This is a genomic window from Hansschlegelia zhihuaiae, assembly GCF_004103825.1.
Lineage (GTDB): Bacteria > Pseudomonadota > Alphaproteobacteria > Rhizobiales > Methylopilaceae > Methylopila > Methylopila zhihuaiae.
On sequence record NZ_RYFI01000004.1, the window covers coordinates 154,832 to 200,183 of the forward strand.

46 protein-coding genes are annotated in these 45,352 nt (G+C 70.0%); 20 read left to right on the forward strand and 26 right to left on the reverse strand.

From position 1 onward, the window contains the following. On the forward strand, window positions 1-2,825 hold a 2,825-nt coding region (locus tag EK403_RS06065; RefSeq protein ID WP_245479538.1), incomplete at its 5' end, for a hydantoinase B/oxoprolinase family protein. Between the two features lie 6 nt (window positions 2,826-2,831). Beyond that, window positions 2,832-3,695 carry a 3-methyl-2-oxobutanoate hydroxymethyltransferase gene (gene panB / locus EK403_RS06070; RefSeq protein ID WP_128776606.1) on the forward strand — a complete coding sequence of 288 codons (864 nt, stop codon included), beginning with the start codon at window positions 2,832-2,834 and terminating at the stop codon, window positions 3,693-3,695. A 9-nt stretch (window positions 3,696-3,704) separates the two neighbouring features. Here the strand turns inward: panB and EK403_RS06075 are convergent, their stop codons facing one another. Next, complete coding sequence (locus tag EK403_RS06075; protein ID WP_128776607.1) at window positions 3,705-4,070, reverse strand: type II toxin-antitoxin system RelE/ParE family toxin; 366 nt, start codon at window positions 4,068-4,070, stop codon at window positions 3,705-3,707. Beyond that, window positions 4,067-4,321, reverse strand: coding sequence for a type II toxin-antitoxin system ParD family antitoxin (locus tag EK403_RS06080; RefSeq protein WP_128776608.1), 255 nt, complete (start codon window positions 4,319-4,321; stop codon window positions 4,067-4,069). Before EK403_RS06080 ends, EK403_RS06075 begins: the two co-directional genes overlap by 4 nt. Window positions 4,322-4,493: 172 nt before the next feature. Here EK403_RS06080 and EK403_RS06085 point away from each other — a divergent pair, with 172 nt between their 5' ends. Next, a complete protein-coding gene (locus EK403_RS06085; protein ID WP_128776609.1) occupies window positions 4,494-5,096 on the forward strand; it encodes a cysteine hydrolase family protein in 603 nt (200 codons plus the stop codon). A 160-nt stretch (window positions 5,097-5,256) separates the two neighbouring features. Here the strand turns inward: EK403_RS06085 and EK403_RS06090 are convergent, their stop codons facing one another. Further along, window positions 5,257-5,712 (reverse strand): GatB/YqeY domain-containing protein, encoded by a 456-nt coding sequence (locus EK403_RS06090; protein WP_128776610.1) that lies wholly within the window; start codon window positions 5,710-5,712, stop codon window positions 5,257-5,259. Between the two features lie 119 nt (window positions 5,713-5,831). On the opposite strand from EK403_RS06090, the gene carA reads away from it, so the two are divergent. Genes carA through EK403_RS06105 form a run of 3 tightly spaced genes read left to right on the forward strand, consistent with a single transcriptional unit; the run spans window position 5,832 to window position 8,832 of the window. Further along, window positions 5,832-7,079: a glutamine-hydrolyzing carbamoyl-phosphate synthase small subunit gene (gene carA, locus EK403_RS06095; RefSeq protein WP_128776611.1), complete on the forward strand. Its 1,248-nt coding sequence runs from the start codon at window positions 5,832-5,834 to the stop codon at window positions 7,077-7,079. Next, window positions 7,076-7,636, forward strand: coding sequence for a GNAT family N-acetyltransferase (locus EK403_RS06100; protein WP_128776612.1), 561 nt, complete (start codon window positions 7,076-7,078; stop codon window positions 7,634-7,636). The genes carA and EK403_RS06100 overlap by 4 nt, the downstream gene beginning before the upstream one ends. Beyond that, window positions 7,633-8,832 (forward strand): MFS transporter, encoded by a 1,200-nt coding sequence (locus tag EK403_RS06105; RefSeq protein WP_128776613.1) that lies wholly within the window; start codon window positions 7,633-7,635, stop codon window positions 8,830-8,832. Before EK403_RS06100 ends, EK403_RS06105 begins: the two co-directional genes overlap by 4 nt. On the opposite strand, the gene EK403_RS06110 is transcribed toward EK403_RS06105, so the two are convergent. Beyond that, entirely contained in the window at window positions 8,819-9,340 is a 522-nt protein-coding gene (locus EK403_RS06110; protein ID WP_128776614.1) for a cupin, read from the reverse strand. The two genes, EK403_RS06105 and EK403_RS06110, sit on opposite strands and share 14 nt — an antisense overlap. A gap of 293 nt (window positions 9,341-9,633) precedes the next feature. On the opposite strand from EK403_RS06110, the gene EK403_RS06115 reads away from it, so the two are divergent. Beyond that, window positions 9,634-9,837 carry a cold-shock protein gene (locus EK403_RS06115; protein ID WP_020177716.1) on the forward strand — a complete coding sequence of 68 codons (204 nt, stop codon included), beginning with the start codon at window positions 9,634-9,636 and terminating at the stop codon, window positions 9,835-9,837. Window positions 9,838-10,020: 183 nt separating this feature from the next. After that, entirely contained in the window at window positions 10,021-10,455 is a 435-nt protein-coding gene (locus EK403_RS06120) for a hypothetical protein (protein WP_128776615.1), read from the forward strand. Here EK403_RS06120 and EK403_RS06125 read toward each other — a convergent pair. Next, window positions 10,376-11,164, reverse strand: coding sequence for an SDR family NAD(P)-dependent oxidoreductase (locus EK403_RS06125; RefSeq protein WP_128776616.1), 789 nt, complete (start codon window positions 11,162-11,164; stop codon window positions 10,376-10,378). The two genes, EK403_RS06120 and EK403_RS06125, sit on opposite strands and share 80 nt — an antisense overlap. Before the next feature lie 162 nt (window positions 11,165-11,326). Between EK403_RS06125 and carB the strand changes: the two genes are divergently transcribed. Together carB and greA are read left to right on the forward strand one after the other, a co-directional pair. Next, window positions 11,327-14,650, forward strand: a complete 3,324-nt coding sequence (gene carB / locus EK403_RS06130; protein ID WP_128776617.1) for a carbamoyl-phosphate synthase large subunit — start codon at window positions 11,327-11,329, stop codon at window positions 14,648-14,650. Between the two features lie 121 nt (window positions 14,651-14,771). Further along, window positions 14,772-15,245, forward strand: a complete 474-nt coding sequence (greA, locus tag EK403_RS06135; protein ID WP_128776618.1) for a transcription elongation factor GreA — start codon at window positions 14,772-14,774, stop codon at window positions 15,243-15,245. 72 nt (window positions 15,246-15,317) lie between these two features. On the opposite strand, the gene EK403_RS06140 is transcribed toward greA, so the two are convergent. From EK403_RS06140 to EK403_RS23580, 9 genes are all read right to left on the reverse strand, one after another. After that, window positions 15,318-15,500 (reverse strand): hypothetical protein, encoded by a 183-nt coding sequence (locus EK403_RS06140; RefSeq protein WP_128776619.1) that lies wholly within the window; start codon window positions 15,498-15,500, stop codon window positions 15,318-15,320. Window positions 15,501-15,577: 77 nt separating this feature from the next. Beyond that, the gene (locus EK403_RS06145) at window positions 15,578-16,255 is read right to left on the reverse strand and encodes a cation efflux transmembrane domain-containing protein (RefSeq protein ID WP_128776620.1); all 678 of its coding nucleotides are present in this window, start codon (window positions 16,253-16,255) and stop codon (window positions 15,578-15,580) included. A 75-nt stretch (window positions 16,256-16,330) separates the two neighbouring features. After that, window positions 16,331-17,221: a LysR family transcriptional regulator gene (locus EK403_RS06150; RefSeq protein WP_128776621.1), complete on the reverse strand. Its 891-nt coding sequence runs from the start codon at window positions 17,219-17,221 to the stop codon at window positions 16,331-16,333. Window positions 17,222-17,250: 29 nt separating this feature from the next. Beyond that, a complete protein-coding gene (gene trxB, locus EK403_RS06155; protein WP_128776622.1) occupies window positions 17,251-18,219 on the reverse strand; it encodes a thioredoxin-disulfide reductase in 969 nt (322 codons plus the stop codon). Next, a complete protein-coding gene (locus EK403_RS06160) occupies window positions 18,216-19,226 on the reverse strand; it encodes an ELM1/GtrOC1 family putative glycosyltransferase (protein WP_128776623.1) in 1,011 nt (336 codons plus the stop codon). Before EK403_RS06160 ends, trxB begins: the two co-directional genes overlap by 4 nt. Before the next feature lie 87 nt (window positions 19,227-19,313). Next, complete coding sequence (locus EK403_RS06165; protein ID WP_128776624.1) at window positions 19,314-19,550, reverse strand: hypothetical protein; 237 nt, start codon at window positions 19,548-19,550, stop codon at window positions 19,314-19,316. Between the two features lie 137 nt (window positions 19,551-19,687). Continuing rightward, a complete protein-coding gene (locus tag EK403_RS06170; protein ID WP_128776625.1) occupies window positions 19,688-20,893 on the reverse strand; it encodes a lytic murein transglycosylase in 1,206 nt (401 codons plus the stop codon). A 113-nt stretch (window positions 20,894-21,006) separates the two neighbouring features. Beyond that, window positions 21,007-22,068, reverse strand: a complete 1,062-nt coding sequence (locus tag EK403_RS06175) for a DNA topoisomerase IB (protein ID WP_128776626.1) — start codon at window positions 22,066-22,068, stop codon at window positions 21,007-21,009. Next, a complete protein-coding gene (locus tag EK403_RS23580; RefSeq protein WP_280986438.1) occupies window positions 22,068-22,193 on the reverse strand; it encodes a hypothetical protein in 126 nt (41 codons plus the stop codon). Before EK403_RS23580 ends, EK403_RS06175 begins: the two co-directional genes overlap by 1 nt. A gap of 127 nt (window positions 22,194-22,320) precedes the next feature. Between EK403_RS23580 and EK403_RS06180 the strand changes: the two genes are divergently transcribed. Beyond that, entirely contained in the window at window positions 22,321-23,331 is a 1,011-nt protein-coding gene (locus EK403_RS06180) for an asparaginase (RefSeq protein ID WP_128776627.1), read from the forward strand. Window positions 23,332-23,431: 100 nt separating this feature from the next. Here the strand turns inward: EK403_RS06180 and EK403_RS06185 are convergent, their stop codons facing one another. Beyond that, the gene (locus EK403_RS06185; RefSeq protein ID WP_128776628.1) at window positions 23,432-24,313 is read right to left on the reverse strand and encodes a transporter; all 882 of its coding nucleotides are present in this window, start codon (window positions 24,311-24,313) and stop codon (window positions 23,432-23,434) included. Between the two features lie 373 nt (window positions 24,314-24,686). Next, complete coding sequence (locus EK403_RS06190) at window positions 24,687-26,054, reverse strand: TIGR03808 family TAT-translocated repetitive protein (RefSeq protein WP_128776629.1); 1,368 nt, start codon at window positions 26,052-26,054, stop codon at window positions 24,687-24,689. Window positions 26,055-26,163: 109 nt separating this feature from the next. Here EK403_RS06190 and EK403_RS06195 point away from each other — a divergent pair, with 109 nt between their 5' ends. Both EK403_RS06195 and EK403_RS06200 read left to right on the forward strand, forming a co-directional pair. Beyond that, the gene (locus EK403_RS06195; protein WP_128776630.1) at window positions 26,164-26,913 is read left to right on the forward strand and encodes a TlyA family RNA methyltransferase; all 750 of its coding nucleotides are present in this window, start codon (window positions 26,164-26,166) and stop codon (window positions 26,911-26,913) included. Continuing rightward, complete coding sequence (locus tag EK403_RS06200) at window positions 26,906-28,144, forward strand: class I SAM-dependent RNA methyltransferase (protein WP_128776631.1); 1,239 nt, start codon at window positions 26,906-26,908, stop codon at window positions 28,142-28,144. The genes EK403_RS06195 and EK403_RS06200 overlap by 8 nt, the downstream gene beginning before the upstream one ends. Before the next feature lie 10 nt (window positions 28,145-28,154). On the opposite strand, the gene EK403_RS06205 is transcribed toward EK403_RS06200, so the two are convergent. Beyond that, a complete protein-coding gene (locus EK403_RS06205; RefSeq protein WP_128776632.1) occupies window positions 28,155-28,736 on the reverse strand; it encodes a histidine phosphatase family protein in 582 nt (193 codons plus the stop codon). Window positions 28,737-28,747: 11 nt separating this feature from the next. After that, window positions 28,748-29,560 carry an enoyl-ACP reductase FabI gene (gene fabI / locus EK403_RS06210; protein WP_206659488.1) on the reverse strand — a complete coding sequence of 271 codons (813 nt, stop codon included), beginning with the start codon at window positions 29,558-29,560 and terminating at the stop codon, window positions 28,748-28,750. A gap of 252 nt (window positions 29,561-29,812) precedes the next feature. On the opposite strand from fabI, the gene EK403_RS06215 reads away from it, so the two are divergent. The 3 genes from EK403_RS06215 to EK403_RS06225 all read left to right on the forward strand — a co-directional run bounded on the left by EK403_RS06215 (window position 29,813) and on the right by EK403_RS06225 (window position 31,758). Further along, window positions 29,813-30,283, forward strand: coding sequence for a nuclear transport factor 2 family protein (locus EK403_RS06215; protein WP_128776633.1), 471 nt, complete (start codon window positions 29,813-29,815; stop codon window positions 30,281-30,283). 96 nt (window positions 30,284-30,379) lie between these two features. Further along, a complete protein-coding gene (locus EK403_RS06220) occupies window positions 30,380-31,462 on the forward strand; it encodes a WD40/YVTN/BNR-like repeat-containing protein (RefSeq protein ID WP_128776634.1) in 1,083 nt (360 codons plus the stop codon). Then, a complete protein-coding gene (locus EK403_RS06225) occupies window positions 31,459-31,758 on the forward strand; it encodes a MoaD/ThiS family protein (protein ID WP_128776635.1) in 300 nt (99 codons plus the stop codon). Before EK403_RS06220 ends, EK403_RS06225 begins: the two co-directional genes overlap by 4 nt. A 2-nt stretch (window positions 31,759-31,760) precedes the next feature. Here EK403_RS06225 and EK403_RS06230 read toward each other — a convergent pair whose 3' ends face one another. From EK403_RS06230 to EK403_RS06240, 3 genes are all read right to left on the reverse strand, one after another. Then, the gene (locus tag EK403_RS06230; RefSeq protein WP_128776636.1) at window positions 31,761-32,393 is read right to left on the reverse strand and encodes a LysE family translocator; all 633 of its coding nucleotides are present in this window, start codon (window positions 32,391-32,393) and stop codon (window positions 31,761-31,763) included. Between the two features lie 118 nt (window positions 32,394-32,511). Then, complete coding sequence (locus tag EK403_RS06235; RefSeq protein ID WP_128776637.1) at window positions 32,512-33,492, reverse strand: DnaJ C-terminal domain-containing protein; 981 nt, start codon at window positions 33,490-33,492, stop codon at window positions 32,512-32,514. A 109-nt stretch (window positions 33,493-33,601) separates the two neighbouring features. Then, on the reverse strand, window positions 33,602-34,120 hold the full coding sequence (locus EK403_RS06240) for an RT0821/Lpp0805 family surface protein (RefSeq protein ID WP_245479539.1): 519 nt from the start codon (window positions 34,118-34,120) through the stop codon (window positions 33,602-33,604). A gap of 179 nt (window positions 34,121-34,299) precedes the next feature. Between EK403_RS06240 and pdxH the strand changes: the two genes are divergently transcribed. The 3 genes from pdxH to EK403_RS06255 all read left to right on the forward strand — a co-directional run bounded on the left by pdxH (window position 34,300) and on the right by EK403_RS06255 (window position 37,485). Then, complete coding sequence (pdxH, locus tag EK403_RS06245) at window positions 34,300-34,902, forward strand: pyridoxamine 5'-phosphate oxidase (protein WP_128776639.1); 603 nt, start codon at window positions 34,300-34,302, stop codon at window positions 34,900-34,902. A 19-nt stretch (window positions 34,903-34,921) separates the two neighbouring features. Continuing rightward, a complete protein-coding gene (locus tag EK403_RS06250) occupies window positions 34,922-35,842 on the forward strand; it encodes an SDR family NAD(P)-dependent oxidoreductase (protein WP_245479540.1) in 921 nt (306 codons plus the stop codon). A 134-nt stretch (window positions 35,843-35,976) separates the two neighbouring features. Then, on the forward strand, window positions 35,977-37,485 hold the full coding sequence (locus EK403_RS06255) for a S8 family peptidase (RefSeq protein ID WP_128776640.1): 1,509 nt from the start codon (window positions 35,977-35,979) through the stop codon (window positions 37,483-37,485). Window positions 37,486-37,548: 63 nt separating this feature from the next. On the opposite strand, the gene EK403_RS06260 is transcribed toward EK403_RS06255, so the two are convergent. From EK403_RS06260 to EK403_RS06280, 5 genes are all read right to left on the reverse strand, one after another. Continuing rightward, window positions 37,549-39,900 (reverse strand): putative bifunctional diguanylate cyclase/phosphodiesterase, encoded by a 2,352-nt coding sequence (locus tag EK403_RS06260; RefSeq protein WP_128776641.1) that lies wholly within the window; start codon window positions 39,898-39,900, stop codon window positions 37,549-37,551. 88 nt (window positions 39,901-39,988) lie between these two features. Next, the gene (locus EK403_RS06265; protein ID WP_128776642.1) at window positions 39,989-40,969 is read right to left on the reverse strand and encodes a magnesium transporter CorA family protein; all 981 of its coding nucleotides are present in this window, start codon (window positions 40,967-40,969) and stop codon (window positions 39,989-39,991) included. Window positions 40,970-41,048: 79 nt separating this feature from the next. Continuing rightward, entirely contained in the window at window positions 41,049-41,297 is a 249-nt protein-coding gene (locus EK403_RS06270; RefSeq protein ID WP_280986453.1) for an exodeoxyribonuclease VII small subunit, read from the reverse strand. A 28-nt stretch (window positions 41,298-41,325) separates the two neighbouring features. Next, the gene (locus tag EK403_RS06275) at window positions 41,326-42,252 is read right to left on the reverse strand and encodes a histone deacetylase family protein (protein ID WP_128776643.1); all 927 of its coding nucleotides are present in this window, start codon (window positions 42,250-42,252) and stop codon (window positions 41,326-41,328) included. A gap of 94 nt (window positions 42,253-42,346) precedes the next feature. Next, a complete protein-coding gene (locus tag EK403_RS06280) occupies window positions 42,347-44,125 on the reverse strand; it encodes an acyl-CoA dehydrogenase family protein (protein ID WP_128776644.1) in 1,779 nt (592 codons plus the stop codon). 147 nt (window positions 44,126-44,272) lie between these two features. Between EK403_RS06280 and EK403_RS06285 the strand changes: the two genes are divergently transcribed. Continuing rightward, entirely contained in the window at window positions 44,273-45,235 is a 963-nt protein-coding gene (locus EK403_RS06285) for an L-threonylcarbamoyladenylate synthase (RefSeq protein ID WP_128776645.1), read from the forward strand. Window positions 45,236-45,352 lie beyond the last annotated feature (117 nt).

Sequence of the window (45,352 nt, forward strand, 5' to 3'; positions counted from 1 at the left end):
CGGGCGGCGTGGTGGCGATGGCCGCGACCGCCAAGGCCGCGGGCTTCGACCGCGTGATCGGCTTCGACATGGGCGGCACCTCGACCGACGTCGCGCATTTCGACGGCGCCTTCGAGCGCTCCTTCGAGACCGTGGTGGCGGGGGCGCGGCTGCGGGCGCCGATGATGCGGATCCACACCGTGGCGGCCGGCGGCGGCTCGATCCTCGCCTTCGATCAGGGCCGCTTCCGCGTCGGGCCAGATTCGGCCGGCGCGGCGCCGGGCCCCGCCTGCTACCGCAATGGCGGCCCGCTCACCGTGACCGACGCCAACGTCATGCTGGGCAAGCTCGCGCCCGACCTGTTCCCGAAGATCTTCGGCCCGAACCAGGATCAGCCGCTCGACGCCGGCGTGGTGCGGGACAAGTTCGAGGCGCTGGCGAGCGAGATCGGCGACGGGCGTTCGGCGGAAGAGGTCGCGGACGGCTTCATCGCCGTCGCCGTGGCCAACATGGCCGAGGCGATCAAAACGATCTCGGTCGCGCGCGGCTACGACGTCACGAAATACGCGCTGAACTGCTTCGGCGGCGCGGGCGGCCAGCACGCCTGTCTGGTGGCCGACGCGCTCGGGATCGACACCGTCCTTATCCACCCGCTGTCGGGCCTGCTCTCGGCCTATGGCATGGGCCTCGCGGACATACGCGCCGAGCGGACGGAGAGTTTAAGGTTAAGGCTTCATGAATCGGGTGAAGCGATTGCCAAGGCGACAAGATCCTTAGCTAGCGAAGCGTCGGACGAGCTCGTGCGGCAGGAGGTCTCCGACCCACTCGTCGAAGCTCGCCTCCACATCCGCTACGAGGGCGCCGACACCACCCTCGAGGTTCCGCTCGCCGGCGAAGCGGGCGAGACGCCGGACCTCGAAGAGGTGGCGGCGGACTTCGCGGAGCTGCACCGTGCGCGCTTCGGCTTCGTGGACGAGGCCCGCGGGTTGATCGTCGAGGCCGTCGAGGTCGAATGCTCGGGCGGCGGCTCGCCGCTCGACGAACCCGAGCGGGAAAAAAGCAAGAGGCCCCTGCCCGCGCCCGAGCGCAGGGCCGAGATTTTCTCCGGCGGCCGGAGCCACGACGCGGCCGTGTTCCGCCGCGAGGCGCTCGGCGTCGGCCATGCGGTGGAAGGCCCGGCGCTGATCGTCGAGCCGAACCAGACGGTCGTGGTGGAGGACGGCTGGCGCGCCAAGCTCAGCCCGCGCGACCATCTCGTGCTGTCCCGCGCCAGGCCGCGCGAGAGCCGGCGCGCGGTCGGGGCGGACGCCGATCCCGTCATGCTCGAGATCTTCAACAACCTCTTCATGTCGATCGCCGAGCAGATGGGGCTCGTTCTGCAGAACACCGCCTCCTCGGTCAACATCAAGGAGCGGCTCGACTTCTCCTGCGCGGTGTTCGCGCCCGACGGCGCGCTGGTGGCGAACGCCCCGCATATGCCGGTCCATCTCGGCTCGATGGACCGCTCGGTCGAATCCGTGCTGCGCCGCGCCGGAGACCGGTTGAAGCCCGGTTCGGTCTATGTTCTGAACGCCCCCTATGACGGCGGCACCCATCTGCCGGACGTGACCGTCGTGACTCCGGTGTTCGACGAGGCGGGCGAGAGGCTGCTGTTCCTCGTCGCGAGCCGCGGCCACCACGCCGACATCGGCGGCGTCGCGCCGGGCTCGATGTCGCCGCTCGCCTCGACCATCGAGGAGGAGGGCGTGACCATCGACGTCATGCCGCTGGTCGAGGACGGACGGTTTCTCGAAAAGGAGATCAGGCAGGTCCTGACTTCGGCCAGATATCCCGCCCGCAGCCCTGATCAGAACATCGCCGACCTGAAGGCCCAGGTCGCAGCCAACGCCAAGGGCGTGGCGGAGCTCAGGAAGATGATCGCGAGTTTCGGGCTCGAGATCGTGCAGGCCTATATGGGCCACGTCCAGGACAACGCGGCCGAGAGCGTCGCGCGGGTCATCGAGACCCTCGACGACGCCGAGTTCGCCTATGAGATGGACCAGGGAGCGGTCATCAAGGTCCGGGTCACGGTCGACAGGACGGCACGGACCGCCAGGGTCGACTTCACCGGGACGAGCGGGCAGCAGTCGACGAACTTCAACGCGCCCGAACCCGTCACCCGCGCGGCCGTGCTCTACGCCTTCCGCGTCATGGTCGACGACGACATCCCGATGAACGCCGGGTGCCTCCGGCCGATCGAGATCGTGACTCCCGAGGGCTCGATGTTGAACCCGCGCCCGCCGGCCGCGGTGGTGGCCGGCAATGTTGAGACCAGCCAGGCGGTCGTGGACTGCCTGTTCGGCGCCATGAAGGTGATGGCGGCGGCACAAGGGACCATGAACAACCTGACGTTCGGCGACGACCGGCGGCAATATTACGAGACGATTTGCTCCGGCGCGCCGGCGGGTCCCGGCTTCGACGGCGCCGACGCCGTCCATGTCCATATGACGAATTCCCGCCTGACCGACCCGGAGATCCTCGAACAGCGCTATCCTGTCGTCTTGGAAGAATTTTCCATCCGAAAGGGCTCAGGCGGCCGCGGAAAATGGTCGGCGGGCGACGGCGTCCGCCGCGTCATCCGCTTCCTGGAGCCGATGGATTGCGCCGTGCTGTCCGGCCATCGCCGGGTCCCGCCATTCGGCATGGAAGGCGGCGAAGACGGCGAGACCGGGCGCAATTTCGTGCGGCGGACGAAAGGCGGGCTGGAAGAACTCGACGGCTGCGCCCAAATCTCGGTCGACGCCGGCGACGCGATCGTCATAGAAACGCCGACCGGGGGCGGCTGGGGACGCGCCGAGGAGCCTTAAACACCGATGAGCGCACGGCAACCGACCCCGATCGAGGGCGGCGCGGCCCGAAAGCCCGTGACCGTCTCGGCGATCCGCAACGCCAAGGGCGGCGACCCGCTGGTCTGCCTCACGGCCTACACGACCCCGGTCGCGCAGGCGCTCGACGAGGCCTGCGACCTGCTGCTCGTCGGCGATTCGCTGGGGATGGTGGTCTACGGGATGGAGTCGACCATTCCCGTCACGCTCGACATGATGATCGCGCACGGCGCGGCGGTGGTCCGCGGGGCGAAGCACGCGCTCGTGGTCGTCGACCTGCCCTTCGGCGCCTATCAGGAGAGCCCGGCGCAGGCCTTCCGCTCGGCCGCCCGCATCCTGGCCGAGACCGGCTGCGGCGCGGTCAAGCTCGAGGGCGGCGCGGTGATGGCCGACACCATCAACTTCCTCACCCAGCGCGGCGTCCCGGTGCTGTCGCATATCGGCCTGCAGCCGCAATCCGTGAACGCGCTCGGCGGCTATGCGGCGCGCGGCAAGCAGGCGGCGGAAGCCGAGCAGATCGTGGCGGACGCGCGGGCCGTGGCCGACGCCGGGGCCTTCGCGGTGGTGGTCGAGGGCGTCGTCGCCCCGCTCGCCGCCCGCATCACCTCGACGGTCCGCGTGCCGACCATCGGCATCGGGGCCTCGGCGGAATGCGACGGCCAGATCCTCGTCACCGACGACATGATGGGGGTGACGTTCGGCCGGGTGCCGAAATTCGTGCGCCGCTACGCCGATGTAGGCGCGGAAATGAAGGCGGCGGCGCAGGCCTATGCGACCGACGTCCGCGCCCGGCGTTTTCCAGCCGAAGAGCATCTTTACGGCGCGTCGAAGCCGAAGATCGCGGCGGGGTGAGGCGCGCAGTCAATCAAGCGAGAGGCTGCGAAGCCCTTCGATGAGATGGATTTCCGGGTCCATCGCCTGATGCAGGACGCGGATGACATAGACCTCGTCAACCCTCCTGCGCTCGGTGGGCGCCAAATAGAAGGCGACATGTGAAGCGCCCCGGAGGCGCGTTGCCGCGATACCGACGTGCAGGCTTCGCGCTCCGGGATAAAGGGACGATCGGTCGATGGAAGATGGCCGAAACGGATCATCCGCCACGAGGGTAAGCGCACGATCGATCAGGGCGGCGTAGACGTCGACTTGGGCCGGTCCAAAAACTCGAAAGGTCTCCCGTAGGATCGCTCCGACATCGGCGTCCGCGACCTGAGAGAGGACGAGCTTCACTTCGAGCTACGGCCCAGAACCTCGTCGGCTATGTCTTGAATTGAACGTGTCGAGAAACGGCCCGCCTCGATATCCGCGATTCCCACGTCGATCGCGGCCTTCAGCGCCTCGAACTTCCTGTCGTAATCGTCCCGCATAAGCCGCACCGCGTCGGTCACGACGTCGCTCGCGGAGCCATATTCGCCGCTTTCGACGCGACGCTCGATGAATTCCGCGAGCGTTCCGGTGAGGCTGACAGTCAGCGCCGCCATAGTTTGCTCCGTTGCTTCCCGAACCATGTGGCGACGCCCCCGCACTTGTCAAAACCCCCTGCGCGGGCGTTCCCGTCCCTCGCCTGCCCTGAAAGTCGGACGGGAAGCCCGGTTCACGCCGCCGCCGCTTTGCGCGAAGGTCCGGCCCGACCAGACCAGGAGACCGCCGCCCATGTCGGACGCGCCCAAGACCTTGCTCGAGCTCGCCGGCGCAAGCCCCGCGCCGGCCTCCCTGAAGGACGCCGTGCTGATCGTGATCGACGCCCAGAACGAATATGTCTCGGGCCCGATCGCGCTGCCGGGCGTCGGCCATGCGCTCGGCGCGATCGCGGACCTGCTGGCGGACGCGCGGGCGGCCGGAACCCCGATCGTCCATCTCGCCCATCGTGCGCCGGCGGGCGTCTTCGTGGAGGGAACCGAGGGCGCCGAGATCGCCCCGCAGGCCGCGCCCAAGGAGGGCGAGCCGGTGTTCAAGAAAGAGCTGCCGAACGGCTTCACCAATCCGGAGCTGAAGCCGGCGCTCGAGAAGCTGGGCCGCAAGAACCTGATCCTGACCGGCTTCATGACGCATATGTGCGTCGACTCGACCGCCCGCGCCGCCGTCGACCTCGGCTATGGCGTCACAATCGTCGAGAACGCGACGGCGAGCCGACCGCTCCCCGGCGCCGTTGGGAAGCCGGCGCGCTCTGCCCAGGAGGTGCATGACGGCGCGCTCGCGGGCCTCGCGGACCTGTTCGCCGTGGTGGTGAAGGACGCGCGCGGGCTGGGGAGGTAGGCCGCGAGAGGACACGGGAAACGCCGCCGCCATGTCCCGGCCTTGAGCCGGGACCCATTTTCCTCGGCGGCTCGCCGACGAATTCCGCCGGCCGGGCGCGAGCTTGCGAAACGGGAGCCCAATGGGTCCCGGCTCAAGGCCGGGACCTCGGCGGAGCGCCCTACCCCCCCGTCAGCTTCGCCTTGATCGCGCCGTTCGCCGCCGCGAAGTCCATCACGCCGGTGTGCTTGGCCTTCAGCGCGCCCATCACCTTGCCCATGTCCTTCATCGAGGCCGCCCCCGTCTCGGCGATCGCCGCGTCGATCGCGGCCGCGACCTCGGCGTCGGAGAGCTGCTTCGGCAGGAAGCTCTGGATGACGGCGATCTCGGCCTTCTCCTTCTCGGCGAGTTCGGGCCGAGCGTTCTGCTCGTAGATCGTCGCCGACTCCTGGCGCTGCTTGATCATCTTGGCGAGCAGCTGCTTCAGTTCGTCGTCGGTCGCGGTGCCCGTGCCCCCGACCCTCGATTCGATGTCGCGGTCCTTGATCGCCGCGCCGATCATCCGGAGCGTGCCGGTGCGCTCGGCGTCGCGGGCCTTCATGGCCTCCTTCAGGGCGGCGTTGATCTCCTCGCGCATGGCTGCTGGTCCTTGAAATTCTCAAGCGGCGGCGTTGGTTGACGGGGCCGGGGCCGGCGCCTAGGTTCCGCCCGAAGTCGCCGACCGCCTATGCGGGGTCGGAGCCCGGGTCAAGGTTCATGACGATTGAGACGAACGCCGCCTCGCGCGGATGGGAAGAGACGCGCCCGACCGCCCGCCTGCTGCTCGCCGACGGCACCCTCATCGAGGGCGAGGGCCTCGGCGCGGAGGGCGTCGCGGCCGGCGAACTCTGCTTCAACACAGCGATGACGGGCTATCAGGAGATCCTGACCGACCCATCCTATGCGGGGCAGATCATCACCTTCACATTCCCGCATATCGGCAATGTCGGCGTGAACGACGACGATGTCGAGACCGTCAACATCGCGGCCTCGTCCGGCGTGCGCGGCGCGGTGTTCGCGGCCGACGTCACCGCCCCGTCGAACTGGCGCGCGACGCGCGACCTCGACGCCTGGCTCAAGGCCCGCGGCATCGTGGCGATCGCGGGCGTCGACACCCGCGCGGTGACCGCGGTGGTGCGCGAGAAGGGCATGCAGAACGCCGTCATCGGCTACGCGCCGGACGGCGAGTTCGACGACGCGGCGCTGAAGGCCGAGCTCGAGAAGTTCCCGGGCCTCGAAGGCCAGGACCTCGTGCCGCTGGTCGGCAGCACCCAGCGCTACGACTGGGACGAGGGCGCGTGGGGCTGGCCCGGCGAGGTCGCTCCCGGCGTCTACGGGAGCCGGCCGGAGGGGCCGCAGAAACGCGTCGTCGCGATCGACTACGGCCTGAAGCGCAACATTCTGAGGCTGCTGACCTCCGCGGGCTGCGAGGTCACCGTGCTGCCTGCGACCGCCACCGCGGAAGACGTTCTGGCGCTGAACCCCGACGGCGTATTTCTCTCGAACGGCCCCGGCGACCCGGCCGCGACCGGCGTCTACGCCGTGCCGATGATCCAGGGCGTGCTGGAGAAGAAGGTGCCGACCTTCGGCATCTGCCTCGGCCACCAGATGCTCGCGCTCGCGGTCGGCGCCAAGACCGCCAAGATGCGGCAGGGCCATCACGGGGCGAACCATCCGGTCAAGGACCTGCTCACCGGCAAGGTCGAGATCGTCTCGATGAACCACGGCTTCGCGGTCGACCGGGATTCGCTGCCCGGGAGCGCGCGCGAGACCCATGTCTCGCTGTTCGACGGCTCGAATTGCGGCCTCGAACTGACCGACCGGCCCGCCTTCTCGGTGCAGCACCACCCCGAGGCCTCCCCCGGCCCCCAGGACAGCCACTATCTGTTCAGGCGGTTCGTGGAGATGATGGACGGGGCCGTCGCCTCGAAGGGCGGCGGAAGCACCGTCGTCGGCGGCGGATGAAGCTCGAAGGCCGCTCCCGGATCGTTATCCGCGACGCGGCCGACGCCGACATCCCCGCAATCGTTCGAATCTACGCCCATCACGTCCTGAGCGGCCTCGCCTCCTTCGAGGAGGTCGCGCCGGGCGAGGCCGAGATGGCGGCGCGCAAGGCCGCGATCCTCGCCATCGGCGCGCCCTATCTCGTCGCCGAGCTCGACGGGCGGGTCGCGGGATACGCCTATGCGGGCCCGTACCGGGCGCGGCCGGCCTATCGCCACACGATCGAGGACTCGATCTACGTCTCGCCCGATGCGCTTGGCCGCGGCGTCGGGCGGGCGCTGCTCGCCGAGCTCATCGCGCGCTGCGAGGCCGGGCCCTGGCGGCAGATGATCGCCGTGATCGGCGATTCGGCGAACGCCGGCTCGATCGCGCTCCATGCGAGCCTCGGCTTCACCGCGGTCGGGACGTTCCGCTCGGTCGGCTTCAAGTTCGGCCGCTGGGTCGATTCGGTGCTGATGCAGCGCGCGCTCGGAGACGGCGACGGGACGCTCCCGGGCGCGCGAGACGCTGAGCCGTGATCGCACGCAGGACGGTCGTCGCCATCGGCTTTGGCCAGCTCATCTCCTGGGGCGTCGCCTACTACCTGGTCGGGGTGTTCGGCGTCCGAATCGCGGCGGACCTCGGCTGGAGCCTGACCGCCGTGCAGGGCGGCTTCACGGCGGGGCTGCTCGCCATGGCGCTGGTCTCGCCGCTCGCCGGCCGGCTGATCGAGGAGCGCGGCGGGCGGTTGGTGATGACCGCGGGTTCTCTCATCGGGGCGGCGGGCTGCGCGGCGCTCGCCCTCGCCCACTCGGCCTTCGCCTATTATGGCGCCTGGGTCGTGCTCGGCGTCGCGATGCGCCTCACGCTCTACGACGCGGCCTTCGCGGCGCTCGCGCGGATCGGCGGCGCGGAAGCGAGGCGCGCCATGGCGCAGATCACCCTGCTCGGCGGACTCGCCTCCACGGTGTTCTGGCCGCTCGGGGACGCTCTTGCCGACGCCTTCGGCTGGCGCGGCGCGGTGACGGCCTATGCCGGCTTCTCGCTGCTCGCCGCGCTGCTTCACCTGTCGATTCCGAACGGCCGGCGCGCCGCAGCCCGGAGCCCCGCGGCCGCGGTCGAAGCGGCTGCCGTCCCGAGCGGTCTCGGCCCTCGCGACACGCGGCTCGCGGCGGTGCTCTACGCGCTCTCCATCGCCTTCGTCAGCGCGCTGAACTCGGCGATGTCAGCCCATATGATCGGGCTGCTGGCGGGGCTCGGCCTCGGCCTCCAGGCGGCGGTCTGGACCGCGTCGCTGCGGGGCTTCGGGCAGACGGCGGCCCGCGGCTGCGAGGTGCTGTTCGGAAGCCGGGTCAGGGCGGTCGACCTCAACCTCGCGGCCGCCGCCTTGTTGCCGGTCTGCTTCCTGATCGCGCTCTGGAGCGGCGTAGAGCTCGCCGCCGCGGTCGCGTTCGTGCTGATGTTCGGGGCGGGCAACGGGCTTTCCACCATCACCCGCGGGACCCTGCCGCTCGCCTTCTTCGACCCCGCGGCATACGGGTCGCTGGTCGGCCGGCTGATCGCGCCGAGCTTCCTGCTGTCGGCCGCGGCCCCGGTCGTCTACGCCTCCGTGCAGGAGCGCCTCGGAGCGTCGGCTGCGGTGTGGCTCTCAGCCGCGCTTGGCCTCGCCACGCTCGCTTCGGCGGTCGGGCTGAAGCTGCTCGCGCGGCGCGCGGCGCCGTTCAGCCGCCCTTGACCCACCGCTGCTTCAGCCCCCCGGCCTCACCGAAGACGGGATCGGTGGGCGGGACCGGCACGGCGGCGATTCGCTCGACCGCGGCGTCGTGCTCGCCGGCCTCGTCGGAGCGGATCAGGTCGTAGGGCTGCAGCGGCGGATAGGCGCCGACGATCAGGAAGTCGTCGCTGGCGTCGATCCGCTTGTGGCCGGTGCCGGCCGGCAGCACGGCGACGTCGCCGGACTGGAGCCGCACGGTCTCGCCCTGCTCGCCGCCGAACTGCACCTCCGCCCAGCCGCGCGCCACGCCGAGCGCCTCGTGGCAGGTCGAATGGTAGTGGTGGAACGGATAGACGCCGTCGCGCCACAACCCGACCCAGCCATTCGCGGCGAACATCGCCTCGATGCGCGAGGCGTCGTCCCCGCGGATTGCCCCCTTGTGCAGCAGGAGGGCGAAATCCGGGTGGTTCGGGGTCGCGCCGTCGTCGTCGAACGCGAGTTCGACGGTTTCGATTTGATCTTCAGCCACTTCAGCTCCGCCAGCGTCGCCCGGACCGCGTCCGGCGCTTTGCGGTAACGACGTCCTGCCGGGCTGGTTCCCGCATGGCTTGCGAAGGTCGGCTTGACGGAATGGGGGACCTGTGCGGCATAGTGGCGCCGCAATCAGAATTTGGACGCCCTGTCTGGCCTTCGCATTTGGCGGTTTCCCCGCCGACGCTTCCGCCTCTGACGACACGCACCAAAGTTCGGATTGTGCCCGGCCGGTCGTCGTGTGGTCGATCGGCCAAATGCGCACACGCGCTCGTCTCAAGGAAAGCAGGAATGGCTAGCGGCACCGTGAAGTTCTTCAACACCCAGAAGGGATACGGTTTCATCCAGCCGGTCGACGGCTCGAAGGACGTGTTCGTTCACATCTCCGACGTCGAGCGTTCGGGCCTCCACACCCTCGTCGAGGGCCAGAAGGTCGCGTTCGAGGTGGTGATGGACCGCGGCAAGACCAAGGCCGCGAACCTCCGCGCCGAGTGATCGCGCGGCCCGGTTCCGGTTCGCACTAAGAACGGGGCGTCCTGAAAAGGGCGCCCCGTTCGCGTTCGGGGCCGGGGCAATGCGCCCGAAGGTCCCAGGCGCGACGGGCCGCCTTCTGCACGCCATCGTGATCGGTTAGGACGCCAGCGAACGACATTGTTTTGGCCACGGGGACAGCTTCGAATGCCGATACGCTATCGTAAGATCTCAGGCGCCGACCTCGCCAAGGGCATCGAGGCGGCGAACGTCACGACGGGGCAGTTCGCCGCGCTCTTCGGCGTCCAGCCGAAGCGCATCGAGAGGTGGCTCAAGGACGAGGTCGAGATTCCGCACAGCGTCGCGCTGTTCGTCGGCCTGATCGCCGACCCGCTGGTTCTGGAGAAGGCCCTCGTCATCACCCAGTACATGGTCGATAAGAGCGAGCCTGCGCCTGCCGCCCGCGAGAAGCGTCAGAAGGGCGAGAAGGCCGAAAAGGGCGCCAAGCGCGCGAGGGCTGAGAAACGCGAAGGGAACGGCGAGGCCGGCCGCGCCCGCCGTCTCAAGGCTCGACGCTCTGAAGCGCCCCGGCGACCCGTCGCAGAAGCCCCCGCGACAGGAAGCGCGTCCCAAACGCGCTGAATTTCGGCAGCGCGCCCGGGATCACGATCGCCTTGCGGGCCTGGAAGCCTTCGAAGCCGGCCTTCGCGACGTCGACGGCCGAGACCACGCCGATCTTGAACAGCCGCGCGCCCTGAAGGTCCGCGACGTCGGCGAACTCGGTCGGAACCGGCCCGGGGCAGAGCGTGGTCACGGTCACGCCCTTGCGGCGGCTCTCCTCGAACAGCGCCTCGGAGAACGACAGGAGATAGGCCTTGGTGGCGTAGTAGACCGCCATGTCGGGGCCTGCCTGGAAGGCCGCGAGCGAGGCGACGTTGAGGACGCCGCCCCGGCCCCGCGCGAGCATGCCGGGCAGGAAAAGGCCGGCGAGCGCGGTCGGGGCCGCGACGTTGACCTGGACCATCTCGAGCTGCCGGTCGAAGGGCAGCGTCGCGAAACGGCCGCGCAGGCCGAAGCCGGCGTTGTTGACCAGCACGTCGACCACCAGCCCGCGCCGCCCGGCCTCGATCGCGAGGTCCTTGGCGCCGTCCGGCTTCGAGAGGTCGGCCGCGATCGCCTCGGCTCGAATCCCGTGCTTTTCCGCAAGCTCCGACGCGAGCGCCTTCAGCCGGTCCTCCCGCCGTGCGGCGAGCGCCAGATGGTCGCCATTCGCCGCGAACAGCCTGGCGAGTTCGACGCCGATCCCGGAGGACGCGCCTGTGATCAGCACGGTGCGACCGGACGTGGTCATTTGGGGTTTTCTCCGGGATGACGGGCGCTGCGGGCCGGCGATGCTTCCCTGCCCGCCGCCGACTGTGTAAGGAACGCGCTCAGCCACGCAATCGCCCTCCCCTCGCCTCGCGCCCTGACGCGGGGAGCGCGCCGCCGACGCGCGCACATCGACAGGTCCCACATGCCCAAACGCACCGACATCGCGACGATCCTCATCATCGGCGCGGGGCCGATCGTCATCGGGCAGGCCTGCGAGTTCGACTATTCCGGCACCCAGGCCGTCAAGGCGCTGAAGGAGGAAGGCTACCGCATCGTCCTCGTCAACTCGAACCCAGCGACCATCATGACCGACCCGGACATGGCGGACGCGACCTATGTCGAGCCGATCACGCCCGAGATCGTCGAGAAGATCATCGCCAAGGAGCGCGACGTCATCCCCGGCGGCTTCGCGCTGCTGCCGACCATGGGCGGGCAGACCGCGCTCAACTGCGCGCTGTCGCTGCGCAAGATGGGCGCGCTCGAGCGCCACGGCGTCGAGATGATCGGCGCCACGGCTGAGGCGATCGACAAGGCCGAAGACAGAGAGCTGTTCCGCGAGGCGATGCACAAGATCGGGCTCGAGACGCCGCGCTCGATGCTCGCCCACAACCTTTCTGAGGCTCTGGTCGCGCTCGACGCCATCGGCCTGCCGGCGATCATCCGCCCGAGCTTCACCATGGGCGGCACCGGCGGCGGCATCGCCTACAACCGCGAGGAGTTCCTGGAGATCGTCGAGCGCGGCGTCGACGCCTCGCCGACCGACGAGGTGCTGATCGAGGAGAGCGTGCTCGGCTGGAAGGAGTACGAGATGGAGGTGGTCCGCGACAAGGCGGACAACTGCATCATCGTCTGCTCGATCGAGAACGTTGACCCGATGGGTATCCACACTGGCGACTCGATCACGGTCGCGCCGGCGCTGACGCTGACCGACAAGGAATATCAGCGCATGCGCGACGCATCGATCGCGACGCTGCGGGAAATCGGCGTCGAGACCGGCGGCTCCAACGTCCAGTTCGCGATCGACCCGAAGACCGGGCGGATGATCGTGATCGAGATGAACCCGCGCGTCTCGCGCTCCTCGGCGCTCGCCTCGAAGGCGACGGGCTTCCCGATCGCCCGCGTCGCCGCCAAGCTCGCGGTCGGCTACACGCTCGACGAGATCGACAACGACATCACGGGCGGCGCGACCCCGGCCTCCTTCGAGCCGACGATCGACTACGTCGTCACCAAGATCCCGCGCTTCGCCTTCGAGAAGTTTCCCGGCGCGGAACCCACGCTCACGACCTCGATGAAGTCGGTCGGAGAGGCGATGGCGATCGGGCGCACCTTCGCCGAGAGCCTGCAGAAGGCTTTGCGGTCCCTGGAGACGGGCCTGACGGGGATCGACGAGGTCGAGATCCCCGGCCTCGGCCAGGGCGACGACAAGAACGCCATCCGGGCCGCTCTCGCGAAGCCGACGCCCGACCGCCTGCTCAAGGTCGCGCAGGCGCTCCGCCTTGGGTTCACGATCGGGGAGATCCACGAGGCCTGCGCCTTCGATCCGTGGTTCATCGCCCAGATCGAGGGACTGGTCGCGACCGAGGAGAAGGTTAGGCGCTTCGGCCTGCCGTCGTCCGAGAACGCGTTCCGCAAGCTCAAGGCGCAAGGGTTTTCCGACGCGCGGCTCGGCACGCTCGCCGGACTGAGCGCCGACCAGGTCGCGGCGCGCCGCCGTTCGCTCGGCGTCCGGCCCGTCTACAAACGCATCGACACCTGCGCGGCCGAATTCGCCTCGCCGACCGCCTATATGTATTCGACCTACGCGCCGCCCTTCGCCGGCGAGCCGAAGGACGAGGCTCAGCCCTCCGACAAGCTGAAGGTCATCATCCTAGGCGGCGGGCCGAACCGCATCGGCCAGGGCATCGAGTTCGACTATTGCTGCTGCCACGCCTGCTTCGCGCTCTCGGAGGCCGGCTACGAGACCATCATGGTCAACTGCAACCCCGAGACCGTCTCGACCGACTACGACACCTCCGACCGGCTCTATTTCGAGCCGTTGACCGCCGAGGACGTGCTGGAGGTGATCGAGACCGAGCGCTCCCGCGGGACCCTGCACGGCGTGATCGTGCAGTTCGGCGGGCAGACCCCGCTGAAGCTCGCCAACGCTCTGGAAAAGGCCGGCGTGCCGATCCTCGGGACGACGCCTGACGCAATCGACCACGCCGAGGACCGCGACCGCTTCAAGCGGCTGCTCGACAGGCTCGGCCTCGTGCAGCCGATGAACGGCATCGCCTATTCGGTCGAGCAGTCGCGCCTCGTCGCAGGCGAGCTCGGCTTCCCGCTCGTGGTGCGGCCTTCCTATGTGTTGGGCGGCCGGGCGATGGCGATCCTGCACGACGAGAAGATGCTCTCGGACTACCTGCTCGGCACGCTCCCGGACCTCGTGCCGGAAGACGTCAAGCAGCGCTACCCGAACGACAAGACCGGCCAGATCAACACTGTCCTGTCGAAGAACCCGCTGCTGTTCGACCGCTATCTGTCGGACGCGATCGAGGTCGACGTCGATGCGCTCTGCGACCGGGACGATGTGTTCGTCTGCGGCATCATGGAGCACATCGAGGAGGCCGGCATCCATTCGGGGGACTCGGCCTGCTCGCTGCCGCCGCATTCGCTCGACGCCGAGATGATCGCGGCGCTCGAGGAGCAGACCGCCAAGCTCGCGCTGGCCCTCAGGGTCGGCGGCCTGATGAACGTGCAGTATGCGATCAAGGACGGCGTGATCTATGTGCTCGAGGTCAATCCGCGGGCCTCGCGCACCGTGCCCTTCGTGGCGAAGGTCGTCGGAAAGCCCTTCGCCAAGATCGCGTCCCGCGTCATGGCGGGCGAGACGCTCGCCTCCTTCGGCCTCGAGGCTGAGCCGCTCGAGCATATCGCGGTCAAGGAGGCGGTGTTCCCGTTCGCGCGGTTCCCCGGCGTCGACACGGTGCTCGGGCCGGAGATGCGCTCGACCGGCGAGGTGATGGGCCTCGACACCGACTACGGCGTCGCGTTCGCCAAGAGCCAGCTCGGCGGCGGCACGCGCGTGCCGCGCGAGGGGGTGCTGTTCGTCTCGGTCAGAGAGGCGGACAAGGACCGCATCCTTGCGCCGGTGAAGATGCTGGCGGAGCTCGGGTTCAAGATCATCGCGACCTCGGGAACGCAGCGGCACCTCGCCGCCAACGGCGTCGAGGCGCAGAAGATAAACAAGGTGCTGGAAGGCCGCCCGCACGTCGTCGACGCGATCAAGAACGGCGGCGTCCAGCTCGTGTTCAACACCACCGAGGGCGCTCAGGCTCTTGCCGACAGCCGGTCGCTGCGCCGCGCCGCCCTCTTGCACAAAGTCCCGTACTATACGACGCTGTCAGGCGCGGTGGCGGCCGCTCAGGGGATCAAGGCCTATCTCGGCGGCGACCTCGAAGTGCGGTCGTTGCAGTCCTATTTCGGCTGAGCGCCCGCTCGCCGATTTTGTGGAACGTCGTACGAACCTCCGACGTTTCTGTTTTCATATGCGCGCCCGCTGTCGGCACACGGCGGGCGCGGCGTCGTTTTGTGTCGAGAGAGACTGAGAAATGGACAAGATCCCGATGACCGCCGCAGGCCATTCGGCGCTGGAGGCGGAGCTGAAACACCGCGCTTCCACCGAACGCCCGCGCATCATCGCGGCGATCTCCGAGGCGCGTTCGCATGGCGACCTGTCCGAGAACGCGGAATATCACGCCGCCAAGGAGCAGCAGAGCCTGAACGAGGGCCGCATCGCCGAGCTCGAGAGCATGATCGCGCGCGCCGAGGTCATCGACCTGTCGAAGCTGCAGGGCGACACCATCACGTTCGGGGCGACCGTCACAGTGGTCGACGAGGACACCGACGAGGAGAAGGTCTACCAGATCGTCGGCGAGGCCGAATCCGACGTGAAGCAGGGCCGGGTCTCGATCGGCTCGCCGATCGCCCGCGCGCTGGTCGGCAAGAAGGTCGGCGATACCGTCGAGGTCGCGACGCCCGGCGGCGGCAAGAGCTACGAGGTTCTGAGCGTCCGCTTCGCTTGAGGATTTCAGGTCGAGAAACGCGAAAGGGCCGGCTCACCAGCCGGCCCTTTGTTCGTTCAGCTTCCCTCTCGCTCAGCCCGGAGCGAAGAAGACAGACCAGATCACCCACATGGCGACCGCCGCGCCGACGGTGCTGACGATCAACACGACCGGCATGTTGCGGGGCTTGTCGGTCCCCTGCTTGGCCTCGACCTCGTTCTTCTTCTCGGTCATCTCGCCCGGCGGCGGGTTGTGGGTCTGAGCGTTCGCGGTCATATGCGTCTCCTTGCGCGCCCGCTCTCGGGCGCTCTCGGGACAACAACGATCTAGGGCGCGAAGCGATCCATCGCGCGTCAGTGAGCGTGGCCGCTGTGCTCCGCGTGGCCCGGTCCGTGATCGTGACCGTCGGACGCGGTCGGCGCACCGCGCTGTTCGGCGAAGGACTGCCGAAGTATCTGAAACGCCGACGTCAGGAAGAGCCCAGCCATGATCGCGGCGACGATCAGGTCCGGCCAGGCCGACGCCGTCGCCCACACGGCGACCGCCGCGAGCATCACCGCGACATTGCCGATGGCGTCGTTGCGCGAGCAGAGCCAGACCGAGCGGACATTGGCGTCGCCGTCCTTGTAGCGCACCAGAATGAGGACGCTCGCGACATTGGCGGCGAGCGCGAGAACGCCCACCGCGCCCATCACCTCAGCGGTCGGCACGCCGAGCACCAGCGTGTTGTAGGCCGTCAGACCCAGCACCCAGAGCGCCATGACGAACAGGCTGAGGCCCTTGAGCATCGCGGCCCTCGCCCTGACGACCGGCGCCGCGCCGATGACCGCGAGGCTGATGCCGTAAGTCGTGGCGTCGGCCGCGAAATCGAGCGCGTCGGCCTTCAGCGCCTGCGAGCCGGCGAGCGCGCCCGCGGCCATCTCGACCGCGAACATCGCGCCGTTGATCGCGATCACGGCCCAGAGCCTGCGCCGGTAATCGGGCGACAGCCCGTCGAACTTCGCCTCGTGCCCGCAGCAGCCCGCGCTCATGGAGCCTCTCCGTGTGATCACGGCTTCAGGGCTACCGCGAAACCGCGACGTAACACTAGAACGGCGGCGACTTGCTCAGAACGACCAGCGCTGCGCCTTCTCCAGCAGGAAGTCGCGGAAGACGTTCACGCGGGCGACGTTCTTGAGCTCTTCCGGGTAGACGAAATAAGCCTCGAGGGTCGGCATGTCGGAGCCCTCGAGAACCCGCACGAGGTTGGAGCTCTCGTCCATCAGATAGTCCGGCACGACCGCGAGGCCGACGCCGGTCTCGGCCGCGCTCTTGATCGCCGCGACCGAATTGATGACGAGGCTCGCGAGCCGCGGCTGCTTCGGGTTGCGGGCCGCGGTCTTCAGCCAGTTGATCGACTGCAGGAAGAACGGGATCGGGCCGCCGAACTCGATGATGCGGTGCTGGTCGAGCTCGTCGACGTCCTTCGGACGACCGTGCCGCTCGAGGTAAAAGGGCGACGCATAGGCGTGATAGTGCACCGTGAACAGCCGGCGCTGGATGAGGTCGGGCTGGGTCGGCGCGCGCAGCCTTATCGCCACGTCCGCCTCGCGCATCGCAAGGTCGAGCTCCTCGTCGGTCAGGATCAGCTGGACCTGGATGTCCGGGTAGCGGTCCATGAACTCGACCAGCCGCGGCGCGAGCCAGGCGCCGCCGAAGCCGACCGTCGTGGTGAGCTTCAGCACGCCATGCGGCCGGTCGCGGCTGTCGGTCAGGATCGAGCGCGCCTGTTCGAGCTTGGCGAACACGTCCTGGGTGGTGCGGAACAGCAGCTCGCCCTGCTCGGTGAGCATCAGGCCGCGCGCATGACGGTGGAACAGCGGCGTCTTCAGGTCGTGCTCCAGCGCCGAGACCTGGCGGCTCACCGCCGACTGGCTGAGCGCGAGCGATTCGCCGGCCCTGGTGAAGCTGCCGGCGTCCGCGGCCGCGTGGAAGATGCGCAGCTTGTCCCAGTCCATTCCATCCCCCGCGCAGCCGTGGCCTGACGTCAGGCCGCGGTCCGCTCCGCCTCCTCGGCTGCCAGAAACCTCTCGGCATCGAGCGCGGCCATGCAGCCCATGCCGGCCGCCGTCACCGCCTGTCGATAGGTCTCGTCAGCGACGTCGCCGGCGGCGAACACGCCGGGAACGTTCGTGAAGGTGGTTCCCGGCGTGACCTTCAGGTAGCCCGACGGCTTCATGTCGAGCTGGCCCCGGAACAGCTCGGTCGCGGGCTGGTGGCCGATCGCGACGAACACGCCGTCGCACGGCCTGACGGTCGTCTGGCCGGTGCGCGTGTCGACCAGCTTGACGCCCGTGACCTTGGGCGGCGTGCCGCCGCCGAGGATCTCGCCCACGGTCGCGTTCCACACCACCTCGATCTTCGGGTTCTGGAACACGCGGTCCTGCAGGATGCGCTCCCCGCGAAAACTCTCGCGGCGGTGGACCAGCGTGACCTTCGAGGCGAAGTTCGTCAGGAACAGCGCCTCCTCGAGCGCGGTGTTGCCGCCGCCCACGACCATCACCTCCTTGTTGCGGAAGAAGAAGCCGTCGCAGGTCGCGCAGGCCGACACGCCGTAGCCCTTGAAAATCTCCTCGCTTTCGAGCCCGAGCCATCTCGCCTGCGCGCCGGTCGACACCACGACCGCGTCGGCCGTGATGCGGCCCGACGATTCGGTCTCGATCACGAAGGGCCGGCGCGAGAAGTCGACCTTCGAGACATGGTCATGGAGCGTGCGGGTCCCCATCCGCTCGGCCTGGGCCTGCATCTGCTCCATGAGCCAGGGGCCCTGCACCGCTTCCGCGAAGCCCGGATAGTTCTCGACGTCGGTCGTGATGGTGAGCTGGCCGCCCGGCTGCAGGCCTGAGATCACCACCGGCTCGAGCATGGCGCGCGCGGCGTAGAGCGCGGCCGTCCAGCCTGCGGGGCCGGAGCCGATGATGGCGAGGCGGACATGTCCGATCGGTTGCTCAGTCATCGCGAGGTCGGTCCGTTGGTCTTCTGCTTGCGCGCCGCGACGCGCCGCTCCGGCCGCGGGGCGAGCGCCGCACGGGTGGCGACGAGCGCGCTGATGGCACGCGCAATCTCCGGCGTCGAGTCGAGCGGCGCGTACGAATAATTCTCGAGCCGCCCCGCGAAAGGCCGGACCACGCCGCGAGCCGTCAGCCGGTCCAGGGCTGCGGCGGTCCGGCGTTTTACCCCGCCGGGACGGAACGCCAGGACGGGACTCCCCGTCGCGAGCGCTTCGTCGATCGACAGGAGATCGTCGCCGGGCGCGACCAGCGCCTGAGACTGCGCCAGAAGAGCGACGTAGGGATCGGGACCTTCGCGGTCCCATAAATAGTGAGCCGTCTCCGCGAGCGCCATGTCGAGCGCCCGCGGCGCGGCGCGCCGGGCGGCCGCGATGACGATCGCGCCGTCGTCGCGCAGGCGGCGGACGCCGGCCGCCAGCCGCGCGACGTCCTCGCGGGTCCAGGCGCGCCCCTTCCCGCCCTCGCCGAGAAGGACGCCGACGCGCGGCCCCTTCAGGCTGGACGGGACCAGGGGCTGGGCGGCGCGCGCCGCCGCGAGGCGGACCGCGCCGATGCGATGCGGCCGCGTCAGCGCAGCGACGACGTTCGATCCCCGATGCCGGGAGCCTTCCGTGACCGCCAGGACGTCCGCGAGGGCGGCGCCCCGGAGCGTGTCGCCGATGAAGGCGGCGACGGAGCGCCCGAACGACGCGCGCTTCACATGAGCGAGATAGGGAGCCGCCGCGCGGCCGGCGGCCACGACGAGGTCGGGCCACTCGCCGCGCGGCGCGATCGGTGAGTTCGGCGCCTCGGGCCGGTCGCGAAGCGGGACCGGGCCGAACGGCGCGACCCAGTTCCACGGCGCGCGCGGCGCGACGCGGCGGCGCTCGATGCGGTCCGCGACCGCCTCGGCGACCCCGAAGCAGCGCGCCTCGTCATCCGCGCTTCCATCCGTCAGAACCCATGCCCGCATGGCGCGAGCATCGGCCGCCACGGCCTGCCATGCAAGCCGGGAAGGGCTGCATTGACATCGTCACGGTCGACTTTTGGACAGGCTTCGTCAGGCGAAGGGGCGATCCGCCCCCGCGGACGGCCAGCGGATGGCGCGCAGCAGGGCGGAGAGACCTTCTTCGGCGGAAGGCTCGCTTGCGGCGCGGCTGGGCAGCACGCGGTGTTCGCCGAGCGCCACCCGGATCTGCCAGCGGTCGATCTCGCCGCGATCCACCATCGCGAACGTCAGCGCATGGAGAGTCTCGACCAGCGCGTCGAAGTCCCTGTCTGGCAGGACCGCAGCCATATGAGACACTCCCCGCCCACGCGACCCGACGGCGGCGGCGAGCGCATATTCCGGGCGTAAATCGCAGATTCTTCCAGAGCCGCGGGGCGAACCGGAGAGGCGCGATTAACGCGGGGTTGCGAGCGGTCCGACGTGTCTCACCCGCGCGTGGCCATCGCCTGGAGGAGCTCGACGTTCGGGTAGCCGTCGGCCGGGTGGCCGACCCTGAGCTGCGCTTTGCGGGTCGCCTTGCGGGTGTCGATCCCGAGCTTGCCGTCGACTTCGTCTTCGGGCAGCAGGCCCTCGCGCACGAAATGGCGCTGGAGCTCGCGGAGTTCGTCGGCGTTGAGCGGCCGCACCGGCGCGGAGCCGTCCGAGACCTGCGGCGCGCCCGCGATGCGGTTCGCGAGATAGGCGGCCGTCATGGCGTAGATGAAGGACTGGTTCCAGGTTTTGTAGACATCGAAGTTCTGGTAGGCGAGGAAAGCGGGACCCTTTCGTCCCATCGGCAGGAGAAGCGAAGCGGGCGCGTCCTCGGCGGGAAGGTCGCCGGTCCGCGCCTTCACGCCCCAGCGCCGCCAGTCCGCGACCGGATGCTTGACGTCGATGTCGGCCTCCTGCCACGGCAGGTCGGCCGGCAGCGCGACCTCCTGCAGCCAGGGCTCGCCGCGCCGCCAGCCGAGATCGGCGAGATATTTGGCCGCCGAAGCGAGGGCGTCGGGGACGCTCCCGATCAGGTCGCGACGGCCGTCGCCGTCGGCGTCGACGGCCGAGCGCACATAGTCGACCGGCATCATCTGGGTCTGTCCGAGCTCGCCCGCCCAGGCGCCGCGCATGTCGGCGGGCTGCAGGTCCCCGCGGTCGACCAGCCTCAGCGCCGCGATCAACTGCGGGCGGAAGAAATCCGGCCGCCGACAGTCATGGGACAGCGTCGCGAGCGCGTTCCTTGTATCGAACTTGCCGAGATTGGCGCCGAAATCGGTCTCGAGACCCCAGAACGCGACCAGCACCTCGCCGGGCACGCCGTAATCGCGCTCGATGCGGTCGAGCAGACCGCGCTGCTGCTTGAGCATCTGGACGCCTTTCGGCAGGCGCGGGGGCGCCACCATGCGGCCAGCGAACTGCAGGAAGGTCTGCTGGAACACCGACTGCGCCCGGTCGGCCGCCAGCACCTTGGGCTCGATCCTGACGCCGTCGAGACCGGCGGCGATCGCCTTGTCCGAAACGCCCGACGCCCGGGCCTCGGTCTTCACGCCCTCCAGCCATTCGCCGAAATCCCCGCCGCAAGCGCCCTGCGCGAACGCGGGCGCGGCCGCGCCCGCGAGCAGCGCCGCGACGAGGGCGCATCTGGCGAAAGTCATCATCGAGGAAAGTCCGGCGAAGGAGACGTCGAAACCGTCTCTTTCGCACGCGAAAATCGGCGAAGACATGGCGACGTCCCGGTCCTCGGCCTGAATCGACGCGGGCGGCGAAGAATTCAGCGGGCGCGTTTCATCCGGGTCACGAGCCGCGCGACCGTCTTCTCCGCCCGTCGCAGCCCCGGCCGGCCGCGCGCGCCGTCATAGGCCTTCTTCAGGGCGCCCGACGCGAAAGCCTCGACCACGACCGCATGGACATAGGATTTCCGCACCACCGCCGGGGTGTTGGAAAGCCGGTCCGAGATCGCCCGCATGACGGCCGCGAGCTGACGCCTGCGGCCGGTCTCGCTCGCGGCCGGCTCGATCTCGACCAACTCCTCGGCCGCACTCGCGCTCGCGCCGAGCTGGCGCAGGTCCTTGGCGGTGACCGGCAGTCCCGTGATCTCGCGGATATAGGCGTTGACGTCGGTCGAGGTGATGCGCCGCACCTTGCCGGTCTCGTCCCTATACTGGAACAACCGCCGGCCGGGCAGCGAGGAGACGCGCGCAAGCGCCCGCGCGAGCCGCGGCGAGCGCATCCGCATCTTGACGTCCTTGCCGCCCTTGCCGCGGAACGAGAGCTCGACGCCCTCGCCCCTCACCTTCACGTGGCGCTTCAGCAGCGTCGAGGCGCCGTGCGCCTTGTTGGAGCGGACATAGGATTCCGAGCCCACCCGGATGTGGGTCTCGTCGATCAGCGCGACGGCGGCGGCGAGCGCCTTGCGGCGGCTGAGCTTGGGGCTCGCCATGTCGCGCGCGACGGCCCGCCGGAGTTTTGGAAGCGACTCGATCACGCGGTCCAGCCGTTCGACCTTGCGGGTCTCGCGCACGGCGTCCCAGTCTGGATGGTAGCGATACTGGGTGCGGCCCGCCTCGTCGCGGCCTGTCGCCTGGAGATGGAGGTTCGCGTCTTTCGCGATCCTGACGTCCTCATAGGCGGGCGGGATTGCGAGCGATCTGATCCGGGCGACGACGGCCTCATCGTCGATCCTCGCTCCCTTGGCGTCGACGTAGAAGAACCCCTTGCCGGCCCGCTTGCGGACGATGGTGAGATCGTCGGGCGACGCGATCCTGAGACCGGCCTCCGCGGCGATCCGCGCGACTTCGGCGTCGTCGTCATCGTCGAGGTCGACGGCCGCCATCAGTGCGACCTCAGCGCTTCGATGATCTTGGCCTTGCTCGCCTTCGACAGCGCCTCGCAGACGTCCGGATTCCTGATCGACGGATTGCCGGCGGCGTCGCCGGACGGTCTCTTCGTTGCGGCCACGGCCATGCCTCCCTGTCGCCCTCGGGCGATGGTCGATGAACACGGCGGCGCGCATGTCGGTTCCGCCCGGCCCTCGCCCGCGCTATGTCCGGCCCGACGCCGGGCGCCGGCTGCGAGGGCTTCGGGAATGACCGCATCGGTGACTTTGGTCGAGGTGACGCGCGGGATCGCGGTCGAAAGCCGCCATCTCGGCGCGGTCGCAGTCGCGGACGCCGAGGGCGGCCTCGCGCTCGCGCTCGGCGACGTCGAGCGGCCGGTCTTCGCGCGCTCCTCGGTCAAGGCCTTCCAGGCGCTGCCGGTCGTCGAGAGCGGCGCGGCCGACCGGTTCGGCTTCACGGACGCCGAGCTCGCGCTGGCGTGCGGTTCGCATGGCGGCGAGCCCGACCATGTCGCGACCGCGGCCGGCGCCCTGGCCCGCCTCGGGCTCGACGAAGAGGCGCTCGAATGCGGCGCGCACTGGCCGCTCAACGACACCGCGGCCCGCGCGCTCGCCGCGAGCGGCTCGGGCCCGACCCAGCTCCACAACAATTGCTCGGGCAAGCATGCGGGCTTTCTGTGCCTCGCCTGCGCCATGGAGGCGACGCGCGAGGGCTACGCCGCGATCGAACACCCCGTGCAGCGGGAAGTGACCGCGGCCATCGAGGCGGCCACGGGCTCGAGCCTCGCTTCGGCGCCGGTCGGGGTCGACGGCTGCGGCGCGCCCACCTACGCCCTGCCGCTCGCCGTTCTGGCGCGCGGCTTCGCCCGCTTCGGGACAGGGCGCGGCCTTCCGCCCGGGCGCGCGGCCGCCGCGCAGCGGCTGATGCGCGCCGCATGGTCGGCGCCGGCCCAGGTCGCAGGCCACGGTCGCTTCGACACCGAGACGATGCAGACGCTGGCGGGACGAGCGTTCGTCAAGATCGGGGCGGAGGGCGTGCACGCCGCCGCGCTTCCAGAGCTCGGGATCGGCATCGCGCTCAAGATCGACGACGGCGCGAGTCGGGCGGCCGAAGCCGCCATGGCGGCGTTGCTGCTGCGCTTCCTCGCCCCCCACGGCGAGGCGGCCGAGCGGCTCGAGGCGCGCGCTCGCCGTCCGCTGCGCCGTGTGACCGGGCAACAGGTCGGCGAGATCCGCGCCTCCGAGGCATTGAAGGCCTGACCGGAGGCCGGTCCAGCGGCGCCGCGGGACGCCCAAACGAAAACGGGAGCGCTTGCGCGCCCCCGTCTCGAGATCCGAATGGATCAGTCCCGTTCTCGTCTCAGTACTTGGTGACGAGCGGAGCCGCCGGGGTCGCCGGAGTCCAGAGCGGGATGATGATGCGCGACCAGAACCGGGTGTCCTTGGCGCGGTTGTTGCTGCCGCCCGTGCCGCGAGCGTAGACGTCGCGGGTCAGGTAAGCCTGCAGGATGACCGGGCCGAAGTTGTAGCCGACGAGCGGGCCGACCGCGAACTGCTTGGTCTTCGGAGTGCCCTTCAGAGCGTCGGGACGATCATACTCGGTCGAACCGAAGCCGACCGCGCCGATTTCCCACTTGCCGAAGGTCTTCGTGGCCGTCAGATCGAGGTTGAAGCCGTTCGAGGTCGTGTTGAACGCCGCGTAGTTCGAGGTGCCGAAGGTGATGCCCCACAGCAGGTTCGCGGTCAGGTTCCAGCCGTCGCCGGTGTAGCTGATCGCGAAGTCCTGACGCCAGGTGGTGGCGGGAACGCGGATGTCGCGGTCGCCGGCGTTGAAGTAGATGCCCGACAGGTAGCTGACGCCGAAGCCGCCGCCGAGGTCGAACGCAATCTTCGCAGCCAGAAGCGGGTTGTAGAACCCGTAGGGATCAAATCCGCCCGGCAGATCCGCATGGATCATCGGAGTCGCGGCGAGCAACTGGATATTGCCGCCGAACAGGGTCCACGGCGTCGACCAGGCGATGACCGGGATGTCGACCAGCAGCTTGGTGTCCGGCATCCCCTTGTTCTTGCGCACGCCCCAGTCGAGCGTGTTCACGAAGTACACGCCTTCCGGGAGCGGAGCGCCCATGGCCAGACCGGCGGTCTCGCCGGGCTGAGCGGTGGTGCCGGCGTTAGCCGCCGTCGCCGTCGCGGTCAGCGCGAACGCGCCAACCGCCGCAATTTTCATCACATTCTTCAGCATGTTGCCTTTCCTCCGATCGGCGCCCTGCCGGGAACGCCGCCCATCCGAGCACGATTTTCGTCTTCGCCTGCTGGTTCGGTTTCTTCCGTCCCCGAAACCGAATCTCGTCGGAAACCGAACCGACAGGCGCAACAAGCGCCCCCGACTCGGCGCCGCCTTCCGCAGAGGACATTTTTTGGGCGGGGATTGCTACCGGAATCAGGGCCCCGAGGCGCCGTTCCGGCCGCGGTGTCGCCGAAATGTCGCAACTTGAAGGACGCCGGAAAGCCTCAACTTCGATGTCTTTTCGGCGCCCTCGGCGCCCGTGCGCTATGCAATTTATAAGGAATACAAACGCTTGTCTGGCATGCCTAATTTTCCATCGGCCGCCCGCCTAGCGGGGCGTGTTCTGGGCGACGGTGAGGCCCGGAAAGCCCTGCGAGCCGCCCAGAGCGAGATCCGGCGTCACTGCCTGCGCCCATCGATAGCCGAGCACGGCGCCGCGGCGCGACCCGGTTATGATGTTGCCCGACACGGTGGCGGGGCCGACGCCCTCGACCACCGACACCCCGACGCCGACGTCGCAGCCCCGGATGACGTTGCCCGAGATCGTGACGTCGCGGAGATAGGGCCCCCAGCCGGCGTTGATCCCGATGCCCGCCGCGTTCTCGACGACGTTGCCGGTGACCGCGACGTCGGCCTCGACGCCGATGCCGAGCCCGTAGCCCTCGCCGGGGCCGTCGAGCAGGCGGCGACGGAACAGGTTCCGGACCACGTTGCCCACGACCGTCGCGAGCCGTCCGCCTTCGTTGAAATTGGCGACCGAAATGCCGCTCGCCGCGCCGTCCACGAGATTGCCGGAAATCACCGCGCCGGCGAAGCCGAACTCGGCGTAGAGCCCGGTCTCGCCGCTGTCGAGGCAGAGATTGTCCGTGATCATCACGTCGTCGGCCTGATGGGCGCGCACCGCCGTGAAGGCCGATCGGCGGATGGCGTTGTTCGACACGACCACGCCCGCGGCCTTCGAGACGTTGACGGCGTTGCCGTTCCAGCCGAGACCGCCGTCGAGCGCGCCGATGTCCTCGATCCGGTTGCGCGAGACGATCGAGCCGTCGTCGCCCTTGTCGGTCCGTCGAATCACCACGCCGTTGTTGCGGCAAAGCCGGATCAGGCAGTCGGTGACCGCCAGGCCCTTGCCGTCCATCGAGAACAGCGCAGCGTGGCGGGCGTTCTCGATGCGGCTCCCCCGCACCACGCCCCCGACGCCGAACAGCGCGAGCGCCGTGCCGCCGGCGTTCAGGACCTCGACCTCGTCGAGCAGCAGCTCCGCGACGTCCTGGCCGATCAGCACGCCAGCCTGCGCGCCGGCCGGGATGTTGCCGCCGTCGAGCGTCACGCCCCTAAGGGCCACGCGCCTTGCGCCCTTGGCGGAGAGCAAGGGTCCCGCGCCGTTGAGCTCGAGCCGCGTCTGGCGCGCCGCGCCGACCAGGACCGTCCCGTCCGGCAGCGAGACGTTCGCGGCGCGGTACACGCCGGGCGCCAGCGCGAGCGGCCGCCCCTCCCGCGCCGCCTTCTCCAGCGCGCGGCCGAGCGCGCGGCTCTGGTCGGCGTCGCCGGGCCGCACGCCCGCGCTGGCGCCATCGAGCGAGCCCGGCAGAGCCTCGGCCCAGGACGGCGCGGCCGCCAGGGCCGCGACGGCCGCGGCGCGAGACAGGAAGCGTCTCCGCGTGACTTCGGATTCGGCCAGGCTCGCGCGGTCCACGTCTTCAGCCCCTGCTGGCCGTCCCCCGACGGCCGCGACGCCAGACTAGCGGGCCCCGCCGGATCCGCGAAACCACAGCCGCGCGAGAAGCTGATAAGACTGAACGCCGATGTCCAATCCGCCGCCCCGCCGCCGCGCCGACCTGCTGCTGGTCGAGCGCGGCCTGTTCGAAAGCCGCGCCAGGGCGCAGGCCGCGATCGCGGCCGGACTCGTCACCGCCGACGGCGCGACGGTCGGACGCGCCTCCGATACGCTTTCGGTCGAAGCCGCGATCACGGCCGAGCCCGCGCACCCTTACGTCTCGCGCGGCGGCGTGAAGCTTGCTTTCGCGCTCGACCGTTTCGACATCGCGGTCGAAGGGTTCGAGGCGCTCGACGTCGGCGCGTCGACCGGCGGCTTCACCGACGTCCTGCTGGCGCGCGGCGCCGTCCGTGTGGTCGCGGTCGACGTCGGACGGGGGCAGCTCCATCCGCGGATCGCCGCCGATCCTCGGGTGACGAGCCGCGAGGGCGTCGACATCCGCGACTTCGCCGCCGCCGACCTGCCGGCCGCGCCGGGCCTCGTCGTGATCGACGTCAGCTTCGCGCCGCTCTCGGCCGTGCTGCCCGCCGCGGCCATGCTGGCGGCGCCGGGCGCCGCGATCGTCGCGCTGGTGAAGCCGCAATTCGAGGTCGGCCGGAAGGCGATCGGCAAGCGCGGAATCGTCAAGGACGAGGCCGCGCGGCTGCATGCTCTTGCGGCCGCGTGGGATCTCGCGAGCGGATTGGGGCTGGTCGTCCTCGGCGATGTCCCTTCTCCGATCACGGGCGGCGACGGCAATGTCGAATATCTGCTGGCGGCGCGGAAGCCGCATGGCTGAGCGCGTCCGCATCGAGCAGCTCGGCGCCCGCGGCGACGGCGTCGCGGCGACGCCCGACGGCCCGCTCTACATCGCGCGCGCGCTTCCGGGCGAACTCGTCGCGGTCGAACGACGCGGCGAGCGCGGCGTCCTGCTCGACGTGATCGAGCCTTCGCCCGACCGCGTCGCGGCCTATTGCCCCGAGGTCGGCCGCTGCGGCGGCTGCGCGACCCAGGAGCTTTCGCAGGCCTCCGCGCTCGACTGGAAGCGCGGCCTGCTGATCGAGGCCTTCGCGCGCGCCGGCGTCGCTTGCGAGGGCCTCGTGGCGTCCACTGTCGACGCGCACGGAGCAGGCCGACGGCGCGCGACCTTCCACGCCCGCTTCGGCGCGGACGGCCGGCTCTCGGTCGGCTTCGCGGAGGCGAAGAGCCACGCGATCGTGGCGATCAGCGACTGCCCGCTGCTCGCCCCCGCGATGGTCGGCGCCCTGCCCGCCGCACGGGCCGTCGCCGCGACGCTCGCCTCGAAGCGCAAGCCCCTCGACCTGATCGTGACCGCGACCGACACGGGGCTCGACCTCGACGCCCGCGGCTCCGGCCCGGTTCCCGAGCCGCTCCGGCTCAGGCTGGCGCGCGTCGCCGAAGAGCACGACCTCGCGCGGCTATCGATCCATGGCGACGTCGTGGTGGCGCGCCGCAAGCCCGTGCTTCAGATCGGGCGGGCGCAGGTTTCGCCGCCGCCCGGCGGCTTCCTGCAGGCGACCGAGGCGGGCGAGCGCGTCCTCGCCGAACTCGCCGCGGCCGGGATCAGCAAGGCGAAGCGCGTCGCTGATCTGTTCTGCGGCGTCGGAGCCTTCGCGCTGCGGCTCGCGGAGACCGCCGAGGTGTTCGCCGCCGACGCCGAACGGCCCGCGGTCGCGGCGCTCGACGCCGCGGCGCGCGCCGCGCAGGGGCTCAAGCGCGTGACCGCCGAGGCCCGCGACCTGTTCCGGCGACCGCTGACGCCGAACGAGCTCAAGGGTTTCGACGTCGTGGTGTTCGATCCGCCGCGCGCCGGCGCCGAGGCGCAGGCGCGCGCCCTCGCCACCTCGGGCGTGCGCCGCGTCGTCGCCGTCTCGTGCAATGCGACGACGCTCGCCCGCGACGCCGCGATCCTGATCGCCGGCGGCTACCGGCTCACGGGCGCGACGCCCGTCGACCAGTTCCGCCACTCGGCCCATGTCGAGACGGTCGCGGTCTTCGAGCGGCGCTGAAGCGACGCCTTCACCCCCAGCGCCAGGCCCCGTCCTCGATGATCAGCGCCCTGCCCTGGCGGATGTGAAGCTCGGGCAGCCGGTCGCGATCGGCGCCGCCGAACGACGCGAGCACGGCGCGCGCGACGCCGCCATGGGAGACGAGGACCGTCGGGCCGTCGAGCTCGCCGAGCACAGCGCCGACCCGCGCCGACAGATCCTCGTAAGATTCGCCGCCGGGCGGCCGATGGCTCCAGCGTGCGGCGTCGCGGGCCTTCATCTCGCGAGGCTCGCGGGCGCGGATGTCGGCGAAGGTCGAGCCCTCCCAGCGGCCGAACGACATTTCGGCGAGCCGCCCGTCGATGGCGTGATCCTCCGGATCGAGGCCGAGCGCGGCGCGCAGCCGCCGCATGGTCTCGCGGGCCCGGAGCAGCGGGCTCGACAGGAAGCGCATCTGCGAAAGCCCGGGGACCGCGGCGAGCGCGCGGCCCACCGCGTCCGCCTGGTCGCGGCCGCGGGCGTTGAGCGGAATGTCGGTCTGGCCCTGCAGCCGGCCCGCGACGTTCCAGTCGGTCTCGCCATGCCGGACGAAGACGAGCGGCGGAACGGCCATGCGTCCCGGGCTCAGACGACCGAGATGTCCGGCGCTTCGGGGTTCTTCATGCCGACGATGTGGTAGCCCGCGTCGACATGATGGACCTCGCCCGTCACCCCGCGGCCGAGGTCGGAGAGCAGATAGAGCGCGCTGTCGCCGACTTCCTCGTTGGTGACCGTGCGGCGCAGCGGCGAGTTCAGCTCGTTCCACTTCAGGATGTATCGGAAATCGCCGATGCCCGACGCCGCGAGCGTCTTGATCGGGCCCGCCGAGATCGCGTTGACGCGGATCTTCTTCGGGCCGAGATCGGCCGCGAGATAACGCACCGAAGCCTCGAGCGCGGCCTTGGCGACGCCCATGACATTGTAGTGCGGCATCCATTTCTCTGCGCCGTAATAGGTCAGCGTCAGGATCGAGCCGCCATCCGTCATCAGCTTCTCGGCGCGCTGCGCCACCGCGGTCAGCGAATAGCAGGAGACGAACATCGTCTTGTGGAAGTTGTCCGCGGTCGTCTCGATGTAGCGGCCGTCGAGCTGGTCCTTGTCCGAGAACGCGATGGCGTGGACCAGGAAGTCGAGCCCGCCCAGAATCTCTCCCGTCTTGTCGAACACGGCGTCGATGGTCGCGGCGTCGGTGACGTCGCAATGGCCGACGACCTCGGCGGAGAGCTCGGCCGCGAGAGGCTCGACCCGCTTCCTGAGCGCGTCGCCCTGATAGGTGAAGGCGAGCTTGGCGCCCGCGGAGGCGCAGGCCTTGGCGATGCCCCAGGCGATCGACCGGTTGTTGGCGACGCCCATCACCAGGCCGCGCTTGCCGGCCATGAGGCCCTGGACGTCAGGCATGAAGCACCTCTTACGCGAACCGCATGGCGACCCGGGAACGCGGTTGCCTATGGCATAGGGTCTTGGGGGCATCAAGCACAGGACCGGGGCGCGTCGTCACGGCGCGTTTCAGTTCGCTGCGGCGCAAAAAAACGCTGTCCCATTTCGGCACAGGCCGTTCCTTTCAGGAACGGCGAACCAGGCGTCGATCCGGTTGACCACCCTTTTGGGCCGTGATCCCGTAACGCTCCGCCGTCACCTCCGGAGCCTCCGATGTCCGAGCCGCGCCCGCCGTTCCCGCCCTTCGATTTCGACAGCGCGACCCTGAAGGCGCGCAAGGCCGAGGACGCCTGGAATACGCACGATCCCGAGCGGGTGTCGCTGGCCTACACCGAGGATTCGACCTGGCGGAACCGCTCCGAGTTCTTCGCCGGCCGGCCGGCGATCGTCGAGTTCCTGACCCGGAAGTGGCGGAAGGAACTGGAATACCGGCTGATCAAGGAACTCTGGGCTTTCCACGAGAACCGCATCGCGGTGCGCTTCCAGTACGAATGGCACGACGACGCCGGCGACTGGTTCCGCTCCTACGGCAATGAGCAGTGGGAGTTCGACGCCCAGGGCCTGATGCGACGGCGCGAGGCCTCGATCAACGACGTGCCGATCAAGGAAAGCGACCGCAAGTTCCTGTGGCCGAAGGGGCCTCGGCCCGAGGATTTTCCGGGCCTCACGGCGCTCGGGCTCTAGGCCGTCGGAAAATTTCGGCGGCCGGCTGTCGGGTCGGCGGCGGGCCGTTCGTCCTGCGGGGGCGCGTGACGACGCGCTGAACCGATGGAGGTCGCGATGGCGACGAAAGTGCTGACGCTGCTCGGCACCAAGAAGGGCGCGTTCATCCTGACGAGCGACGCCGAGCGCAAGGACTGGTCGCTGAGCGGCCCGTTCTGCGAGACGTGGCCGCTGAACCATGTGACGGCCGACCCCAACACCGGCGTGATCTACGGCGGCGGCGGGAACGAGTGGTTCGGTCCCGCGGTCTGGAAGTCGGCCGATCTCGGCGAGACCTGGACGCATTCGAGCAAGGGCCTCGCCTATGAGGCCGGCAAGGACCCGATCTCGGCGGTCTGGAGCCTCGCGCCGGGCCATGGCCGGCTCTACGCCGGCGTCGCCCCCGCAGGGCTGTTCTTCAGCGAAGACGGCGGCGAGACGTGGGAACATGTCGAGGGGCTTCAGAGACACCCGACCCGCCCCGAATGGCAGGCGGGCGGCGCGGGCCTCATCCTGCATTCGATCGTGCCGCACCCGGCGGACGACAAGCAGATCTGGGTCGGCATGTCGTCGGTCGGCGTGTTTCACACGTCGGACGGCGGCGAGACCTGGGAGCCGCGCAACACGGGCACGCGCTGCGACTACCTGCCCGACGACCAGAAATATCCCGAGTTCGGCCAGTGCGTGCACTGCGTCGTCATGGCGCCGGGCGGCTCGGGCCGGCTCTACCAGCAGAACCATTGCGGCATGTATCGCAGCGACGACGGCGGCAGGAGCTGGTCGAGCATCGAGGCCGGCCTGCCTTCGAGCTTCGGCTTCCCGGCCGCGGTCCATCCGCGCGACCCCGAGACGCTTTATCTCGCGCCGCTCAACGGCGACATCGCGGGCCGCTTCATGCCGGACGCCAAGGCCGCGATCTGGCGCACCCGGAACGGCGGGTCCGGCTGGAGCGACCAGCGCTCGGGCCTGCCGCAGCAGAACGCCTATCTCAACGTGCTGCGGCAGGCGATGGCGGTCGACCGGCTGGAGCCGGCGGGCGTGTATTTCGGCACGGGCTCCGGCGAGGTCTACGCCAGCCGCGACGAGGGCGAGAGCTGGACTTGCGTCGCCAGTCACCTGCCCTCGATCTCCTCGGTCGAGACTCTGGTGGTGGAGAAATGAGCACGGCCCCGGCCCTGAGGGCGGAGGCGGCGCCCGCCGTCGTCCGCCTCGCGCCGCTGCTCGTCACGCTGTTCCCGGAGGCTGAACGGATCGTCGAGATCGAAGCCTCGACGGTCGACGAGATGGTCAACGCGCTCGAGGCGCGCTGGCCCGGCATGCGCGACCGCATCTGCGACTCGCGGCCCGCCATCCGGCGCCACATGAACGTGTTCGTCGACGGCCGGCGCGCCAAGCTCGACACGCCGCTGAAGCCCGGCGCCGACGTCTTCATCCTGACGGCGATCAGCGGCGGGTAGGCCTATCTCCGCGTGTCGAGGGCCATCCGCACGGCGAGCGCGCCGAACACGGTCGCCATCAGCCAGCGCTGGGCCAGCGCCCAGAACGGCCGGCGGGCGAGGAAGCCCGCCATTGCGCCGGCGGCGAACACGAAGACCGCGTCGCCGATCATCCCGATCGCGATCTGGACGCCGCCGAGCGCGAGCGTCTGAGTCAGCACCGCGCCGCGCTCCGGATCGATGAACTGCGGCAACAGCGCGAGATAGAGCATCGCGATCTTGGGGTTGAGCAGGTTCGTGAGCAGCCCGACCGCGAATAGCTTGCGCGGGCGGTCCGGCGGCAGCGCCTGAACGCCGAAGGGCGAGCGACCGCCGGGCCGCACCGCGTCGAAGGCGAGCCAGGCGAGATAGATCGCGCCGCCGATCCTCAGCGCGTCATAGGCGTAGGGCACGACCAGCAGCAGCGCCGTGACGCCGAACGCCGCGGCCAGCATCCAGACCAGGAAGCCGGCGCCGACGCCCGCAAGCGAGATCAGCCCCGCGCGCGGGCCCTGACTGACCGAACGCGACACAAGGTAGATCATGTTCGGGCCCGGCGTCAGGACCATGCCAAGCGAGATCGCCGCGAAGGCGAGCAGGGTCGAGGCTTCGGGCATTGGCGGACTCCGGCGAACGATGCGGCGTGGTCTCCGTCCGGGCAGAAAAGTGCCGAACGTCCCGGATTTCAAACGCAAGCTGGTGATCGCGGCCATTCGGCCGGCTGATCGGGCGCCGTCAGGCGTTCGGATCGTAGGGCGCGTTGTCGCGCATTGCTTCCGCGAGTTCGGTGAGACGCAGATCGCCGCCCTTCGGCAGCGCGATGCGGAGTTCGACCAGCAGGTCGCCTGCGCCGGCCTTGGCCTGCACGCCCTTGCCGCGCAGCCGCAAGGTGCGGCCGCCGTCCGAGCCGGGCGGCACCTTCATCTCGACCGCCCCGTCGAGCGTCGGCACCCGGACCTTGCCGCCGAGCACCGCGTCGTAGAGCGTGACCGGCACCTCGACCCGCAGGTCGCGGCCCTCGGCGCGGAACTGAGGGTCCTTGCCAACATGCACGACGATCAGCGCGTCGCCCGGCTCGCCGCCGAAGCCGCTCGGCAGTCCCTGGCCGCGGAGACGGATCGTCTTGCCCTCCTCGATCCCGGCGGGAATCGAGACTTCGAGGTCCTTTCCGGTCGGCAGCCGCACGCGCTGCTTTGCTCCCCGCGCCCAGTCGCGGAACGGCAGGGTGACTTCGGCCTTGAAGTCCTCGCCCTTGGGCGGTTCGCCGCCGCCGAAGGCGCTCTCGGCGCGCGGCCGCCGGCCGCCAAAGGCGCCGAGGATCTCCTCGATGAAGTCCTCCTGGGACTCGGCGCCGCCGCCCCGGCCGGCGCGCGCCCGACCGCCGGCGAAGGGGCCGCCGCCGGTCCGGAACTCGAAATCATGGGCTTGGCCGCCGCGCCGCGCGCCCGCGCGAGGTCCCCAGGGGCCGCCGCCCGGAAAGCCCTGGAAGCGCGGCTTGCCCTCGGCGTCGATCTCGCCGCGGTCGAACTGGCCGCGCTTTTCCTTGTCGGACAGGAGCTCATAGGCCTGACCGATCTCCGCGAACTTCTCCTTCGCAGTCGGGTCGTCGGGCTTCTGGTCGGGGTGCCAGGTCTTGGCGAGCTTGCGGTAGGCCTTCTTGACGTCGGCCTCGCTCGCAGACCGCGCCACGCCGAGCACGTCATAGGGATCGCGCATCGCGTCGGGGTTTTCCGTCCGTTCGAGAGGGCTTGCGCGCCAGATTAGGCGCGCAGGCGGTCCGGCTCAATGTGGGCGCCTGTCACCCGTTTGCAACAGATTCGGCCGGCTAGAGGGTGCGGCTCGCCGTCGTCCTGATGGCGACCGCCTCCCAGTGGCCCGCAGCCGTGCGGCAGGCGGTGCCCTCGAGGCGCTGCTCCTGGCCGCGGCCCGAATGGCTCGCGGCGAACGGCCGGCACATCGCGCCATGCTCGACCACCGTTCCCGCCGACGCCTTGAAGGAGCCGTAGGAGCCGGTGTCGGGGTTGGCCCACGGCACCGAGGCGTCGACGGCGTCGGCGCCCATCGCGAGGCTCAGCGCGCCGCGCGCATAGGCCCAGTCGGACGGCGTGATGGCGGGCTCGGCCGTCTCGAGCGTGCTGCGCTTCGCCGCATAGGCGACCGGCGTCGCCGCTTGCGGCGCGGCGGCGGAGGCGCCGGCGGGCGGCGCGGCGGCGGAGGCGCCGGCGGGCGGCGCGAGCGGCGCGGAGACGACGGCGTCGGCCGGCGTCGCCTGGCCCTCCGGCGCGGGCGCGTCGATGCTGCCCGTCTTGATCTCGTCGGTCTTGTCGTAAAGCGGGTAAGACACGCTGCACGCGGCCGCGGATAGCGAGAGCGCGACGGCCGTCGCGACGCGCGCCAGGCGCGCTCGCGGGCGGGCGGCCGCTCGTGTAGAGGTGACGGGCGGGGCCGCATGCGGATCGTGGCTACGCATCAAGAACTCGACAATCCCAGGATCGCCGGCGGATTAAAGGCGAGGAGCCGTTAATGTCCTATGACTTCCACCAGGCCGACGACCCCTTCCCGGCGTTCGAGGCCTGGCTCGACGAGGCGCGCGCATCGGAGCCCAACGACCCGACCGCCATGGCGCTCTCGACCGTCGACGGCGACGGGCTGCCGGACGTGCGCACGGTGCTGATGAACGGCTATGACCGCCGTGGCCCGGTGTTCTTCACCAATCTCGGCAGCGCGAAGGGCCGGCAACTTGCTTCCGCGCCGAAGGCCGCGGCCCTTTTCCATTGGAAGTCGCTGCGCAGGCAGGTGAAGTTCCGTGGCCCGGTCGAGCGTGTCGCCGCGGAGGAGGCGGACGCCTATTACGCGAGCCGGCCCCGGCTCAGCCGCATCGGCGCCTGGGCGTCAGTCCAGTCCGCGCCGCTCGCCTCGCGGGCCGAGCTCGAACAGGCCGTCAGGGACCGCGAGGCCGAGTTCGAAGGCCGGGAGCCGCCGCGGCCGGCATGGTGGACGGGGTTCCGCATCGTCCCCACATCGATCGAGTTCTGGCTTGACATGCCGTACCGTCTTCACGACCGCGCCGTCTTCACGCGAACCGGGCCGGGCGACGCCTGGACGAGAACGAGGCTTTATCCTTGAGGGACGCCGGAGGCCGGTCATGAGTTCGAAGGACCGCGAGGACCCGACCGACCCGAAGCGCGTCGAGGACGGAGCCGTGTGCCCGTTCACCGGCGCGCGGGCCGGCGACCCGGTTCCGACACTGGCGGCTCCTCCGACGACCAGGGCCGGCCTGGGCTCTGGAGCTCCGGCGGCCGCGCCCGGCCGACCGAAAGCGGCGGGCTCGAACGAACCGCGCAAGACGCTGCTGCTGACCGGCGCGAGCCGCGGCATCGGACATGCGACGGTGAAGCGCTTCTCGGCGGCGGGATGGCGCGTGATCACCTGTTCGCGCCACGCCTTCCCGGAGGAATGCCCGTGGGGCGCGGGCCCCGAAGACCACATCCAGGTCGACCTCGCCGACGTCGATTCGACCGTCGCGGCCATCGCGGAGGTGCAAAGCCGTCTGGAAGGGGGCGCGCTGCACGCGCTTGTGAACAACGCCGGCATCTCGCCCAAGGGCCCGAACCGCGAGCGGATGAGCGCGATCGACACCGCTCTCGACGACTGGAAGACGGTGTTTCAGGTCAACTTCTTCGCGCCCATCATGCTGGCGCGCGGCCTCGCGCAGGAGCTCACCGCGGCGAAAGGCTCGATCGTCAACGTGACTTCGATCGCCGGCGGCCACGTCCATCCTTTCGCCGGCGCGGCCTATGCGACCTCGAAGGCGGCGCTGGCGGCGCTCACCCGCGAGATGGCGGCCGATTTCGGGCCGTTCGGCGTTCGCGTGAACGCGATTGCGCCGGGCGAGATCGACACCGCCATCCTGTCGCCCGGCACGGACAGGCTGGTGGCGCAGATCCCGCTCCGCCGGCTAGGAACGCCGGACGAGGTCGCCAAGACGATCTATTTCCTCTGCACGGAAAACTCGTCTTACGTGACCGGCGCGGAAATCCACATCAATGGCGGCCAGCACGTCTGAGACGTCGAAGACGGCGGATCATCTCGTACGTGCGAATACTTAGTCGCGCGGCGCCTAATTGATTCTGTCCAAAATCGGGCGCAAATCGTGATCAAGACCGCCTTGATGGCGGCGATCAGACAGGCGTCAGGGACATGAATCCGGTCATCGTGCGCGCGGGGCTGGCCGGCCTTGCGCTTGTGCTTGCTCAAAGCTTTGCGTTTGGACAGACGCTCGTTCCGCGAGCGCCCGCAGAGAAGAAGAGCCTCGAGGCGCTTTCCGCCCTTCCGGCGTCCGATCGAGTGACCGTCAAGTTCCGCGAGGGCCTCAAGGTCCGCCTGCGGAGCGGCGTCCTGACCGGTCTCGACGGCCGCGACGGAAAGGCGCTCGACTCCGCGCTGGCGAGCGCGGGCGTCGACGCCCCTCGCTTCAGGCGCCTGCACAGCCGCCCCGAAGAGGCGCTCGACCGCGAGCGCGCGGAAGCCGAAGCCGAAAGCGGCGAGCAAGCCGCGGACCGCAACCTCTATTTCCAAGTGGACGTGCCGGCGGGCGCAAGCGCCGCGATCGTCGCCGACGCGCTCAACAAGCTGTCCTTCGTGGAATACGCCTCGCCAGCCCCGCGGCCGGCGCCGAGCCCGGTCGACATCTCCCCGAAGACGCCGAACTTCAAGGGAGACCAGGGCTATCTGAAGGGCCGCGGACAGGGCGGCGTCGGGGCGCTCTCGCCGGACAAATATCCCGGCGCCGACGGCAAAGGCATGCGCTTCGCCGATGTCGAGTACAGCTGGCGCCTCGACCACGAGGATCTCGAGATCCCGAACAACCGTATCCTGCCGAGCCCCGGCGAGGTCGTCGACCCCTTCAACAACCGGAACCACGGCACGGCCGTGCTCGGCGAGGCGGTAGGCAAGTCGAACAAATACGGCGTCACGGGTCTCGCGCCCGCGGCCTTCACCTATGTCTCCGGCGCCAACCGCGTCACGGGCTACAGCCCGGCCGACGCGATCAGCGTCGCGGCCTCGAAGCTCCGGTCGGGCGACGTCATGCTGCTCGAGCAGCAATACTGGACCTGCGGCTTCACCGGCGGAGACAAATATGGCCCGCTCGAGACCCTCCAGGACGTCTTCGACGAGATCAAGATCGCGACAGGTCGCGGGATCGTGGTGGTCGAAGCGGCCGGCAACGGCGAGCTCGACCTCGACGCGCCCGCCTGCAACGGGCAGTTCAACCGGAACGTCCGGGACTCCGGCGCGATCATCGTCGGCGCGGGGTCGTCCGGCGGCCGCGTGAAGCTCTGGTTCTCGAGCTTCGGCTCGCGCGTCGACGTCCAGGGCTGGGGCGAGAACGTCACGACGACCGGCTACGGCAATCTGTTCAACCCCGGCGACGAGCGGCAGTGGTACACGGCTCAGTTCAATGGGACATCCTCGGCCTCCCCGATCGTCGCAGGCTCGGTGCTGCAAATCCAGGGCGTGCTCAAGGCCTGCGGAGAAAAACCGCTGAAGGCCAAGGCGATGCGCAAGCTGCTGGTCGACACCGGCGCGAAGCAGCTCGGCGGGGGCGGCAAGATCGGGCCGCTGCCGCAGATCCTCGACGCCCTCAAGGCGACGAAAGCGCGCCAATGCGTGCTGGACGCCGGACGGCTTTCGACTGCGGCGAACTGAGAGGACGTCGTCTCCGACCGGCGCGGCGCCCTCCAGGCCCGAGCCGGTCGACTGTCGCCCGCGTCAGCCCGCAGCCCGCATGCGCTGCTTGGCGAAGGGCGACTCGAAGGACACGACCGGGCTCGGCCTTCCGACCAGATAGCCCTGGATCTCCTCGCAATGCAGCTCGGCGAGGAACGCCCGCTGCTCGGGCGTCTCGACGCCCTCGGCGGTGATCGGCATGTCCAAGCTCGCGCCGAGCGCCACCACCGCGCGGACGATCGCCTTGGCCTGCGGGCTGGTCGACAGCGTGCGGATGAAGGAGGCGTCGATCTTGATGCGGTCGAAGGGGAAGGCCTGCAGGTAGGACAGCGACGAATAGCCCGTGCCGAAGTCGTCCATCGCGATCTGGACGCCGAGCGCCTTGAGGCGTCTCAGCGTGTTCAGCGCGCCCGACAGGTCGTCGAGCAGCACGCCTTCGGTGATCTCCAGCTCGAGCCGGCTCGCGGAAAGACCCGTCTCGACAAGGATGGAGTGGACGAGCTCGACGATGTCGCCGTGCTGGAACTGCACCGGCGACAGGTTGACCGCGACCTTGCCCGGCCTCACCCAGCGCACCGCTTCGCGGCAGGCCGTGCGCAGCACCCATTCGCCGATCGGCACGATCGCCGCCGTCTCTTCGGCGACCGGGATGAACTGCACGGGAGGAACGACGCCCCGCGTGGGATGTTTCCAGCGGATCAGCGCCTCGAAGCCGACGACCTCGCCGGTTTCGCAATTCGCCTGCGGCATCCAGTGCAGGAACATCTCGTTCCGCGAGATCGCGGTCGCGAGGTCCTGCTGAAGCGCGCGCCGCTCGCGCAGCGCAAGATCCATCTCAGGTTCGAAGCCGCGCGCGAGCCCGCGGCCGTCGGCCTTGGCGCGATAGAGGGCGGCGTCGGCGTTGGCGAACAGCTGGTCGACGTCCGAGCCGTGATGCGGATAGACCGCGAAGCCGACGCTCGCGCCGCAGCGCATGGTGCGGCCCGCCACCACGGTCTCGGTGTTGAGCCGTTCGGTGAGGCGAAGCGCGACCTTGTCGGCGTCGCCGGCGTCCGGCCCGGTGCCGATCACCACGAATTCGTCGCCGCCGAGCCTGAACACCATGGCGTCCGGCGCCGCCGCCACGATCCGGCGCGCGGCGGTGCGGAGGATCTCGTCGCCGGCCGAATGGCCGAAGACGTCGTTCACCTCCTTGAACTTGTCGAGATCGACGCAGAACAGCGCGACTTCCCCGCCGCGCTTCAGCGCGGCCGCCAGCGCCTCGTTGAAGGCCGCGCGGTTGGCCAGGCCGGTCAGTGGGTCGTGATAGGCCAGATGCCGGATCTGGTGTTCCTTTCGCCGCGTCTCCGACAGGTCGCGCAGCGTGAACACCCGGCGCGAGCGCCCCTCCATCTGGACGTCGCGGCTCGACACCTCGACCCAGGCGGGCTCGCCGCCGGTCGCCTTCAGTCCGACCTCCTGGGGCTTCGCAAGGCTCGCGGACAGGATGCGGTCGGGGTCGGGGGCGTCGAGGAAGTCGCGGAACGCGCGGGCGCGCATCACCGCGGGGTCAAGGCCCGCGAGCCGCGCCGCCGCCATGTTGACATCGACGATGCGCTGGCCATCGCAGATCACAATGCCCTCGCGCGTCAGGTCCGCGAAGGCGCGTTCACGTGCCGACTTGCCGGACTCCTTTACCCGGAGCTCGAGCAGCAGGCCGACAAGGGCGGCCGCCAGCGCGACGAGGAACGCAAGGCCGGCGGCCACCAGCATGTCGTGCTTGTCGAAGGCGTTGGTCGAGGTTGCGGCGCGCGCGTTGGGGGCCAATTTCAGCGCGCCTGCCGCCACGAAATGGAAGACGAAGATTGCAGCGGCGAAGGTCAGCGCCGCGCTTACGCGGCCGACCAGTCCCGAATAGCGGGCGCCCGCCGCCAACGCCGCGGTCGAAAAGCCGATCGCCAGGACGGCGGCGCTCACGAAGGTCTTCTGATCGATGACGATCGAGCCGGCCGGCCGGACCGAGGCGACGCCGACATAGTGGCAAGCGACGATCGCGGCTCCGACGACGGCGCCGCCGCAGGCCGACGCAGCCGCGCTTCGCCACGCGCCGAGCATCGCCAGGCCAGTCGCCGCCGTCACGAGGGCGACGACGAAGGCGAGCCCGCTCATGAAAGGGGCGTAGCCGACCCCGGGCAACGCGTCGATCCGGGCGATCGAGGCGACATGCGCGGACCAGATCGTGACTCCGCACATCGCGACCGCGAGGACGGCTCCAATGGTGCGCGCGGCGGTCGCTCCGGCGGCCGAGGAGCGCGCGCAGAGCGCGACCGACACGGCGCCTCCGATGACGCTGTAGGCCGCGATCAGCGAAAGCGCGGTCGGATCGAGACGGTCAACGATCGCGTTTGGGAGCATGGCTGTCGGTGCGCGCCGGCGGATTGCAACGCGCGACCTTACGGCGTCGACCAATAACGATCCGTAACTCGCCAGAGCCGCAAACTGATCAGAGCCACCGACGCCATTTGAAGAACAGATACGGCACGACGGCGCTGATCAGCATGAGGACCAGCGCGAAGGGGTAGCCGAAAATCCATTTAAGCTCGGGCATTTGTTCGAAATTCATGCCGTAGACAGTGCCCACGAGGGTGGGGGGCAGGAAGACCACGGCCATCACCGAGAACAGTTTGACGATGTCGTTCTGGGCGAGGCTCACCATCCCGAGCATCGCGTCGAGCAGGAAGGTGATCTTGTCGTTGAGGAAGGTCGCGTGCTCGGTGAGGGCCGACACGTCGCGCTGCATCGCCTTGAGCTGGCGCTGCGTCTCCTTCGTGGGCTTCGCGCCGTTGATCTCGGCGGCGAGATAAAGGAGCACGCGCTGCAGCGTGACAAGGCTCTCGCGCGATTTGGAGTTAAGGTCGCCCTTGCGGCCGATCTCCTTGAGCAGGTCGTAATAGGGCTTGCGGTAGGCCTGCGCGCCGACCCGGCGGAAGATCGTCCGCGACAGCTGGTCGACCTCGGAGCCGACGAATTCGAGGATGTCGGCCACGCGGTCGACGACGGCGTCGAACAGCCCGATCAGCACTCCCTCGGGGGTCTCGTAAATGGCCGCGCCTTGCGCCTTGCACGCGCGCGAGGAGAACAGCTCGAACGATTTGGGCGTGTCGTAGCGGACCGTCACGAGCGCCCGCGGCGTCAGGATGAAGGTCACCGCCGAGAGATATGGATCGCCCTTCTCGAGGCTGCAGATCAGCGAGGCCGTCATGTAGCGGCCGGCGCCTTCGACATAGAGGCGGCTCGACGGCTCGATCTCGACCATCTCCTCGCGCGTCGGGACGCTCGCGCCGACCGACGCCTCGACGAAACGGTCCTCTTCCGGAGTCGGCTCGAACAGGTCGATCCAGATCGTCTCCGGCGGCAGCTCCGCTCCGGCTGCGGCGGCGATGCGCTCGAGCCCGCCGGTGCGGGAGGCGTAGGCGATCAGCATGGCGGGCTCTTCAGAGGCGTGACGAGGGCAGGAGATTTCGCCGATGGCCCAGCCGGTCAAGCGGCGCGTCGCCGCGCCCTCACTCCGGGTCGAGCGGCCGGGTTGCGGCGGGCGCGCCGTCGGCGCCGACCGCGATCGTCTCGACACGCGCCTCGGCGCGCCTGAGCAATTCGTCGCAGCGGGCCTTGAGCGCCTGGCCGCGGCGGAAGATCTCGATCGACTCCTCGAGCGGCGCCTGGCCCTGCTCGAGCCGCGCCACGATCTTCTCGAGCTCGGCGAGCGCATCCTCGAAAGTCATCGTCGAGACGTCGGGCGGCGCGGCGTTCAAGCGAAATCTCCTCGAAGCGACGCGAGGCTCACGAGCCCATCAGCGCGCGGACATGGGCGGCAGTCGAGTCGGCGAGCCCTTTGAGGTCGTACCCGCCTTCGAGCACCGACACCACCCGCCCCCCCGCGGTCTCCTCGGCGACGTCGAGCAGCGCGCGCGTCATCCAGGCGTAGTCCTCCGCCTGCAGCTCGAGGCCGCCGAGCGGGTCGCGGGCATGGGCGTCGAAGCCGGCCGAGATGATCAGGAGATCAGGCGAGAAGGTCTTGAGCGACGGGAGGATCGACTGGTCGAAGGCCTCATGGAATCTCGAGCCGCCGTCGCCGGACCGCATCGGACAGTTCACGATATTGCCGACGCCGGTCTCCGAGCGCGCGCCGGTGCCGGGGAACAGCGGCATCTGGTGCGTCGAGGCGTAGAAGATCGTGGGATCGGTCCAGACCAGCGCCTGCGTGCCGTTGCCGTGATGGACGTCGAAATCGACGATCGCGACCCTCTCGACGCCGTGCGACTTCTGGGCGTGCTTGGCCGCCACCACGGCGAAGTTGAACAGGCAGAAGCCCATCGCGATCTGCGCCTCGGCGTGGTGGCCGGGCGGGCGCTGGGCGCAGAAGGCGTTCCTGACGCGGCCCGCCATCACCTCGTCGACCGCGTGGGTCGCTGCGCCGAGCGCGCGCAGCACCGCCTCCCACGTGCCGGGGCTCATGGTGGTGTCGCCGTCGATCCGCACCATGCCCTCGCGCGGCCGGACCTGCTCGATCGCGTCGACGAAGGCCTGGGGGTGGGCGAGCGCGGCGACCTGCGCCTCGGCCAGCGGCGCCTCGGCGCGCAACAGGGACTGGAACGCCTCGGCCTCGAGCGCCTGGTCCACCGCCCGCATGCGCTCGGGCCTCTCGGGGTGTCCCGGCGGCACCAGATGTCCGGAGAAGGCCGGATGCGAGATCAGGAGGGTGGACACGGGATGGATCGCCGTTCTTGCGCTTTGGGGGACCGCGTGAGCGCCGTCGCGCCCGTGAGGGAAACCTGGGGCGCCGGCCGGCGTCTGTCGAGCGTCAGAGGGCGAGCGCCGCCTCGGTCGCCTCGGGCGACAGGGCGCCGGCCCCTTCGGTCACGCTCGCCGCGAGACCGGGCGCGGCCGTCAGCAGGTTCTCGGCGAAGAAGCGCGCCAGCGCCTGCCGCGCGGCGGCCTTTTGGGCGTCGTTGGTCCTGAGCGCCGCGAGCGCCTCCTCGGCGAGCGCCGCGCCGCCGGCCGCAAGCGCGAACAGCCTGAGGTAAGGCGTGGCGCCGGACAGCGCATGGGCGGGATCGCGGTCGGAATCCATCAGCCAGGCGGTCGCGTCCTCGAGCGCGTCGATCGCCTGGTCGAGCCGCGCCGCCGTCCCGCCGAACGCGTGCGAGGAGGCCTCCGCCACTCGGCTCGCGGTCGCCCGGAGATCGGCGATCACGCCCCGCGCCGTTTCGCCGCCCGAGAGCGGCAGCTTGCGGGTGAGCAGGTCGATGGCCTGGATGCCGTTCGTGCCCTCGTAGATCGGCGCTATGCGGACGTCGCGCAGATACTGGGCCGCCCCGGTCTCCTCGACGAACCCCATACCGCCGAACACCTGGACGCCGAGCGAGGCGACGTCGCAGCCGACATCCGTTCCGAACGCCTTGGCGATCGGGATCAGCAGACCCGCGCGCTCCTGCGCGGCCTTGGCCGCGGCCTCGTCGGCCGAGAAGCGCGCGCGGTCGAGCTCGACCGCGGCCCGGTAGCATATCCCCCTCGCCGCGGCGGTGAGCGACCGCATGGTCATCAGCATGCGCCGGACGTCCGGATGCGCGACGATGGGCGCTGCGCCCGTCCCGCCCGGCGCCCTGCCCTGCCGGCGCTCATGGGCGTAGGCGAGCGCGTCCTGCGTCGCGCGCTCGGCGATCGCGACGCCCTGCAGACCGACGGCGAGGCGGGCGTTGTTCATCATGGTGAACATGCAGGCGAGCCCGCGATGCTCCTCGCCGACCAGATAGCCGACGGCGCCCCCGGCCTCGCCGAACGACATGCTGCAGGTCGGGCTGCCATGGATGCCGAGCTTGTGCTCGAGGCCGGAGCACACGATGTCGTTGCATTCGCCGAGCGAGCCGTCCTCATGGGCGTCAAACTTCGGAACGAGGAACAGCGAGATGCCGCGCGTGCCTTCCGGCGCGTCGGGCAGCCGGGCGAGGACGAGGTGGAGGATGTTCTCCGCCATGTCGTGCTCGCCATAGGTGATGAAGATCTTCTGGCCGGTGATCAGGTAGGAGCCGTCGCCGGCGCGCTCGGCCCTCGACCTGAGCAGCGCGAGGTCGGAGCCGGCCTGGGGCTCGGTCAGGTTCATGGTCGCGGTCCATTCGCCCGAGACCAGCCTCGCCAGATATTTCGCCTTGAGCTCCTCGGAAGCGTGCGCCTCCAGCGCCTCGATCGCGCCGTGGGAGAGCAGCGGGCAGAGGCCGAACGCCATCGACCCTTGCGCCCAGAGTTCCGAGGTCAGCGCCCAGACGGCCGTCGGCAGCGCCTGGCCGCCATGCGCCTCGTCGGCGAGGACGCCGTTCCAGCCTGCCGCGGCCCAGCGCCGGTAAGCCTCGGCCCAGCCCGAGGGCGTCTTCACGGCGCCGCCTTCGAGACGCGCGCCTTCGCGGTCGCCGACGCGGTTGAGCGGCGCGATCACGTCGGTCGCGAACGCGCCCGCCTCCTCGACGATCGCGCCCAGCGTCTCGACGTCGATCTCGCCGGCCTCGCCCTCGGCGCGGGCGCGCGACAGGCCGGCCGCGTGCTCCAGCGTGAACAGCATGTCGGCGACAGGCGCGCTGTAGTGCATGGACGTCTCCATAACACGACGGGCGGCGGGTCGCTTGACGGCGGACGGCCGCGCCGTTCTATGCGCGGTCGCGAAGCGGGCGAGGCCCCAAGGATCCCCAATTTGACCGATAACCCAAAAGGTGCAGCTGCACAGTCGGACATTCGGATGACGCTGCGGCTCGGCGCGTCCGACGCGGCGGAGGGTGGCCGTCTGCTCGCGGAAGGCAAGCTCGTCGCGTTCCCGACCGAGACGGTCTATGGGCTCGGCGCCGACGCCTGCGACCCGCGCGCGGTCGCGGCGCTCTATGCCGCCAAGGGTCGCCCAGCCTTCAACCCATTGATCTCTCATGTTCTTTCGATCGAGGCCGCCGCCGCGCTCGGCCGCCTCGACGGAGACGCCCGGCGGCTCGCCGAGGCGTTCTGGCCCGGCCCGCTGACCCTCGTTGTCCCGGCCGCCGAGGAGTGCGCCGTGTGCGACCTCGCCCGCGCGGGCCTCGACACGATCGCGCTCCGCGCTCCCGACCATCCGGTGGCTCGCGCCGTCATCGCCGCGGCTAACCGCCCGATCGTCGCACCTTCGGCGAACCGCTCCGGACGCGTCAGCCCGACCAGCGCCGCCCATGTGCTGGAGGACCTCGACGACCGCATCGACGCCGTGGTCGACGGCGGGGAAACCCGGGTCGGACTGGAATCGACCATCGTCGCCTGCCTCGGCGGCGCGCCCCGGCTGCTGCGTCCGGGAGCGTTGCCGCGCGACGCGATCGAGCGCGTGCTGGGCCGATCGCTCGCCGACCCCTCAGACGATTCGGACGCGCCGCTCGCGCCGGGCCGTCTCTCCTCCCACTATGCGCCGGCCGCCGCGGTCAGGCTGGACGCGACGGAGATCGGCCCAGGGGAAGCCTATCTCGGCTTCGGTCCGGACGGCGGGCTCGCGGACCGGGCGGCGGCGTTCGAAAGCCTGAGCCCGACGGGCGATCTCGCGGCGGCCGCGGCGCGGCTGTTCGCCTGCCTGCGCCGCCTCGACGCCACCGGCGTCGCACGGATCGCGGTCGCGCCGATCCCGAACGAAGGTTTGGGCGAGGCGATCCGCGACCGGCTGGCGCGAGCAGCCGCGCCCCGGCAGTCGTGACGGCGCGCTTGGGATCACGGCGCGCCCTGCCCTAAACTCCCGCGATGACCGCTCCCATCTCCCCCGACCTCGTCGCCCGCTTCGCCCAGCTCGTGTCCGGCCGCGACAGGCTCGACG

Excerpts from the sequence above, each read along its gene's own strand:
- panB (WP_128776606.1), top strand. The coding sequence starts at position 2,832 with ATGAGCGCACGGCAACCGACCCCGATCGAGGGCGGCGCGGCCCGAAAG.
- EK403_RS06080 (WP_128776608.1), bottom strand. The coding sequence starts at position 4,321 with ATGGCGGCGCTGACTGTCAGCCTCACCGGAACGCTCGCGGAATTCATC.
- EK403_RS06085 (WP_128776609.1), top strand. The coding sequence starts at position 4,494 with ATGTCGGACGCGCCCAAGACCTTGCTCGAGCTCGCCGGCGCAAGCCCC.
- EK403_RS06090 (WP_128776610.1), bottom strand. The coding sequence starts at position 5,712 with ATGCGCGAGGAGATCAACGCCGCCCTGAAGGAGGCCATGAAGGCCCGC.
- carA (WP_128776611.1), top strand. The coding sequence starts at position 5,832 with ATGACGATTGAGACGAACGCCGCCTCGCGCGGATGGGAAGAGACGCGC.
- EK403_RS06100 (WP_128776612.1), top strand. The coding sequence starts at position 7,076 with ATGAAGCTCGAAGGCCGCTCCCGGATCGTTATCCGCGACGCGGCCGAC.
- EK403_RS06115 (WP_020177716.1), top strand. The coding sequence starts at position 9,634 with ATGGCTAGCGGCACCGTGAAGTTCTTCAACACCCAGAAGGGATACGGT.
- EK403_RS06120 (WP_128776615.1), top strand. The coding sequence starts at position 10,021 with ATGCCGATACGCTATCGTAAGATCTCAGGCGCCGACCTCGCCAAGGGC.
- EK403_RS06125 (WP_128776616.1), bottom strand. The coding sequence starts at position 11,164 with ATGACCACGTCCGGTCGCACCGTGCTGATCACAGGCGCGTCCTCCGGG.
- carB (WP_128776617.1), top strand. The coding sequence starts at position 11,327 with ATGCCCAAACGCACCGACATCGCGACGATCCTCATCATCGGCGCGGGG.
- greA (WP_128776618.1), top strand. The coding sequence starts at position 14,772 with ATGGACAAGATCCCGATGACCGCCGCAGGCCATTCGGCGCTGGAGGCG.
- EK403_RS06140 (WP_128776619.1), bottom strand. The coding sequence starts at position 15,500 with ATGACCGCGAACGCTCAGACCCACAACCCGCCGCCGGGCGAGATGACC.
- EK403_RS06145 (WP_128776620.1), bottom strand. The coding sequence starts at position 16,255 with ATGAGCGCGGGCTGCTGCGGGCACGAGGCGAAGTTCGACGGGCTGTCG.
- EK403_RS06150 (WP_128776621.1), bottom strand. The coding sequence starts at position 17,221 with ATGGACTGGGACAAGCTGCGCATCTTCCACGCGGCCGCGGACGCCGGC.
- trxB (WP_128776622.1), bottom strand. The coding sequence starts at position 18,219 with ATGACTGAGCAACCGATCGGACATGTCCGCCTCGCCATCATCGGCTCC.
- EK403_RS06160 (WP_128776623.1), bottom strand. The coding sequence starts at position 19,226 with ATGCGGGCATGGGTTCTGACGGATGGAAGCGCGGATGACGAGGCGCGC.
- EK403_RS06165 (WP_128776624.1), bottom strand. The coding sequence starts at position 19,550 with ATGGCTGCGGTCCTGCCAGACAGGGACTTCGACGCGCTGGTCGAGACT.
- EK403_RS06170 (WP_128776625.1), bottom strand. The coding sequence starts at position 20,893 with ATGATGACTTTCGCCAGATGCGCCCTCGTCGCGGCGCTGCTCGCGGGC.
- EK403_RS06175 (WP_128776626.1), bottom strand. The coding sequence starts at position 22,068 with ATGGCGGCCGTCGACCTCGACGATGACGACGACGCCGAAGTCGCGCGG.
- EK403_RS06180 (WP_128776627.1), top strand. The coding sequence starts at position 22,321 with ATGACCGCATCGGTGACTTTGGTCGAGGTGACGCGCGGGATCGCGGTC.
- EK403_RS06185 (WP_128776628.1), bottom strand. The coding sequence starts at position 24,313 with ATGCTGAAGAATGTGATGAAAATTGCGGCGGTTGGCGCGTTCGCGCTG.
- EK403_RS06195 (WP_128776630.1), top strand. The coding sequence starts at position 26,164 with ATGTCCAATCCGCCGCCCCGCCGCCGCGCCGACCTGCTGCTGGTCGAG.
- EK403_RS06200 (WP_128776631.1), top strand. The coding sequence starts at position 26,906 with ATGGCTGAGCGCGTCCGCATCGAGCAGCTCGGCGCCCGCGGCGACGGC.
- EK403_RS06205 (WP_128776632.1), bottom strand. The coding sequence starts at position 28,736 with ATGGCCGTTCCGCCGCTCGTCTTCGTCCGGCATGGCGAGACCGACTGG.
- fabI (WP_206659488.1), bottom strand. The coding sequence starts at position 29,560 with ATGCCTGACGTCCAGGGCCTCATGGCCGGCAAGCGCGGCCTGGTGATG.
- EK403_RS06215 (WP_128776633.1), top strand. The coding sequence starts at position 29,813 with ATGTCCGAGCCGCGCCCGCCGTTCCCGCCCTTCGATTTCGACAGCGCG.
- EK403_RS06220 (WP_128776634.1), top strand. The coding sequence starts at position 30,380 with ATGGCGACGAAAGTGCTGACGCTGCTCGGCACCAAGAAGGGCGCGTTC.
- EK403_RS06225 (WP_128776635.1), top strand. The coding sequence starts at position 31,459 with ATGAGCACGGCCCCGGCCCTGAGGGCGGAGGCGGCGCCCGCCGTCGTC.
- EK403_RS06230 (WP_128776636.1), bottom strand. The coding sequence starts at position 32,393 with ATGCCCGAAGCCTCGACCCTGCTCGCCTTCGCGGCGATCTCGCTTGGC.
- EK403_RS06235 (WP_128776637.1), bottom strand. The coding sequence starts at position 33,492 with ATGCGCGATCCCTATGACGTGCTCGGCGTGGCGCGGTCTGCGAGCGAG.
- pdxH (WP_128776639.1), top strand. The coding sequence starts at position 34,300 with ATGTCCTATGACTTCCACCAGGCCGACGACCCCTTCCCGGCGTTCGAG.
- EK403_RS06250 (WP_245479540.1), top strand. The coding sequence starts at position 34,922 with ATGAGTTCGAAGGACCGCGAGGACCCGACCGACCCGAAGCGCGTCGAG.
- EK403_RS06255 (WP_128776640.1), top strand. The coding sequence starts at position 35,977 with ATGAATCCGGTCATCGTGCGCGCGGGGCTGGCCGGCCTTGCGCTTGTG.
- EK403_RS06260 (WP_128776641.1), bottom strand. The coding sequence starts at position 39,900 with ATGCTCCCAAACGCGATCGTTGACCGTCTCGATCCGACCGCGCTTTCG.
- EK403_RS06265 (WP_128776642.1), bottom strand. The coding sequence starts at position 40,969 with ATGCTGATCGCCTACGCCTCCCGCACCGGCGGGCTCGAGCGCATCGCC.
- EK403_RS06280 (WP_128776644.1), bottom strand. The coding sequence starts at position 44,125 with ATGCACTACAGCGCGCCTGTCGCCGACATGCTGTTCACGCTGGAGCAC.
- EK403_RS06285 (WP_128776645.1), top strand. The coding sequence starts at position 44,273 with ATGACGCTGCGGCTCGGCGCGTCCGACGCGGCGGAGGGTGGCCGTCTG.